Here is a 55419-nt window from a genome sequence, read left to right as displayed (position 1 = left end):
TCACCGGCGTCCCCTCGGCCAGCAGGACCAGCGCGTGGTGCAGCCGCAGCTGGGTGCGCCACTGCGGGAACGTCATCCCGAGGTCCCGGCGGAACAGCCGGGAGAGGGTACGGTCGCTCGCCCCGACCTCCCGGCCCAGCTCCGCCAGCGTGCGGCCGTCGGCGGGATCGGCGCGCAGGATGTCGCACAGCGCGCGCAGCACCGGTGAGCCGGGCGTCGGCAGGTGCAGCGGCTGCTGGGGCGAGGCGCGCAGCTGGTCCAGCAACACCGCGCGCAGCCGCGCCCGTTCGGGACTGCCGTCCTCGGGGCCGCGGGTGTGGGCGACGATCAGTTCGCGCAGCAGCGGGCTCACGGCCAGGACGGTCGGCGTGTCCAGCCCGAGCGGGTTCTCGTGCGCGGGCAGCCCCACCAGGTGCAGTTCGAGCGCGCCGTGCGCCTGGTGGGCGTGCACGGTGCCGGCCGGTACCCACAGGGCGCGGGTGGCCGGGGCGATCCAGGACCCCGCGTCGGTGGTCACGGCCAGTACACCCCGGCCCGCGTAGACGATCTGGTGGTCGTCGTGCCGGTGGGCGGCTATGGCCGCGCCGGACGCGAGCCACTGGGTGCGGGTGGGGGCCACCGGGTCATGGCGGATCTCCGTCATCACCTGGCAGATTATCGAAAGCGCGACGGCCCGGCGGGGCCGGAGCATGACCGGGTGCGAAGCAAAGCATCGATCACCCTGCTGTCCGTCGGGCACGCCTGCGTCGACGTCTACCAGGGAGCCGTGGCGTCCCTGGTCCCGTTCCTCGTCGCCGAGCGCGCCTACGGCTACGCCGCCGCCTCGGGCGTCGTACTGGCCGCCGCCCTGCTGTCCTCGGTGGCGCAGCCGCTGTTCGGCGCGCTCACCGACCGCCGGCCCGCGCCCTGGCTGCTGCCGGCCGGCACGCTCCTGGCCGGCCTGGGCATCGCGCTGAGCGGCAGCAGCGACTCGTACGCGCTGACATTGCTGTGCGTGGCGGTGTCCGGGGCAGGCGTGGCCGCCTACCATCCCGAGTCCGCCCGGGTCGCCCGGCTGGCCGGCGAGGGCAGCCACAGCGCCATGGGCTGGTTCTCGCTGGGCGGCAATGCCGGGTTCGCCCTGGCCCCGCTGCTGGTCACGGCCGTCGTGGGCACGGGCGGACTGCGCTGGACCCCACTGCTGGTCCTGCCGGCGCTCGTCGGCGCGGCGCTGAACGGGGCCGTTCTGCGCGCCCCGGAGCGGCGGCGGCACCTCACCGGTACGGCACCGGCGGCCGGCGCCGACGACGGGGCGTCCTTCCTGAAGCTGTCGCTGGCCGTCGTGTGCCGCTCGGTCGTGTTCACCGGCCTGAGCAGCTTCCTGTCCCTGTACGCGGCGCAGCGCCTGGGCGGCAGTACGGCGGCCGGTACGGCAGCGCTGTCCGTGCTCTACCTGGGCGGCGCCGTCGGTTCCGTGCTGGGCGGCCGGCTGGCCGGGCGCTGGGACCGGGTCACGGTGTGCCGCTGGTCGTACCTGCTCTCGGTCGCGGCGGTGGCCGGAGTCGTGTTCGTCCCCGGCCCCGCCCTGTACCTGTGCGTGGCCCTGACCTCCGCCGGGCTGTACGTGCCGTTCTCCCTCCAGGTCACCCTGGGCCAGGACTACCTGCCCACCCGGGTCGGCACCGCAAGCGGTGTCACCCTCGGCCTGACCGTCAGTGTCGGCGGACTGGCGAGCCCCCTCATCGGCCGGGTGGCCGACGCGACGTCCCTGCGGACCGCCCTGGCCCCGCTGGTTCTGCTGCCGGCGCTCGCCTGGCTGCTGTTCCGCGCCCTGCCCGAACCGGCGGGACCCGGCGGCCGGGCCGGCGCCCCGGCCGCCGCCGCCGCTCAGCGTGCCGTGCCGAAGTCCTGAGTCCAGTAGCTGCCGGGCTGGGCGAGACCGACACCGATCTCCTTGAAGCCGCAGTTGAGGATGTTGGCGCGGTGGCCCGGGCTGGACATCCAGCCCGCCATCACCTGCTCGGCCGTGCCGTACCCGTAGGCGACGTTCTCCCCGTAGCTGCTCCAGACGTAGCCGGCGCGGGTGATGCGGTCGCCCGGGGACGAACCGTCGGATCCGGTGTGCGACATGTTCTGGTGGGCCGCCATGTCCTGGCTGTGCGCCTGCGCGGCCTTGGTGAGAGTCGAGTTGAGGGTCAGTGCCTGGCAACCGGCCTTGCTCCGCTCGGCGTTCACCAGCCGCAGGATCTCGGCGGTGACCCCGGACGCGGTGGCCGTCGGCTTCGGCGTGCTCGGCGCCGCGGGGGCCGCGGAGGCGGAAGCGGTGGGCTTGGGAGCGCTGGGCGTGGCGGTCCACCGGGGCGTGGGGACCGTGGCCGTCCTCCTCGTGTGCTTCCTCGCGTGCTTCTTCGGATGCTTCTTGGCATGCGGAGGGGCGATCACGCGGACGCTCGGGCGGGTGCTCGGAGCCGCCGTGGTCCAGGGCGCCGGCGGCACGGTGGCCGAGGGCGCGCCGGTGTCGGCACCGTTGCTCTGGTAATTCCCCGGGGTGTACTGCCACTGCCCCACGGGCTCGGGCGTCGCGACGGTCTGCGCCTGGCCGTCCGTGCCGTACGGCCACTCGGCACAGGCCAGGGCGACGGACGGCACGCCCACGGCGCCGACAGCGGCGGCAGCGATGACTATTCGCCGGTAGTGCTTGGTCTTGCGGTGCTGGCCCATACGTCAACCTCACTCGGTGATCGCCGAGCGCTCATTGTCGGGACGGCCCCACAAGAGGCGCAAAGGGCCCTTCTACTACCTCGCCTCGTAGAGCTGAACACCCCTTGTCAGACGAGTCGAGAGATGCCGACTTCGCGATCGCGATGTTTGCGTAAGGCTGGCAGGTCGTCATAAACGCACAGCCCGCGACGAATGCCGGGTCGTGCCGAGCGGTGGGCGTGCCGTGACCCGGAGTGGGGCGCGCGTGCACGGCAAGACGGACAAATCCCATATGTCGCCGGAATGGCATCTACTATGCGGCCCGCTTAGTCGCCGACCGGGCTGTGACGGATGTCACCTATCGCCGGGTCGTGGTGTTCTGAAGGCCGGAAAAGAGCCGGGCGACAGCGCGGCAGGAGCCTTCCCCGTACTGCCCCGGGCCGTGCGGGCGGCTCGGGGCGCGGTGAGCGCCGTGACGGAGATCGACCCGAGAGAATGGCAGGTTGGCCGGCCGTGGTGCCGAGCGCCGGTTGACGCACCGTCACCCGGGCCTGGGCGTCTACGTCTTCCTCAACGTCGGTATGGCGGTCGCGGCCCCACCTGGGGCCGGTCCCGCTGCCGAGTGACCATGCGTGGTGCGGCGGCCGGAGCCGAAGCCCGGCCGCCGTACACCCGTGTCCGGTCGCCGTCACTCGTTCCGGAAGACGGCCTTGCTGACCTCGGCGGGGTTCTGGAACTCCTTCTTCCCGAGGTGGGAGATCCGCTCGGTGACCTCCTTGGGCGCGTGGTTGTGCTCGGCGACCTTCCGAAGCTGATCGGAACTGGCCGGGTACTCCGCGCCGGACAGGGCTTTCTGCAGATCGGGTGGGGTGATACCCGCCATGGCTCCTCCAGGCGGTGAGTTGGTGCAGGATCATCGGGCCGGCGCCGCATGCTGCGCCGGACTGGTCAGGTACCCCTCCCACGCGAGCGGATTCAAGAATTCCGCCGGGTGATGGGTTCCGGGGCGCACGGGTACTCGGGGGCTTCGGACACCAGGCGCGCACCGCGTGCGAGACGACCGGAGAGGTTCCGATGAGTGAGAACACCCCTTCCCAGGCCGAGGGCGAGCCGGAGGAGGCCGCCCCCGAGGCGCAGCAGCCGCCCCGCACCACCCCGTCCCAGGCGGAAGGCCCCGACGCCACCGACGAGGACGCGGACGAGAACCCCGGCGAGGACGACGCGTAAGAGGACGCGTAAGAAGGAGACGGGCATGAGCACGGCACACGCCGGCGTCCCCGAGGTACTGGACGCGCTCAAGGACGTGACGTACCCGGCCGACAAGGACCGCCTGGTCGCGGCCGCCCGGCAGGCGGGCGCCTCCGAGGAGGTCGTCAGGATCCTGCGCGACCTGCCCGCCCAGCAGTACGCCGGCCGCGAGGACGTGGCCGGCTCGGTCCGCGGGGACCTGGACCTCGGCCGCACCGGCGCGCGGCGGGCGGAACAGCCCCGGCGCCGCGGCAAGCCGGGGCTCGCCCAGCACCTGCGGGAGGAGCCGAAGACCCCCATCCACGAGGAATTCGACCGCTGACCGGCCGCACCGGGCCCGCCTTGACGGCCCCTGGGGGCCGACCTAGCGTGAACCGGACACGTCTGGACAGGCAGGACAGGTGGCTTCGGCGATGACGCATCCGCACGACCCCCTCGACAGCGGATCCGCCGGTCACCCCCTCCAGGTGGAGGCGCACGGGCTCGACGTGATCGCGGACGCGGAGCGCCGGGGCACCCCGCGCTCCCTGTTCTGGCCCTGGTTCGGGGCCAACGTCTCCGTCCTCGGGATCAGCTACGGCGCTTTCGCCCTGGGCTTCGGCATCTCCTTCTGGCAGGCCCTCACCGCCGGTGTCCTCGGCATCGTCGTCTCGTTCCTGCTGTGCGGCTTCATAGCGGTCGCCGGGAAGCGCGGCTCGGCACCCACCATGGTGCTCAGCCGGGCCGCCTACGGCGTGCGCGGCAACCGGCTGCCGTCCGTCATCTCCTGGATGCTCACCGTCGGCTGGGAGACCGTCCTCACCGCGCTCGCCACGATGGCCACCGCGACCGTCTTCAGCCGCCTCGGCTGGGGCGGCGGCACCGAGACCAAGGTGGTCGCCCTCATGGTGGTGGCCGCGCTGACCGTCGTCGGCGGGGTCATGGGCTTCGACCTGATCATGCGCCTGCAGACCTGGATCACCCTGATCACGGGCGTCCTCACGATCGTCTACGTCGCGCTCGTCGCCGACCACGTCCACTGGAACGCGGTCGACGCCCTCCCGGCCGGTTCGGCACAGGCGTTCATCGGCGCGCTGGTGTTCATGATGACCGGCTTCGGCCTCGGCTGGGTCAACGCCGCCGCCGACTACTCCCGCTACCTGCCCCGTGGCTCCTCCAGCCGGGGAGTGATCGGCTGGACCACCTTCGGCGCCTCCCTGGCCCCGCTCGTCCTGCTGGTCTTCGGGCTGCTGCTGGCCGGCTCCTCCGACAGCCTGAGCAAGGCGATCGCGGCCGACCCGATCGGCGCGTTGACCACCCTGCTGCCGACGTGGTTCCTGGTGCCGTTCGCCGTGGTCGCCGTCCTGGGCCTGGTCGGCGGCGCCGTTCTCGACATCTACTCCTCCGGCCTGGCCCTGCTCTCGGCCGGCCTGCGCGTGCCCCGCTACCTTGCCGCGCTCTTCGACGGGATCCTGATGATCGCCGGCGCGGTCTACATCGTGTTCTTCGCCGACAACTTTCTCGGCCAGTTCATGGGTTTCCTCACCACACTCGGTGTGCCCATCGCCGCCTGGGCCGGTGTCATGCTCGCCGACCTGGCACTGCGCCGCCGCGACTACGACGAGGGCGACCTGTTCCGCCCGCACGGGCGCTACGGCGACGTGCCCCTCCTCCCGCTGCTCCTCACCCTCGCCGCCACCGCCGTCGGCTGGGGCCTGGTCACCAACACCGCCGCGAGCTGGCTGACCTGGCAGGGCTATCTGCTGGAGCCGTTCGGCCTGGGCGGCAAGACCGGCGCGTGGGCCTACGCCAACCTGGGCGTCCTGGCCGCCCTGGCGCTCGCCTTCCTCGGCACGCTGCTGCTGGGCCGGGGGCGCGTGCGGTCCCAGGAGGCCCGGGCGCCGAGCCCGGCGCTCGACGAGGGAGCGCTGAACCCGTGAACGCCGCCGGCCCCGCCGTCCCAGCGGGCCGTGCCCCGCGCATGAGCAGCGGACGTCTCGCCGTCATCCACATGCAACGGTTCTTCGCCGACCCGGCGAGCCCTGGGCCCCAGCCCACGTCGAACTGACCCTCACCGCCGGCTGAGCCGGCACGGACGGGCGATGCCGGGTGCGTGGTGGCCGGTCACCGGTGCCTGCTGTTTTCCGGTCCCCGCGGGTGCCGCCACCCCACCGCCGCGGCGGCCGGTCACCGAGGCCTGCCGTTCCATCGGCCCCCACGGGCGCCGCTTCTCCACCGGGTGCGCGGCGGTCGATCGCCGGTGCCTGCTGTTTTCCGGTCCCCGCGGGTGCCGCCACCCCACCGCCGCGGCGGCCCGTCGCCGAGGCCTGCCGTTCCATCGGCCCCCCGCGGGCGGCGCTTCTCCACCGGGTGCGTGGTGGCCGGTCACTGGTGCCTGCTGTTTTCCGGTCCCCGCGGGTGCTGCCACCCCACCGCCGCGGCGGCCGGTCGCCGAGGCCTGCCGTTCCATCGGCCCCCCGCGGGCGCCGCTTCCCCACCGGGTGCGCGGCGGTCGGTCACTGGTGCCTGCCGTTCCACCGGTCCCCGCGGGCGCCGCCATCCCACCGGGTGCGCGGCGGTCGATCACCCGTGCCTGCCGTTTCCCGGCCTCCGTCGGCACCGCCTCTCACCAGGGGCGCAGCCGTCGATCCTCCCGGCCTGCGTCGGCACCGTCTCCCCACCGGACCTCCCGTCGATCGTCACGCATGCCCGGCACCCCACCGGGTACGCGAGGCGGGAGCCCGCCCGGGCACCAGTCCGCCCGGGCGGCCCGTCAGACCACCGCAACCTGGGGATCAGCCATGGAGACACCCGCACACGAGGCCCAGCCGACGCCCGCCCAGCAGGCACTGGACGCGCTGGCCGAGAACGCCGAGGACCAGGCCGCCCTGGACACCCTCGCGCACAGCGACGTACTCGTCCCGGTACCGGACGACGCGGTGGACGGCGACGGCGCCGACGCCACCACGGTGGCCCTGCCCGTCCTGGAACAGCCCGGAGGCGACCCGGTCGTCCCGGTGTTCACCTCGGAGGGCGAGATGGCCGAGCTGCTGCCGTTCGTCTCGCGCTACCGCCTGATCCCGCTCGGCGCACTCGCCGCGCAGTGGCCCGAGCAGGACATCTCCCTCGCCATCGACGGCAGCTCCGCCCACGGGCTGACCCTCACCTCACAGGGGGTGCGCACCCTGCTGGCGCGCTGACCCGGCGCCCGCGCGAGCGGCAACGCACCGCCCGCGCCCGCGTACGGCGTCCGGACCCTCCCGCCGGAAGGTCGGCCGGATCTGCCCCCCGCCGCCGGTAGTCACCGGCCGCCGCGGCGGGCAGATCACAGCGGAGACAGGTCCGGGCGAGCGCGAAGGAGCCGATGGTCGTGAGGGTCGTCCTGCTGGGCACCGCCGCCGGGGGCGGCCTGCCACGGTGGAACTGCGCCTGCGCGTTCTGCACCGCCGCCCGCGACGGCACACTGCCCGCCCGGACCCGGGAGTGCGCCGCCGTCACCGGCAACGGCCGGGACTGGTGGCTGCTGAACGCCTCGCCCGACCTGCGGACGCAGCTCGCCGCCACCCCGGCCCTGTGGCCCGGCCCCCGGCACACTCCGCTGCGCGGCGTGCTGCTCACCGACGCCGAGTCCGACCATGTGACCGGCCTGACCGAGCTGCGTGGTGCGGCGGGCCTGAAGATCTACGCCGCGCCGCCGGTGCGCGCCGTCCTCGACCGCCATGCCCACGGGGAGTGGGCCGACAGCGCGGCCGAGGGCGGCTTCGTGCTGGCCGGCGGCCTCGTCGTGACCGCCCACCCGGTGGGCACGGCCATCCGCACCGGGCCGAGCTGGACGGCGTACCGCATCGAGGATCTGGCCAGCGGCGGAGTGCTGGTGTACGCGCCCTGCGTGGGCGCGTGGAGCCCCGTCCTGGACGAGCTGTGCGCCGGCGCCGACTGCGTGCTGCTGGACGGCACGTGCTTCACCGCCGACGAGACGGGCACGGGAGTGCGCTCCGGTGCCGGGCGGGCCGCCCCGGGCCATCTTCCGGTCGGCGGTCCGGACGGCTCCCTCGCCGCACTGGCCCGGCACCCCGGCCCGCGCCGGATCTACACCCACCTCGGCGACGGCAACCCGCTCCTCGACCCGGTCTCGCCCGCACGCGCCCGCGTGACCGAGCACGGCGCCGAGATCCTGCCGGACGGGACCGAGCTGGTGCTCTAGGGGGCTGGACCACGGCTAGTCTGGCCGGCCCTCCCGCCCGGACAGCATGCGCCGCAGGACCGCGCGCTGGACCGGCAGCACCTCGGCGTGCAGTGCGCGGCCCTTGGGGGTGAGCGCGACCCACACCCCGCGCCGGTCCTCCACGCACACCGAGCGCTCCACCAGACCGTCCTTCTCCAGCCGGCCGATCAGCCGGGACAGCGCGCTCTGACTCAGATGGACCCGGCCGACCAGGTTCTGCACCCGGCACTGGTCGCCCTGCTCGGACGACTCCGCCGCGAGGATGTCCAGCACCTCGAAGTCGCTGGCGCCGAGCCCGTGCGGATGCAGGGCGCGGTCGATCTCGCACATCGTGTGCGCGTGCACCGTGAGGATGTCCCGCCAGCGCTCTTCGAGCCGGGTGTCGGCCGTCGTGACTGCCATAACCGCACCGTAGCACCGATCCGGCCAATCATTGAGTGTGCAACTAGTGGCTCGGCGGGCGGTCGTACGGGCCTCAGGCCGACGGGTCCTGCAGCAGCCCCACGAGGTTGCCGTCGGGGTCCTTCACGAAGGCGATCAGCCGGCCGCCGCCGACGTCCTGCGCGTCCTGGAGCAGCTCGGCCCCCGCCGCGAGCAGCGCCGCGAGCCGCTCGCGCAGATCCGTCACGTGCCAGTACGGCACGGGCCCCGTCATGCCCTTGGCGTGCCCGTTCGGGTCGAGGCCCACGTCCTGGCCGGCGGCCTTGAAACCGACGTAGTACGGCTCGTCCGCGTACGGCTCGACGCCCAGCAGCGCGCCGAACAGGGCCTTGGCGCGCGCCAGGTCCTTCACCGGGTAGATGATCGTCTGCAGGCCGGCGGTCATGGTCCTCACTCCTTCACGATGCGAACCCGACGGGTCCCCGTCGGTGTTCCCACGCTAGGGCCGGGACCCCCTCGGCGGCTTCTCCGATCCTGACCGCCTGGCGCCGTCACTCGTTGTGCAGCACCTGGGCGACGGTGAGGCGGGCCGCCCGGCGGGCGGGGACCAGCGCGCCCATGACGGCGATCACCACGCCCGCGAGCGCCGCCACCGCCAGGACGGGCGCGTGCCAGACGTCCGTCATGGAGCGGGGCAGCGTGATGTCGACCCCGGCCGCCATGCGCGGCACCACCACCCGGTGGGCGGCGATGCCCAGCGGGACGCCCAGCAGCGAGCCCAGCGCGCCGAGCACCGCCATCGACGTCACCGTCATCACGGTGACCTGGCGCGGGGTCATCCCGATCGACTTCAGCATGCCGAGGTCGCGACGCCGGTCGTGGGTGGTGAGGACGGCCGTGTTGAAGACACCCAGCGAGGCGACCAGTGCGAGCATCAGGGTGAGGGCCGTCGCGGAGCCCACGATGGTGCTCGTGACGCTGTTGGAACCGCTCAGCTGGACGGACAGCCCCGGATCGGCGGCCTCCACCGCGCGGGCGTAGGTCTTCTGGTCCGTGCCCGCGCGCAGCTTGACGTGGTAGGCGATGGGCTTCACGCGCGGCATCAGCGCGGTGACCGTCGACCAGTCGCCGACGAGCAGCCGGTCGTCGGTGTCCATCGTCTCGCCGACGACGGTCACCTGCTCCTCGCGGCCGTCCTTCCGCAGCCGCAGACGGTCCCCGAGACGCACTCCGTTGCGGCGCAGGAACGGCGATCCGGCCACGACCTCTCCCGACCGGTGCATCCAGCGGCCCTTCACGAGCATGCTGTCCAGGGACCGGCCGCCGCGCCGGCCCTCGAACATGACCACCTGCGTGCTGCCCACCAGGGCCGCCTCGTCGTCCGACCGCGCGGTGACATGACTCGCTCCCGGCAACGAGCCCAGCAGCGCCTGGAGTTCACGGTCGCCGTGCACCGGGCGCACCTCCTTGCCGTGCCGGAACGCCCCCACGTAGACGGTGACGTCGTAGGTGGACCCGGCGCCGGAGCCGTAGCTGTTGAGCGTCGCCGCCAGGCCGGTCGCGAACGTCACCGTCGTCACGCCCAGGACCACCGAGGCCAGCGTGAGCGCGCTGCGCGCGGGCCGCGCGAACGGCAGCCCCATGCCGAGGCTCACCGACCGCGGCAGCCGGACACCCGCCAGGCGCCGCTGCATGCCGAGCGCCCGTCCGGCACGCGGGGCACTGCCCGCGCTGATGGCCCGCGCCGCCGACAGCCCCCGCGCCCGCACCGAGGGGCCGAGCGCGGCCAGCACGCACACCAGGGGCATCCCGAGCAGGGCGAGCAGGTTCACCCAGGGCGCGATCCCCAGGTCGCCGTGGAACACCCCCGAGGCCGGCCCGCTGAACACGAACCGCAGGAACGGCTCCGCCAGCAGGTTGCCGGCCCAGGTGCCGAGCGCACAGCCCAGGACGGCCGGCACGGAGATCATCACCAGGTAGACGCCCAGTACCTGCCCCGGGGTGAAACCCACCGCCTTCAGGATGCCGATGTGCCGGAACCCGGACACCACGGCCCCGCCGACCACGTTGGCGACGATGAGCACCGCCACCAGGATGCCGAGGATGCCGAACGCCATCAGATACGGCGCGTACGCGCGCGCGTTGCTGCCGATCCGGTGCTTGAGCGCCAGGTACGTCTGGGACCCGGCGAGCGCCCCCGGCGGCAACTGCCCGGTCACCCCGGACAGCTCCGTGCGCAGGTCCCTCTCCGTCGACGCGTCCCGGAACCGGAACAGCATCTGCCGGCCGGTCGGATGCAGCGCCCGCATCTGGGCCGGGACGACCCACACGTCCGCCGTGTGGCTCAGGTCGAACGCGAACCCGACGATGGTCAGCTTCGGGCCCGACGGCACCCGGAACGTCCTGCCGAGGTCGTCGGCGGTCCAGTCCCGCTGCCGGTTCAGGACCATCTCGCCCGGCCGGGTGGGCCACCGGCCCGCCCACAGGTCCACCCGGTCCACCGGGCCGCCGGGACCGGAACGTCCCACCACCGTGATCTGGCCGCCGAGACCGAAGTCCGCCGCACCGCGCGGAATCCCGACCGTCGCCTGCGGGAACGGCCCCGCCACCGCCTCCACCCCGGGCCGCCGTGCCGCACGCGCCAGTCGGGCGTCCGACACCTTGCCGCTGTCGAACGCGGCCACGACATGCGGCCCGTGCAGCCTCTCGAAGGCGCGGTCGAACGGCGCCGAGGCGGCGTCCACCAGCCCCAGCGCCACCACCAGCGACCCCGTCGACACCAGCGTGACCAGCCAGATCACCAGCGTCTGGAGCCGCCGCCTGCGTACGGCCGCGCGCGCGGCCAGCCACACCGCCCTCATACCGACGCCTCCAGGGTGTGCTCGCCGGTCACCCGGCCGTCGGCCAGCAGCACCAGGCGGCTCGCGCAGCGCTGCGCGAGATGCTCGTCGTGCGTCACGATGATCAGGGTCTGGCCGATCTGGTTCAGATCGATCAGCAGGTCCATCACCTGCTCCCCGGCCCGGCTGTCCAGCGCGCCGGTCGGCTCGTCGGCCAGGAGCAGCGCGGGCCGGTTCATCAACGCCCGCGCCACCGCCACGCGTTGCCGCTCACCGCCGCTCAGCACCGCCGGATACGCGTTGCGCCGGCCGGCGATGCCCAGTTCCTCGAACAGCTCCAGCGCCCGCCGCCGGGCCTGCCGGGCCGGCGTGCCCGTCAACTGGGCCGCCAGCGCCACGTTGTCCAGGGCCGACAGGTCGTCGATGAGGTTGAAGAACTGGAAGATCATGCCGATCCGCCGCCGCCGGTACAGCGCCAGGCCCTTCTCGCTCAACTCCCCGACGTCCTCCCCGTGTACGACGACGCGGCCGGCCGACGGCCGGTCGAGCCCCGCGATCATGTTGAGCAGCGTGGACTTGCCGCACCCGGAGGGGCCCATCACGGCGACCGCCTCCCCGGCCCGGATGTCCAGCGACACGCCGTCGAGCGCCACCGTCTCGCCGTACTCCTTGCGCACCCCGTCGAGCCGTACGACGGCGTCTTCCGTTCCCACCTCAGTGACCATGGGCAGGACGCTAGACGGGGGCCGGCGCCCCGGGCATCCATCCCCGGACGGTACTCGGCCGCAGGACTCATCCTGGGGATGCAGCGCACTGAATCCCCAGGTCGACGCGGATGTCGGTGCCGTCTGCGAGAGTGGGGGCCATGGGGGAGTACGACATGCTGACGGCGGCCCTCGCGGTGGCGTGCACGGCCGTCGTGGCACTGACCGTGGCGCTGGTGCGCACCCGGCGCCGCTGGCAGGCGGCGGTGGGGGAGCGGGGCTGGCTGCTGGAGCGGGAGCGGGAGAGCGCGGCCGAGGCCGCGATCGCGGCCGAACGCGACCGGATCGCCCGCGAGTTGCACGACATCGTCAGCCACAACGTCAGCATCATGGTCGTCCAGGCCAGCGCCGCCCGCGAGGTGCTCGGCACGATGCCGGACGAGGCGGCGACCGCCCTACGGGCCGTCGAGGACGCGGGCCGGGGCGCGATGACCGACCTCAGACATCTGCTGGGCCTGCTCGCCCCCGCGCAGGACGGCACGGACACCGACCCGGGACCGGGCACGGAGCCGAGCGCGGAAGCGGCACGTACGCCGCTCGCCCCGCAGCCCGGCCTCGACCGCCTCAGCTCGCTGGTGGACCGGATATCGTTCGCCGGGCTGCCCGTCGAGGTCCGCGTCTCCGGCGAGCCGCGGACGCTGCCGCAGGGCATCGACGTGACCGCCTACCGCATCATCCAGGAGGCCCTGACCAATGCGCTCCGGCACGGCGACGGCGGCAGGGCGGAGGTGACCGTGCGTTACGCGGACCACGCCCTGCGCGTCGAGGTCCTCAACACCGGCCCCAGCGTGCTCACCGGAACCGCACCGGCCGGCCCGGGACCGCACGGCCGGGGCACCGGCCGCGGCCTGCTCGGCCTGCGCGAGCGGGTCGCCGTCTACGGCGGTGACCTCGACGCCCGGCGCAGACTCGGCGGCGGCTTCCGCGTCCGCGCCCGCATCCCCCTGGACCGGCCGTGACCGCGGACGCGCCCGAGCGGGCGCCCCGCGTCCTGATCGCCGACGACCAGATGCTGATCCGGACCGGCTTCCGGCTGATCCTCACCGCCCGGGGCATCGAGGTGGCCGGCGAGGCCGCCGACGGCGCCGAGGCGGTCGCGGCGGTCCGCGACCTGCGACCGGACGTCGTCCTCATGGACATCCGCATGCCGGTCATGGACGGCCTGGAGGCCACCCGGCACATCCTGGCCGCGGCCCCCGACTGCCGGGTGCTCATGCTGACCACCTTCGACCTGGACCGGTACGTGTACACGGCCCTGTCGCTCGGTGCCAGCGGCTTCCTGCTCAAGGACGTCACCCCGGAGCACCTGGCGGCGGCCGTACGGCTGGTCGGAACCGGTGACGCCCTGCTGGCCCCGCAGATCACCCGGCGCCTGGTGGAGCGGTACGCGGCCGAGGCCGAGCGGACCCACGCGCCCGTACCCGACGGCCTGACCGCCCTCACCCCCCGCGAGCGGGAGGTGCTGACGCTGATGGGCCGCGGTCTGTCCAACGGCGAACTGGCCGCCGAACTGGTCCTGAGCGAGGCCACGGTCAAGTCCCACGTGGCCCGCATCTTCGCCAAGCTCGGTCTGCGCGACCGTGCCCAGGCGGTGGTCCTCGCCTACGAGACGGGACTGGTGAGACCCGGCGACCAGCCGCGCCGGCGCGCGGACGGGAACTGAGTAGCCGTATTCATGCCCGGCCGCCGCACGCGCCCGGAGTGCACCCATGAAGCCACTCTTCAGCGGAACTTCCTCTGCCGGCCGGGCGGTTCGGCTCGCCCGGGTGCCCGGTCGCACCAGGCGGCCGCCCCCGCGCCGTGCCCCCGGGGCCGCGGGACGCTCCCTGGGGCGCACGGCCGTCCGGTACCGGACAACGGCCGTCGAGTACCGGACGTGACGGCGTCGCCCGCGCGACAGTGGGAACACTGCGTACGAGGGGCCGGGGACGGGAGGCGGACGGATGACGGGATCTCCCTCGGGCCGGATGCGGCAGACCATCCTGGAGTGGCTCAAGGACCCGCCGGCCCACTTCCCGGCCGCGAGCCGCGGCGACCTCGCCGCGACCGGCGTCACCGCACGGGCCGTCGCAGTCAAACTGGGCGTACCCCGCCGGACCGCGCTCGCCCACCTGGACCTCCTCACCCGCCTGGGCCTCCTGCGCACCCGCCGGATCCGCTGCCGCACCTACTACGTGCGCGACGAGATCCGGATCGCCGAGGTGGCCCGGATGTTCGAAAAAGGCTGGTGACGGAGCACGGCCACGGGGGACTGCCGGGGCAAGGGGGCGGGGGCGCCCCGACGGAGAAGGGACGCACATGGACCGACCGACGCCACTCGTACCGCTCCACCACGTCGCCCTGGGCGCCCGCGGCCCCGAGGACGTCGTCGCCGATCCGCACGGGCGCGTGCTGACCGGAGTGGCGGACGGACGCATCCTGCGCGTCCACCGCCTCGGCGACCCGCTCACGGCCCGCACGGAGGTGCTGGCCGAGACGGGCGGCCGGCCCCTCGGGCTCGAACTCCTGCCGGACGGCGACCTGCTGGTGTGCGACGCGGAGCGCGGCCTGCTGCGCGTGGACACCGGCGACGGCACCGTCCGCGTCCTCGCGGACTCGGTGGCGGGGGAGCGGCTGCGCTTCTGCAGCAACGCCGTCGCCCTGTCCGACGGCAGCGTGTACTTCACCGTCTCCAGCCGCCGCTACCCGCTGCACCGGTGGATCGGCGACATCGTCGAACACAGCGGCACCGGGCGCCTGCTGCGGCTCGCTCCCGAGGGCGGGGAACCCGAGGTCCTGCTGGACGGCCTGCAGTTCGCCAACGGACTCGCCCCGAGTGCCGACGGTTCCTTCCTGGTGATCGCCGAGACCGGCTCCTGCCGCCTCACCCGCATCCCGCTCACCGGCCCCCGCGCGGGTCATGCCGAGCCCTTCGCCGACCTGCCCGGCATGCCGGACAACCTCTGGCGCGAGGGCCCCGGCGGTCCGGTCTGGGCTGCCCTTGCCAGTCCCCGTGTCCCCCCGCTGGACCTGCTGCACCGCGCCCCGCGGGCCGTCCGCCGCGGCGCCGCCCGGGCCGCCGTGCGCGCGCCGTACCGGCCGAGCGGCACCGTCGGCGTGGTCGCCGTCGACGACCGGGGCCGCACCGTCCACCACCTCACCCGCCGGCGCTCCGCCTTCCGCATGGTCACCAGCGTGTGCGTGACCGGTGACCACCTGGTGCTGGGCAGCCTCTGGGAGCCCGGTGTGGCGGTCTGCGCCCGCCCTGCCGCGCGCTGAGGCGGCGGTACCCTGGTTCCGGCCTTGATCGCCCGCCGGGGCAGGGGCCGAACAGGAGACGTACCAGGATGACAGCCCCGCGAACCGAGACCCGCGGTGTCCGCCCCGCGCCGGCGCGGCGGGCCGAGTGGCGTGCCCAGGCGCCCGTCGTCGCGGCCGTGGCGGCCGGCGGCGCGCTCGGCGCGACGGGCCGCTACGCCCTCACGCTCGCCTGGCCCACACCCTCCGGCGGCTTCCCCTGGGCGACCTTCTGGACCAACGTCTCCGGCTGCGCCGCCATGGGCGTGCTCATGGTGCTCGTCACCGAGGTGTGGGCCGCACACCGTCTGCTGCGCCCGTTCCTCGGCACCGGCGTCCTCGGTGGCTTCACCACCTTCTCCACCTACGCGGTCGACAGCCGCGGACTGGTGGACGCCGGCCGCCCCGGCCTGGCGATCGCCTATCTCGCCGCGACCCTGTGCGCGGCCCTCGCGGCGGTGTGGCTCGCCTCGGCCGCCGCCCGCCGCCTGCTGCTCGGGAGGCCGCGATGACGTTCCGCACCGACCGCGCCCTCCGGCTCACCGTGTACCTCGGCGAGGACGACACCTGGCACCACCGGCCCCTCTACTCCGAGATCGTGCACCGGGCGCACGCCGCCGGACTCACCGGGGCCAGCGTCTTCCGGGGCGTCGAGGGCTTCGGCGCCTCCTCCCGCATCCACACCTCCCGCCTGCTGTCCCTGAGCGAGGACCTGCCGGTCGCGGTGGTCGTGGTGGACGCGGAGGAACGGATCCGGGCGTTCCTGCCGCGGCTGGAGGAGCTGGCCGTCGAGGGCCTCGTCACCCTGGAGGCGTGCGAGGTCGTCCGGTACGCGGAGCCCACCCCCGGTCCGGGGAGAACGGACCCGAAGGGTAAGAAGTCGTTGTGAACTGGCTGCTGGTCATCGCGGGAGCCGTCGTCGGCGCACCCGTGCGCTATCTCACCGACCGTGCCGTACAGGCCCGTCACGACTCGCTCTTCCCGTGGGGCACGTTCGCCGTGAACGTGGCGGGCTGCCTGGTCCTGGGGCTGCTCACCGGTGCCGTGTCCGCCGGGGCCGCCGGGCCCCATGCGCAGCTCCTGCTGGGCACCGGGCTGTGCGGCGCGCTGACGACCTACTCGACCTTCTCCTACGAGACCCTGCGGCTGACCGAGGCCGGCTCCGGCCTCTACGCTGCACTGAACGTCGCGGCAAGCGTGGCGGCGGGGCTCGCGGCGGCCTTTACCGGGGTCTCACTCGCCGGCGCCCTGTGGGCCTGAGCGCTTGCCATCCGGCCGGGCACAGTCAGTACTGTCTACAGCAATGTCGACCAACCCTCCTCAGAACTGGATCCCATGAGCGCCATCTCCGTCGGTCAGGCCGTCGTCCTCGGAGTAGTCGAGGGGGTGACCGAGTTCCTCCCCGTGTCCTCCACCGGCCACCTCAAGATCGCCGAGGGGCTCATGGACATCCCCGTCGACGACAAGTCCGTCGTCGGCTTCTCCGCCGTCATCCAGGTCGGCGCCATCGCCGCCGTGCTCGTGTACTTCTTCAAGGACATCAGGCGGATCGTCTCCGCATGGTTCCGCGGTCTGACCAACCGCGAGGAGCGCTACCACCACGACTACAAGTTCGCCTGGTGGGTCATCGCCGCCACCATTCCGATCGTCGTGGTGGGCCTGGCCGCGAAGCCGCTGATCGACGGCCCGCTCGCCTCGCTGTGGGTGGTCGCCGGCTCCCTGATCGTCGGCTCGGGTGTGATGTGGGCCGCCGACCAGATGGGCCGGCACAAGCGCGGCGAGGACGACACGTCCTTCAAGGACGCGATGTGGGTCGGCTGCTCCCAGATCCTCGCCCTGCTCTTCCCCGGCTTCTCCCGCTCCGGCGCGACCATGTCCACCGCGCTCATCCTGGACCTGGACCGCGTCGCCGCCACCCGGCTCTCGTTCTTCCTGGGCATCCCGGCCCTGACCGGCGCGGGCCTGTACGAGCTGAAGGACGCCCTCGGCGCGGGCGTCGGCGCCGCCCCCCTGGCCGTCGGCACGATCGTGTCGTTCGTGGTCGCCTACGCCTCCATCGCCTGGCTGCTCAAGTTCGTCGCCAAGCACTCCTTCAACGCCTTCGTGATCTACCGGATCATCATCGGCGCCGGCCTGCTCGGCCTGCTCGCCACCGGCACGCTCAACAGCTGAGCGAACGCCGCTGATCACCCACGGGGTGCGGATGCCTGCATTCAGGCGCCGCACCCCGTGAATGTTTGCTTACTCGATGTCTTGACACTCCCCGCCCGCAACACGCAGGATCGCTCCCGTGAACCTGTCAGACAGCCAGACAGGTGGTCCCGTCCCGCGGCGCGTCAGCGCCATGGAAGCGGTGCTCGACCACCTCCGCGGCGCCATCGAGCGCGGCCGTTACGCCATCGGCGACAAGCTCCCCTCCGAGGCCGAGCTGTGCCGCACCCTCGAGGTGTCCCGGCCCGTGCTGCGCGAGGCGCTGCGCGCGCTGCAGACGATGGGCCTGACGGTCTCCCGGACCGGCAAGGGCACCTTCGTCGTCGCGAACACCGTCGAGGACCCCACCTTCGGCGACTACGCGGCCAGCGACCTGCTGGAGGTGCGCCGGCACATCGAGATCCCGGTCGCCGGATACGCGGCCCTGCGCCGCACCCCGGAGAACCTGGACCACCTGGCCCACCTGCTCGACCGCATGGAGCGGGAGACGGACACCACCGCCTGGGTCGCGATGGACACCCTCTTCCACCTCGCCGTGGCCGAGGCCGCCCAGAACCCGGTCTTCCGCCGGGTCATCGAGGAGATCCGCGACGCACTGGCGCGTCAGTCGGCCTTCCTCAACGAGCTGGGCGGACGCCGCGAACAGTCCAACCGCGAGCACCGGGCGATCGTCGAGGCGCTGGCCGACGGTTCCGAACACGACGCGGTGGAGGCCATGAGCCACCACCTGGACCGCGTCGAGACGACCCTCACCGACATCGTGCGTCCCCAGCGGACGGACCCCCCTATGGAAGGCGGACCCGAGGCGTGAGCGAGCAGCACCTCAAAGACGAGACGCGCCCCTCGTCCGGCCATGTCGACGCCGGAGACGCCGGCTACAGCAAAGGCCTGAAGCACCGGCACGTCAACATGATCGCCATCGGCGGCGCCATCGGCACCGGCCTCTTCCTCGGCGCGGGCGGCCGGCTCGCCGACGCCGGCCCCTCCCTGTTCATCGCCTACGCCGTCTGCGGCGTCTTCGCCTTCCTGGTCGTGCGCGCCCTGGGTGAACTCGTCCTGTACCGCCCGTCCTCCGGCGCCTTCGTGTCGTACGCCCGGGAGTTCCTGGGCGAGAAGGGCGCCTACACCGCGGGCTGGATGTACTTCCTGAACTGGGCGACGACCGGCATCGCCGACATCACGGCCGTCGCCACCTACACGCACTACTGGGGCATGTTCTCGGACATCCCGCAATGGTTGATCGCATTGATCGCCCTCGCGGTCGTCCTGACCGTCAACCTGATATCGGTCAAGATATTCGGTGAGCTGGAGTTCTGGTTCGCGATCGTCAAGGTCGGCGCCCTCGTGGTGTTCATGTGCATCGGCATCTTCCTGCTGGTCACGCAGCACCCGGTCGACGGCCACCACCCCGGCCCGTCCCTGATCACCGACAACGGCGGCATCTTCCCCAACGGTCTGCTGCCCATGCTGCTGATCATCCAGGGCGTCGTCTTCGCGTACGCCTCGGTCGAGCTGGTCGGTGTCGCCGCGGGCGAGACCGAGAACCCCGAGAAGATCATGCCGAAGGCGATCAACTCGATCATGTGGCGCGTGGGCCTGTTCTACGTCGGCTCGGTCGTCCTGCTGTCGATGCTGCTCCCGTGGAACGCGTACTCCGCCGGCCAGAGCCCCTTCGTCACGGTCCTGTCCAACATCGGAGTCCCGGCCGCCGGCGGCGTGATGAACCTGGTCGTCCTGACCGCCGCCATGTCCTCACTGAACTCCGGCCTGTACTCCACCGGCCGCATCCTGCGCTCCATGGCGATGAGCGGATCCGCCCCGAAGTTCACCGGCCGGATGAGCCGCAGCCAGGTCCCGTACGGCGGGATCCTGCTCACCAGCGGTATGTGTGTGCTCGGCGTGGGCCTGAACTACGTCGTCCCCGCCGACGCGTTCGAGATCGTCCTCAACTTCGCGGCGATCGGCATCCTCGCGACCTGGGGCATGATCATGCTCTGTCACCTGCTCTTCTGGCAGAAGACCCGGAACGGCGAGCTGACCCGGCCGTCGTACCGGCTGCCGGGCTCTCCCTGGACCGAACTCGTGACGCTGGCGTTCCTCGCCTCCGTCCTGGTCCTCATGTACGCCGACGGCGGCGCAGGACGCACCACCGTGCTGTGCCTGCCGCTGATCGTCGCAGCACTGGTCGCGGGCTGGTACGCCATCCGCGCCCGCATGTCCCGCACGTCCACCGGCGCCGACGCGTGACCCGCGTACCGGCCGACCCCGACCTCCTGATCAGGCAGTGATGTACAGCAGTTCCCCCGCCGACGCACCCGTCGTGCGCGAACCCCTCCACGCCCCCGTCGCCCACCTCATCCGCGGCGGGGTCGTCGAGGGCATCCACTACGGCTCCGTCGTCGTCCTCGGCGCCGACGGGCAGGTACGGTTCCAGCTCGGCGACATCGAGGCGGCCTTCTACCCGCGCTCGGCCCTCAAGCCCGTCCAGGCCGTGGCCATGTTGCGGGCCGGGCTGCCGCTCGACGGCGAACTGCTGTCGCTGGCCGCCGCGAGCCACTCCGGCGAGGAGCGCCACCTCGCCGGCACCCGGCGCATCCTCGAACTCGCCGGGCTCACCGAGGACGACCTGCGCAACGTGCCCGACATGCCGTTCGACCCGGTCGTCCGGGACGCCTGGGTCCGCGAGGGCCGGCTGCCCTCCCGCCTCGCCCAGAACTGCTCCGGCAAGCACGCCGCCATGCTGTGGACGGCCAGGATCAACGGCTGGTCCCTGGAGGACTACCTGGACCCGGCGCACCCGCTCCAGCAGGCCGTCGCCGAGACCCTGGAGGAACTGACCGGCCAGCGTGTCGCCCGGGTCACCGTGGACGGCTGCGGCGCCCCGCTGTTCTCCATCTCCCTGCACGGCCTGGCCCGCGCCCTGGCCCGGATCACCTCGGCCGAGCCCGGCACCCCCGAGGCCCGGGTCGCCGACGCGATGCGCGAGCACGCCGAGATGGCCTCCGGCTCCGGCCGGGACGTGGCCGCGCTCATGCGGGCCGTGCCGGGGCTGCTCGCCAAGGACGGCTTCGAGGGCGTACAGGTCGCTGCGCTGCCGGACGGCACGGCTGTCGCCGTGAAGATCGCCGACGGGGCGAACCGGGCGCGGATACCGGTCGCTGCGGCCGCGCTCGCCCGCGCGGGCGTGGATCCCGGGCTCCTCACCGAGTTCGCGGGGGAGCCGCTGCTGGGTGGTGGGCAGCCGGTGGGCCGTGTGCGGCCCGTGCCTGCGCTGGATCCGGTTCCGCTCACCGCCTGCGCGTAGCTTTCGCCGCGTCCCGACGGGGGCTGCGGGCCGTCGTCGGTCCGCGGGCCGTCCGTGGGTGATCGCGCATTTCCCCGCGCCCGTTCCGGGGCGCTCTCCCCTCCGTACCTCAGAAAGAGGACCCCTGCTCTCATGACCGCCGCCACCCGCAGCGAGCACGACCTGCTCGGCGACCGCGACGTCCCCGCCGACGCGTACTGGGGTGTCCACACCCTGCGCGCGACGGAGAACTTCCCCATCACCGGCACCCCGATCTCGGCGTACCCCCATCTGATCGACGCCCTGGCCGCCGTCAAGGAGGCCGCCGCGCTCGCCAACGAGGAACTCGGGCTGCTGGCGCCCGAGAAGGCCGCGGCGATCGTCGCGGCCTGCCGGGAGATCCGCGCCGGCAAACTGCACGACCAGTTCGTGGTGGACGTCATCCAGGGCGGTGCCGGCACCTCCACCAACATGAACGCCAACGAGGTCGTCGCCAACCGCGCGCTGGAACTGCTCGGCCGCGCCAAGGGCGAGTACACGTACCTGCACCCCAACGAGGACGTCAACCTCGGCCAGTCGACCAATGACGTCTACCCGACCGCCGTCAAGATAGCGACGGTCTTCGCGGTACGTGGACTGCTCAAGGCGATGTCTGTACTGCAGGACGCGTTCGCCCGCAAAGCCGTCGAGTTCCGTGACGTGCTCAAGATGGGCCGTACACAGTTGCAGGACGCCGTGCCGATGACGCTCGGCCAGGAGTTCTCCGCATTCGCCGTCATGATCGAGGAGGACCGCAGCCGTCTCGCCGAGGCCGTCGAGCTGATCCACGAGATCAACCTCGGCGCCACGGCCATCGGCACCGGCCTCAACGCGCCCGCCGGCTACGCCGAGGCGGCTCGCCGGCACCTGTCCGCCATCACCGGCCTGCCCCTGGTCACGGCCGCCAACCTGGTCGAGGCCACCCAGGACTGCGGCGCCTTCGTCCAGATGTCCGGCGTCCTCAAGCGGATCGCGGTCAAGCTCTCCAAGAGCTGCAACGACCTGCGGCTGCTGTCCTCCGGCCCGCGCGCGGGTCTCGGCGAGATCAACCTGCCGCCGGTGCAGGCCGGTTCGTCGATCATGCCGGGCAAGGTCAACCCGGTCATCCCCGAGGTGGTCAACCAGGTCGCTTTCGAGGTGATCGGCAACGACGTCGCCATCACCATGGCCGCCGAGGCAGGACAGCTCCAGCTCAACGCCTTTGAGCCGATCATCCTGCACTCCCTGTCCGAGTCGATCACGCACCTGCAGAGTGCCTGCGTCACGCTCGCCGAGCGCTGCGTGTCCGGCATCACCGCCAACACCGAGCGGCTGCGCGCCACCGTGGAGGACTCCATCGGCCTGGTCACCGCGCTCAACCCGCACATCGGCTACACGGCCGCGACCGACATCGCCAAGGAGGCCCTGCGCACCGGCCGCGGCGTGGCCGAACTGGTGTTGGAGAAGGGCCTGCTGCCCGCCGAACGGCTGACGGCGCTGCTCCGCCCGGAGGTGCTCGCCGGCAACGGGGCCCCGCAGGTGATCTGACGCCCCGGCACCCGCGTGCCGCCTGCCCCGGTACGCGGGGCGGGGCCGGCCCGCGGGTGCCGTCGCACCCAGGGACGGAGCACCTCCCCGCCGCCCCCGTGGCGCCCCGGCGTCAGCAGTGCGGCATGATGACGATCATGTCCTCGCAGTTCCAGCCGGTCCTCGACAGCATCCTGGCCGAGATCGAACGCACGCCCGGGCGTGGCCGGTCCGCCGACTACATCCCGGCACTCGCCGCCTTCGACCCCCGCCGGTTCGGCATGGCCGTCGCCGAGCTGGACGGCACCGTGTACGGGGTGGGGGACTGGCAGCAGCCGTTCTCCGCGCAGTCCATCACCAAGGTCTTCACGCTCGCCCTGGACCTGGCCCGCGAGGGCGACGAACTCTGGGAGCACGTGGGCCGCGAGCCCTCCGGCAACCCGTTCAACTCGCTGGTCCAGCTGGAGTACGAGGACGGCATCCCGCGGAATCCTTTCATCAACGCGGGTGCCCTCGTCGTCACCGACCGTCTGCAGACCCGTTCCGGAGACGCGGCCGGCGAGCTGCTGTCCTTCCTGCGCGCCGAGAGCGGCAACCTCGCGCTGGACTTCGACCAGGAGGTCGCCGCCTCCGAGACCGCGCACGGCGACCGCAACGCCGCCCTCGCCCACTTCATGAAGTCCTACGGCAACATCGACAACGACGTGCCGGTCCTGCTCGACCAGTACTTCCGGCAGTGCTCCATCGCCGCCTCCTGCGCCGACCTGGCCCTCGCCACCGGCTTCCTCGCCCGGCACGGCATCCGCGCCGACGGCAGCCGGCTGCTCAGCCGCAGCCAGGCCAAGCAGGTCAACGCGGTCATGCTGACCTGCGGCACGTACGACGCGGCCGGCGAGTTCGCCTACCGCGTCGGCCTGCCGGGCAAGAGCGGGGTCGGCGGCGGGATCATCGCGGTCGTACCGGGCCGGTGCACGCTGTGCGTGTGGAGCCCGGGCCTGGACGAGCGCGGGAACTCGGTGGCGGGCGTGGCGGCCCTGGACCGTTTCACGACCCTGACCGGGCTGTCGGTGTTCTGAGGGCGGCACCGCGTCCGGCCGGGACGCACTACGCTCCGGTCACACCCCGGCCCCCGCCCGGCAGGACTGTCGTCGTCTTCCGGCCACCCGGCATCGACAGGCTGACCCGGTGTTGGCCATGGCATTTCCCGTCGATCTCCGCCGCTGCCAGGTGACGGGCCTGGCCGGTACCGCCATCCTCGCGCTCGGCGGTGAGACGGCCGGTGCCCTGCCCGTCCGCAACCTCCTGGCGCCGGCCTCGGCGCAGGCGGCGCTGGGCCTGGTGGGGGTGTACTTCGGGGTCGTCCTGCTGATCTCGGCCTGGGTGCTGCTCGGCCGCCTGGTCCGCGGCCCCGAACCGCCCGCCCCGCGCGCCCTGCTGCTCGTGCTGGCCGTGTGGACGGCCCCGCTGCTGCTCGCCCCGCCGCTGTTCAGCCGGGACGTCTACAGCTACCTCGCGCAGGGCGCCATGGTCGACGCCCACATCGACGTGTACGCCCACGGCCCGGACCGGCTCGGCGGCCCGCTCGCCGACGAGGTCGCCCCGATGTGGCGGCACACCGGAGCCCCTTACGGCCCCGCCTTCCTGGCCGTCGCCTCCGCGCTGTCCGGGCTGACCCGCGGCGAGGTGCCCGCGGGCCTGCTCGGCATGCGCCTGGTCGCCCTGCTCGGCGTGGCCCTCATGGCGGTGGCGCTGCCCCGCCTCGCCCGGCACAGCGGCGCCGACCCGGGCGCCGCGCTGTGGCTCGGCGCCCTCAACCCGCTCGTGCTGCTGCACCTGGTCGCAGGCGCCCACAACGACGCCCTCATGCTCGGCCTGCTGGGGCTCGGCCTGGTGGCCGCGCGGGACCGCAGACCCGCCGTCGGCGCGGTCCTGGTCACCCTCGCCGCCCTGGTCAAGGTACCCGCGGCGCTCGCTCTGCCGGCGGTCGTGGCCCTGGGGGTCCGTTCCGGCCGCCGCCCGCTGCCGGCCGTCCTGACCACCGCCGCGGTCTCCGCCGGGACCACGGTCGCCGCCACCGCCCTCGCCGGCACCGGCTACGGCTGGATCGGCGCCCTGGGCACCCCGGTCTCCCCGCACAACTGGGCGCTGACCAGCCTGCTCGGCCGCGCCACCGGCGCCCTGCTCGCCCACCTCGGCAGCGGCCTGGCCCCGCTGGCCGTCCCGGCCTGGCAGCTGCTCGGCCTCGCGGCCACCGCCGTGACCGTGCTGCTCATCTGGCTGCGGCTGCGCCCCCGGCCGGAGTACGCGCTGGGCCTGAGCCTGCTCACGGTCGCCGTCCTCGGCCCGGCGATCCGGCCCTGGTACGTGCTGTGGGGCCTGTTCCTCATCGCCGCCGCCGCGCCCAGCACCTCGGTACGGCGCCGGGTGGCCGCCCTCGCGGGGGTGCTCGCCCTCGCCGTGCTCCCCAGCGGAGGCCCGGCCGGCCCGGGGCAACTGGTGCTCGCGGTCTCCGGCTGCACGCTCGGCGTGGTCGTCCTGTGGCAGGCCCACCAGACGGCCCAGGCGCCGGCGCGGGGACGCACGGCGTGAGCGCGCCGCCGAGGCCTCGCACCGAGCGCGGCCGCCTGCTGGCCGTGCTCGTCCTCGCCGTGGCGGTGACGGCCTTCACGGCGACCGTGCCACTGCTGCGGGACTTCTTCGACCTGCGCGTGTACTACGGCACGGTGCACACCTGGGTGCACCACGGCGGCCGTATCTACGACTACCGGGTGCCGGGCACCTCGTACGGCTTCACGTATCCGCCGTTCGCCGCGGTCGCCATGCTGCCGCTGGCCCTGCTGGGCCGGACCACCGCGATCGCCGCCTCCCTCCTGGTGAACCTCGCCGCCCTCGCCGTGGTCCTGCTGATCCTGGCCGGACCGGACCGGCGGCGGCACGGCTGGTACCGGTGGGCGCTGTGTCTGTGCCTGCTCGCCCTGTTCGAGCCGCTGCGCGACACCGTCAGCTTCGGCCAGGTGAACACGGTGCTGCTCGCCCTGGTCCTGGCCGACTGCCGGCTGCTGGCGACCGGCCGGGGCCGCTGGGCGGGCGTAGGGATCGGACTGGCCGCCGCCGTGAAGCTCACGCCCGCCCTCTTCGTCGTACTGCTGCTGCTCGCCGGACGCCGACGGGCGGCCGCTACGGCCACGGCCGTCGCCGCCGCGGCGACCGCGCTGGCGGTCTGGGCCGACCCGGCGGCCTCCCGTTTCTACTGGACCGGGGCACTCTGGGACACCGGCCGGGTCGGCCGCCTCGACTATGTGTCGAACCAGTCGCTGCAAGGGGTGCTGGCCCGCCTCGGCGAGACCGGCCGCCCCCTGTGGGCGGCGGTGGTCCTGCTGACGCTCGGCGTCTGGGTGTGGCGGAGCCGCCGGGCGGTCGCGGCCGGCGACTGGACGGCGGCGTTCGCGCTCACCGGCGCTGCGGCCTGCCTGGTCAGCCCGATCACCTGGGTGCATCACCTGGTGTGGCTGCTGCCGTCCTTCGCGGTGCTGCTGCGCGCCGGGCACCCGCGGACGGCGGGCGCCCTGTACGCGGTGCTGTGCACCAGCGTGGTGTGGCTGTGGGCCGACGACGCCTCCGGCCCGGGCGGCTTCCTCGGCGGCAACGCCTACACGTGGATCTCGCTGGGCCTGCTGCTCGGCCTGCCGACGGGTCAGTCACGGGCCGACCGGCCTCCCTTGGCCCGCAGCGCCAGGGCCACGGCTCCCGCGCCGAGCCCGCTGAGGCCCGCGACGACGGCGGTGCCGGACCAGTCCGAGCCGTCGTCGTCCGGTGTCACGGCCGCCGCCACCGGCTTCGCCGACGCCGGAGTACGGGACGGCGGGCGCAGCCCGTCCAGCGAGCCGACCGGATCCACCTGCCCGGCCGCCGCGAAGCCCCAGTCGAGCAGGGCACGGGCCTCCTCGTACACGGTGAACCCGCCGCCGGCCTGAGGATTCAGCACGGTCACGACGAGGGTGCGCCCGCCCCGCCGGGCCGCGGCGACCAGGGTGTTGCCCGCGTTGCTCGTGTAGCCGTTCTTGATCCCGATGAGCCCGGGGTACGGCGCCACGCCGTCCTCGCCGGTCAGCAGCCGGTTGGTGTTCTCGATGGGGTACGACGACCCGTCACCGGGGAAGCGGGCCTCGGCGGTGCCGCAGTACCGGGCGAAGTCGGGGTTGCGCAGGCCCGCCCGGCCGAACACCGCCAGGTCGTAGGCGGAGGACACCTGGCCCGGGGTGTCGTAGCCGTCCGGCGAGACCACCTGGGTGTCCAGGGCTCCGAGCGAACGGGCCTTGTCCTGCATCCGGCGGGCCGTGGCCTCCCAGCCGCCGCTGAGCGCGGCGAGCACGTGCACGGCGTCGTTGCCGGAGCTGAGGAAGACCCCGCGCCACAGGTCCGCCACCTGGTAGGTGTGCCCCTCCTCGACCCCGACCAGGCTGCTGCCCTCGCCGACGTCCGCCAGCTCCTCGTAGCGCACGGTGTGCTGCTGCTCGCCGGGCAGTCCCGGCAGCACGGTGAGCGCGAAGAGGGTCTTCAGGGTGCTCGCGGGCGGCAGCTCGCGGTGCGCGTCGCTCGCCGCCAGCACCTCCCCGCTGCCCGCGTCGGCGACGAGCCAGGAGAGCGCCGAGACCTCCGGCGGTGCGGGCGTGCCCGGGTGCGGCCGGACCTGGATGCCGGAGCGGTAGAGCAGGGACGGCCCGGGCGTCGAGGCCCGGGGGCGCGGCGGAGCGGGCTCCCCGGCCCGGTGTCCGGCGGCGGCAGCGGCCGGCGTGAGTGCCAGCAGACCCGCCACACAGAGGGAGCAGGCCGACACAGCCGCGCGATGACAGAATCCGGTGACCATATGATCAACGTACGAAGATGGTCCGCGAGCACCACGCGGCCCGGGCCGTTCGGGTCGCCGGGCAACCCGGATGCCGCACCGGGCCGTCCCCGGGCCGGGTGTCAGCCGGCCGGCAGGGTGGGACGGATCTGCCGCAGGAACGAGGCGTTGTCCGGCGTGGCGCGCAGCCGCTCCAGGAGGGTCTCCAGGGCGGACGGCCCGGCCTCCCGGGAGCGCAGGGCACGGCGCAGACCGGCCGTGGCGGTCAACTCGGCCGGGGTGAGGAGGAGTTCCTCGCGCCGGGTGCCGGTCGTGCCGAGGTCCACGGCGGGGAAGACGCGGCGGCCGGCGAGCTCCCGGTCCAGGCGCAGCTCCATGTTGCCCGTGCTCTTCAGCTCCTCGAAGAAGTAGCCGTCGGCGCGCGAGCCGGTGTCGACCAGGACCGTGGCGAGGATGGTTAGCGAACCGCCCTCCTCTGCCTGGCGCGCGGCGCCGAAGAACCGCTTGGGGCCGAGCAGCGCACCGGCGTCCACACCGCCGCTCAGGGTACGGCCGCCGGCGGCGGAGGCGTTGTTGTGGGCCCGGCACAGCCGGGTCAGCGAGTCCAGCAGGACGACGACGTCCTCGCCGGCCTCCACCAGGCGCTTGGCCCGCTCCATGACGAGGCCGGCGAGGGCGATGTGCTCCTTGGGCGACCGGTCGAAGGTGGAGGCGTACACCTCGCCGCGGACCGAGCGGCGCATCTCGGTGACCTCCTCGGGCCGCTCGTCCAGCAGCAGGACCATCAGCCGGCACTCGGGGTGGTTGCCGGCCACGGCGGCGGCGAACTGCTGGAGGAGCACCGTCTTGCCGCTCTTGGGCGGGGCCACGATGAGGCCGCGCTGGCCCTTGCCGACCGGCGCGAGCAGGTCGGTGAGGCGTCCGGCCAGGCCGGACGCGGGGTGTTCCAGGCGCAGACGCAGGTGCGGGTGGAGCGGAGTGAGGTCGCGGAACTTCCGTCGGGAGCGTGCCTCTGCGGGGGCGCGCCCGTTGACGCGCGCGACCTCGGTCAGGGCTCGCTGCGCACCCCGGACGCCCTCGACCAGGTCGCCCGTGCGCAGTCCGTGGCGGCGGATCAGCGCCGGCGCGACCTGCGGATCGGCGGGGGAGGGGAGGAGGCTCGCGGCCCTCAGGTGTCCCTTCCCGTGCGCGTCGATGTCGAGGACACCGGTGACGAGCGAGGCGACCGGGACCTGCCGGACCCCGGAAGGGTGTTCGAGTGTGGTGGTCATGGTGGGAGTCCTTTCGCGGACGGATGTCGCGGGCGGAGCGGAGAAGGGGGTGGGGCCGCGAACGGGAGGCGTCTGCGACTGCCTCCGGGCGGCGGGAACGGCACCTCGGTCACGGCGGAGAACGCTCGTCCTGAGGTGGTGCTGGGAAGCCGATGCGCCGCGAGCCGGACATCCGGAGAACGGCGGACGGATCGGCGTGGAGAAGGGAAACCGGCACCGGCGCCCATGGTGGGCGTACACGAGTGCTGACGGCACGGTACCACTCGATGGCGTGCCGTGTCCGCGATTGCCTCAACGAATCCCCGGATCGGGTTGTTCCCCGGGGGGAGGATCGAGCGTCGTGTCGGGCGAACGTCAGGAGGAAGCCGTGGCCACCCCACCTGCCCGCACCCCGCACCCACCGCCTGAACCCTGCCGGTGGTTCCCGCGCGCCGACAACGCGCGGCTGCTGGGCCAGGGCGCCGTGGCCCCGATGGAACTGCCCGACGGGGTCGAGGGCGTGGCCGTACTCGGGCACGAGGGGCCGAAGGAGTTCCTGCAGCATCCCGAAGTCGCCAAGAGCGCACGCCACTTCACCGCCCTGCGGGAGGGGCGGATCACCGAGGGCGGGCCGTTGCTCACGTTCGCCCTCCCCGGCATGACCACCGCCGACGGAGCCGACCACCGGCGGCTGCGGTCCCTGGCCGCCCGCGCGTTCACACCCGCCGGGTGGCGGAACTCCGGCCGTGTGGAGAGGAGTTGACTGACTCCTGGCCGCCCGGGACGAGGACGGCGACCGGCTCAGCCGACAGGAACTGATCGGCACCCTGCTGCCGACATCTCCAGCAACACCTGGCGCAGTGCGGCCCGGATCCCCTCATACTCCGCGACTGCCGCCCCACCGGATCCAGCTCATGTGACGGCAGCCGGCCGACGACCCCTGCATCCTGCTCCTGGCGGACCTTCAGGCCCGCCCGCTCCGCGGCACCCGCGGACGCGACATCGAATCCCGCACGGGCTAGCGTGAGCCGGTCCGGTCGCTCGGTGCGGACGCGCTGGGCCACGTCGCGCAGTTTCATGTTCCTGGCATCTTCACCAAGGAGTTCGAATCCGCCGGCTGGCTGCTGGCCTCCCACGCGGCCGTGGCCCTGGCCGGCGCCCGCACCATCGACCAGCTTCAGCACGCCATCGAGTCCCGGCACGCCATCGGCGAGGCCGTGGGCATCCCGTTGGTGAGAGTAGAGATTCAGCGCGCCGAAGTTTTCCCCGGTCGGTGGAGAGCAGGACTCCGGTCATGCTGACCACTCCCAGCTCGCGGACGGCCGCGGTGAAACGCGGCCAGGCCGGCTGGGGCCGGGTCGTGTCCGCGATCCGATACAGGCGTTCGCCGCCGCCTTGGCGGGCGAGGTCGAAGCACGGGCCCTCACCCAGCTCACCCTGAAGGCGGTCGCACTCTTGCACGATGTCCGCGCACCCTGCCAGCGTCACCGCACGGCCCCTGCGCACGGCCAGGATGCCCGCGGCGTCGCAGCCCCCGACGAGTTCCACCGCCGAGGCGGGGATCTCGTCCAGGGTCTCCTTGGACCGAGTCCCGCCCGCAGGACCGGGGCGGCGTCCCGTACGCCGCCCGCACCTCGCCGAACCGGGCGGCGTGGCCGGGTCCACGCGGGTGTCGGGGCGCATACAGGTCCGATCCCTGCTCCCGCGCCCGCCCGTCCGGCTGCCTCCTCGCCCGTCCTGATCCGCGATTTCCAACCTACTTGCCTACCACTCTGAGATAAAATTTGAGTCTTGCCTTGTCAAGTCTGGGCGGGGTATAGGGGAGGTGTCCGCTTCGCGCGGACACCGAGAAGCACCTGTCCGAGCTGACCCGGCCGACGTCGACGTTCTCGACGGGGTGAGGTCCGTACGGACGCTGCTGGAGCAGTAAGGGGGAGCCGTGCCTGATATGCCCACGAGGGCGGAGGGAGCGGCTGCTGCACAGCAGCGACGCTGTTCTGACCTGCCCGTGTACCCCTGCCTCGATGTGGCCCTGTCGGCACCCCGGGCAGTTCCCGTACACCGGATGGGAGGTGCAGTGCAGTGATCACCGAACTCGCTGTCGAACGTGTGGAGTTCACGTGCGGCTCGTGCTGGCACCGCTGGAGCGTCGACTACGACGTGCAGCGCTACCGAGACGCTCTCGACGCCGAGTGGGAGGTCTTCTACCGCGACAACACCGCCGTTCCCTCCCCGTACACGCCGCAGGGCGCCCCGCCCTGCGAGCACTGCGGCCGCCGCTGGGTCGGACGCCTGGTGGCGCGCCGGCCCGTGCCGCTGCCCGGTGACGACGAGGCGCCGCGCAGCCGTGTCCCGGCCGAGGGTTCCGACCGCCCCGAGCGGCACGCAGCGCCGATGCTGCACGCCGCCGGTCACCCGCAGCCGCAACCGGGCACGCGAGCAGCCCAGCCGACCGCCGAGCCCTCCAGGTGACCCGGACGGTGCGCGCCCCCTTGAAGGCGGGCGCGCACCGTGCGCCAGGAACTCCGGCGCGCCGACTTCCAGGGTGCTGTGGTGGAACCCTGCGGATGGGCGCCCCGGCCCACCGGCAGGTGGGAGCTGCGGCATTGCCGGTCTGCGCGGTCGGCCTCCACGATGACCGGATCAGGGACGTCAAGGAAGGCAGCTCCTCATGGGTGATCATGTGCACGTGCGGCTCAGCCAGGGATTGAGCGTGTCGGCTGACGGCGAGCTGATCGAGCACTCCCGCTGCCGGTGCGGGGCCACCTTCACCAAGGTGTTCGACGCCGACGGCGGCGAGCCGGAACGCCTACCCGGGTCCTGATGCCGGCCCCCGCCGTGCGATCGGTGGGCAGGTCAGTCGCCGCCGCCTGCATGCCCGGATATCCCGGACTGCTCGGCGGTCGTGGCTCGATCGTGGGCCTGCGTTCAGCAGCAGCCGGCCGACCATGACGCCGACCAGGGCCGGTCCGCCCGGACCGTCCCCAGCAGCAGACGAAGGCGCCCGCGCAGTCCGACCAGGGCGAGCGAGGCGTCGATCCCGTCTTCCCCGTAGCCGTCTCGCGTACCGGGGTGACCTCCTGGCCTGGACGCCGCGGCCGACCCGCCCGCGAACCGGACTTCGCCCCTGTGCCAGGTGGAACGCCCGGGTAGCCGCCTGGATGAACTGGTGCTTCCACCACGGCGGCGGCCGCCTTGCTCGGCAGACCGGGATCCGCCACGATCCCCACCCTCCGCACGGCGTCGCCCGCTGCCTCACGCCGAGCTTGCCTCTGCTGCCCGCGTGTCTCCTTCCCAGGTCTCGGTGGTGGTCCCCGGGCGCAAGGCAGCCGCCGCTCAAGGACAGCGCAGCCGAAGCAGGTCCTCCACCTACGCCTGCGACTGTCCGCCGTTGCTGTCCTGCTCTGTGGTGCCGGCGGATACCTGCTGCAGGTCGAGGCGCCCGTCGACGGCGCCGACGCGGACGCGGTCGCCCGGGTTCAGGGTGCCGGACAGCAGCAGGTCGGCGAGGCGGTCTTCGAGCTCGCGCTGAATGGTGCGGCGCAGCGGCGGGCGTCGAACTCGGACTGGTGGCCCAGGTCGGCGACCAGGCCGGCCGCGCCATCGGCGATGTCCGGGCCGCGGGCCCTGAGCACCAGCTCCCGGGCGCGCTCCGAGAGCAGGCTGCCGAGGTCCACCTGCCTCGGGCGCCGCTGGGCGGGCACGGGCCCGGTACTGACGAGCGAAAAGATCATCGAAGTCGCCGAAGGGAGCGCGTCCGAACCCGAAAGCCGAGGTCATCTGTCACAGCCCTTTCCTGGTCACACCGCCGTCCGGCTGCGCTGCAGCGGCGTACCTGCCCACCGCGCCCCCCACTTGCCGCCGCCGTGATCCAGGGACGGCGTCGGGGCCCCGGACTGACGCCCGAGGCCCCGAAGGAGTGGTGTCGCTGTGAGATCAGCCGCCCAGTTCCTTGCGGTCGCTGCCGCCACTGATGGCGATCTTGCGCGGCTTGGCCTGCTCGGCGACCGGGATCCGCAGCTTCAGCACACCGGCCTCGTACGAGGCTTCGATCTTCTCGGTGTCGAGGGTCTCGCCGAGGAACAGCTGCCGGCTGAACGTCCCCGCGGGCCGCTCGGTGACCACCGTCTCGGTGCTCTCGTCGTACGCCGGCTTGCGTTCGGCCTTCACCGTCAGGACGTTGCGCTCGACATCGAGGTCGATGGACTCAGGGTCCACGCCCGGCAGGTCCAGCTCCACGAAGAACGTCTCGCCATCACGCCAGGCGTCCACCGGCATGCCCGCCGGGTGTGCGGCCGTGCCCCAGACCCGCTCGACGAGCCGGTCAAGCTCGCGGAAGGGATCCGTACGCATCAGCATCTGCCATCCCTCCTTCTGGTCGTTCCCGCGTCCACTCGCTCTAGTTCTGATGTACCACTACGCCGCAAAGTTGACAACAGTCGACTCAACTTTTTTCGGCGCCCCGCGCTCCCCGCGGGCCTGCGGTGCGCCGCGCCCTGGAGTACAGGAGGCAGCGTCCGTGGGCCACGCGGGCACCGGACGTCGGCCCCGTCCACGACCGCGAACCGCGGCCGGCGCGGGTGCGGTACTCCCGCCAGGCGGCAGTCAGCCACAGGCCGCCCGCGATCAGCGCGTACAAACCCAGAACGCTAGCGATGGCCACCGCACCGGCATTCGGGCGCAGCCACAACAGCACACCCGCCACCACCGACGCCACGGCGGTGGCTCGCCACCACCACGCGTGCCGCAGCTCGTACCGCATCCGCGTGGCGACCCACAGCTCCAGGCAGCCCGTCACGATGGCCCAGGCCCCCGCCATGACCACCAGCACCAGGGCTGCCAACCCGGGCCACAGGGCCGTGACCAGTCCGGCCACCACGCCCAGCGCGCCGGCCGCCGCGCAGGCCGCGGCAGGGCGGCGCTCTTGCCGGTGCCGCCACGCCGTGCCCAGGAGCATCGCGCCGTCACCCCGCCCTCAGTGGCCGAAGCGGCTTGAGTCTTATGCTGTCAACTTCTTGCAGTCGGATCTTGTCAGTGATCCTTCGAGTCGGCTATATGGATATGCGGTACTCGATCGTCGGGCCACAGTTGCCTGCGGCCTACTTTCAGGAGGGAGAAGTTGGACATGCTTGCGCGTACCGGCGTTCTGGGTGATCTCGACCGGCTCACGCACCAGCTCACGAAGGCCGACGCCTCAGCGGGCACCGTCATCCCGGCAGATGCCTGGCGCGACGACGCAGCGCTCTACGTGCAGTTCGACCTGCCTGGTATGGACCGCTCCAGCATCGAGCTGACCACAGAGCATCACACACTGACCCTGACCGCCGAGCGGCCCTCCCCGATCCCGGCCGACGCCCGTCCCGTACTCACCGAGCGGCCCACCGGCCGGTTCACCCGCCGCCTGGTCCTGTCCGACGCTCTGGACACGGCTGCCGCCGAGGCGGCCTACGACAACGGCGTCCTCACCCTGCGCATCCCGCTGGCGGCACACGCCAAGCCCCGAAAGATCGCCATATCCGGCGGCGCACCCAAGCAGCTGACCTCCTGAGCTCCACCTACCCGTCCGTCCCATCGCACCGAAGGAGGCCCAAACCATGAGCGCCCTGTTGTGGCTGCTCATGCCCCTCTTCGCCGGTATCGCCGCCAGCGTCTGGGCCTGGCGCACCGGACGCCGCAGCCCCAGCCCGCCCGACCACGACACCTGGGAAGACCTCGACCGCTACCAGCGGCTGCGGACCGTCCTGAGCGCCAAGCCACACGCCAAGATGGCTTTCCCGCTGCGGGAAGGGCGGCTGCCATGGCCCATCGGCGCGTCGGTGGGAACGCTCCGCCGGGCAGCCGGCCGCTGAGAGTCGGCGGCAGGTGCTCAGGTGATGTTCACCTGGATGACTTGCGGTCACCTCATCGCCGGCGAAGGCGGGAGGGACGACGCGCCTCGCCGTCGCCGGCCTTTCGCGGAGTGGCCGGTGGCGGCATGAGGCCGCTGGGCCGGGACCAGCAGGCCGCGGGTGGCACTGAAGTGCTGCCAGCCGGCGAACGGATCCGGGTGTCTCCGACAGGATCAACTCGGCGATGTTCCTCCTGCGCCCAGCTCCGAGGCGTAGAGGACGTCCGTCTGCGCAAACTCAAGGTGCTCAGCGACACTCGGCTCCTGCCACCGCTACTGGCGATCCTGCGGTCGCCGGCTCTGCCGAAGCGTGCTGATTTGCCAGCCAGCTTGCGCCGTCACACCGCGCGCGTCCCGGTCGTACCGTCATGGATCCGTAGCAGATGTCCGCAGACCATAACGATTGCGGACGTCGGGGGACTTGACCGCCAACCGCGTATTATCTTCGCGGCATGTCCACGCCACCGCAGCCGCCGCAGCCGGCCGGCCAGCCCGCGCAGCAGCCTCAGCAGCACCAGCCGCCCGCCCAGCAGCCGGCCGTCCCGCCGCAGCCGACGGCCTATTCATACCCGAACCCGCAGTCGCCTCCGGCGGGCGCCTTCTACGCGCAGCCGACGCTGGCCGGGCAGCCCGCGCCGGGACAGCCGCAGCCGGGAAACCTCTACGCGGCGCCCCAGTACGGGCCCGTGCCGCCCGCCCCGCCGGCCGGTGGAGGAGGGGCCGGCCGGGCGGTGCTGTGGGCCGCCGTCGGCGCGGTCGTGGCCTCCGCCGCCTGGGCGGCCGGTGTCCTCCTCGGCGGGAAGGCCGACAGCGCGGACCTGCGCGGCTACGCGGCGCCCTCCAACATGTGCTCCAGTGCCGACTACGGTTCCTTCAAGGACGAGTACACCCAGGACGACTCCTCGCCGACCCGCACCTCGCTCGACGACAAGGCGCTGGAAGAGAGCTACTGCAGCCTGAGCCTGAAGAAGCCCGGCTCGTCGTACGCGGACGCCTACCTGACCATCCAGCTGGACCTGCACAAGAAGACCGACCCGGGACCCGAGTTCACCGCCACCTGGAAGAACTACGGCGAGAGCCACACCGGTTACGACGTCGACCCGGTCGAGGGCGTCGGAGACGAGGCCTACCTGATCAGTCAGGACACCACCAACGGCTCCTCCAGCGGGTCCCGTTACGCCACGCTCGCCGTCCGCGACGGCTGGGTGACGTACCTGATGACCTACAGCGCCTATCTGTCCTCGTACGACAAGGACAAGGACCCGCCCGCGCTCACCGACGTCACCGACTGGCTGAAGACCGACAGCAAGGCCACGCTGCGGCAGCTCCAGGACTGATCCGCCGCCGTAACCACCCCGTATCCGCCGGGTCGCTCGTCGGAGTGGTGATGCCGCGCGGCACCGCCCGTGTCCCCGGGCGGTGCGGCACAGTGGGCGGGTGCCTCGCCGACTTCTCCCGCTGTTCGCGGCGGCGCTGATGGGCCTCGCCGGCTGCACCACCGTCAGCTCCGTCCCCCCGCCCGACAACGCCCGCTCCCGCCCCGCCCTCGCACCCGACGCGGGGGCGCGCCCCTCGGCGCACCGGGAACCGGCCGGGGCACCGTCCGGGAAGGCCGCGCTCGTCCGCACCGGAGGCGCGCATCCGGACCGGCGCCCCTCGGCGGCCGCGCCGACCCGGCACCCCGGGCCCGACCGCGCATCGGCGGCCGCGCCACGGCCCCGTGCCGTGGCTCCGGCCGCCCCGCCCGGGGGGCACCACGGCCCGGAGCGCCGGACCCCCGTACGACGCCCGGCCCCGCGCCCCCGCCCGGCCGCCCCGCCGTCCGCCGCCGCCCGCATGCGGGAGATGTGCCGCCAGGCGGACGGAGTGGCCGAGCCCCGGATCGTCCGGCTCTGCCACGACACCTTCGGCTGAGGAGCCCGTGGGACGGCCCAGGGCGACCGGCATAGGCTGACGCCATGTTCGGTCCCCAAGGCCCCACGCTCCGGGAACTCGCCGTGCAGGCGCTGTCGTCCGTCGAGCACGGCTACGACCTGCTCGCGCCGAAGTTCGACCACACCCCCTTCCGGACCCCGGACGGGGTGCTGGACGCGGTGGCGGAGGCGCTGGCGCCGCTCGGCCCGTTCACGGACGGGCTCGACCTGTGCTGCGGCACCGGCGCCGGGACACGCGTGCTGACCGGACTGTGCCGGCGCAGCGTCACCGGGGTCGACTTCAGCGCCGGCATGCTCGACGTCGCCCGGCAGCGGGTGCGGCCCGCGGACGGGCCCGGCATCGCCTGGGTGCGTGGCGACGCCCGGGCCCTGCCGTTCACGGCCGCGTTCGATCTCGTCGTCTCCTTCGGGGCGTTCGGTCACTTCCTGCCGCGGGAGCTGCCGGGGCTGTTCGCCCAGGTCGGCTCGGTGCTGCGGCCCGGAGGCCGGTTCGCCTTCCCGGTGTTCGCGCCGCCCCGCCCGGCCCACCCCGGCTTCTGGCTGCTGCTCGGCTTCGACACGGTGATGCGGGCGCGCAACGCGCTGTGGCGACCGCCGTTCGTCATGTACTACCGGGCCTTCCGGCTCGGCACCGTGCTGCGGGAGCTGGAGCGCGCGGGCCTGACGGTCGAGCTGGGCGTCCTGCCCGGGTTCGGCCGACGTGCCGACGGCAGCCCGCGCGCCCGGCTGGTGGTGGCCCGTCGGCCCGGGGAACGGCCCGCCCGGCTTCAACCCGCCGCAGGCAGAGTGAACTCGTAGACCAGCGCGTCCCGTTCGGCGTTCACCACCAGATCGGTGATCTCCAGCGGGCGCGCGTACTGGTCGTGCACACGCCGGGTCACCCGCACCGAGGAGGCGTCGCCGACCTGGGTGATGGAGTCCCGGTGGTGCAGGGTCAGCCCCGCCTTGCGCATCCAGTCGTAGGCCCGCCGCAGCTGCGCCGGCGTGGCCCCGTCGGCCCGGTCCCGGTAGCGAGCCAGCTCCGCCACCTCGGCCAGCACCACCGCCGAGAACGTCGTCAGCGCCGTACGCAGCGACCGGCCGTCCGGTGTCACCGACAGATAGCGGTGCACCAGGGTCGGCCGGTGCGGGGCCAGGCCGAGCGCCCGCGCGTGCTCCGGCGGCGGCGTCTCCCAGGTCACCGTGGCCCGGTCCACCGCACAGGGGTCCGCCGACCGGGCGCCCACCGGGAAGGTGAGCGACTCCGGCGTCTCGACTGGCCGGCCGGGCAGTGTCGCGTGGCTGCCCCGCCGGTCGGTGGCGACCAGGCCGCTGCGGCGCAGCACCTCCAGCGCCTGTCGGACGGTCTCCCGGCTGACCCCGTAGCGCGCGGCCAGGTGCCGCTCGCCGGGTAGCCGCTCACCCGGTGGAATGGTGCCGTCGCGCAGTTCGTCGAGCAGCAGCGCCGCGATCCGCCCGTACAGGGGCCGGTCGTCGCCGGGCGGGGGATCGTGCGGGGTGGTGCGGGCCATGCCGCGCCCTCCTGTCGTGACAAAACGTAGTCATGCGGGCTCGTTGCGCGACCACAATTAGCATTGGTCTAAACCACGAGGGAAGGGTGGTCTCCCGGTTCGGCCGAAATCCACCCGCACGCACGTCGGTCACCAGCCGCCGCGACCCCCCTTCACAGGGCTCGGTAGAGGGCGTCGACCAGCGCGGTCTTCCGTGGATCGTCGGCGATGTGCGGGCCCATCCGGTTCATGACGTAGCCCAGCGACACCTCGGCCTCCGGGTCGGCGAGCCCACAGGAACCGCCGAATCCGTCATGGCCGAAAGCTCGCGGATTCGGGCCGTACGACCCCCGGGACCCGCTCAGCCACAGGCCGAGCCCGATCTCGGTCTCGCCCTCGAAACCCGCGCCGATCACCAGGTCGCGGCAACTGCCCTGGCCCTCGCGCACCCGCTCCGCGGCCTGGGGGGACAGGATCCGCCGGCCGCCGTGCGAGCCGTGCCCGGCGAAGACGCCGTACAGCGCCGCGACCGCCCGGGCGGTGCCGTGTCCGTTGGCCGCCGGTATCTCCGCGGCCCGCCAGCCGGCGCTGTTCGCCTCCGCCGCGCCGACGACGGGGTTGGTCAGGGCGGCCAGCGCGGGGGGCGCCAACTGGCCGAAGACCGCCGCCTGTTCACCGGCCGCCGCGGCCGACGGATGCACCATCTCGGCCGCCCGGCCCGCCTGCCGCGCCGGCAGCCCGATCGTGAAGTCGATCCCGAGCGGCCCGGTCACCTCGCGCTCCAGGAAGGCCCCCGGCCGCAGCCCCGAGACCCGTCGCACGACCTCCCCGACCAGGAAGCCGTACGTCAGCGCGTGGTACCCGGACCGGGTGCCCGGCTCCCACCAGGGCGCCATGGCCGCGAGCCGCGCGGTGGTCAGCTCCCAGTCGTACAGGTCCTCCAGGGTGTGCGGCTCCCGCAGCCCGGACAGGCCGGCGCGGTGCGACAGCAGGTGCCGTACGAGCACCTTGTCCTTGCCCGCGGCGGCGAACTCCGGCCAGTACGCGGCCACCGGCGCGTCGAGGTCGAGCAGACCCCGGTCGGCGAGGATGTGCGCGCACAGGGCCACGGGTCCTTTGGTGGTCGACCACACGTTCACCACCGTGTCGCGCTCCCAGGGACGGGTGCGCGCCGCGTCGGCCCAGCCGCCCCAGAGGTCCACCACCGTCTCCCCGGCGACGGTGACCGCCACCGCGGCGCCGAGTTCGCCTCGCTTGCGGACGTTCTCCTCGAACGCCTCCCGTACCGCGGCGAACCGCGGATCGCAGTGACCGTGGATCCCTGTGTGCGTCTGCGGTGTCTGCGGTGTCTCCTGCGCGGACATGCGGCCTCCGTCGTCGCCGGCGAACCCCGGGCCGCGTCCCTGCGGCCCGGGCGCTCCGAACGTACCGACTGGTCGGACCGGAGGGAAGTGCGGCGCAGTGGACGGGGGTACGTTTCAGGCGTACGACCGCAGCCAGCGCACCTGCGCCGCCTCCTGGAAGGGGCCGCCGCCCTCGTGGTCGTTGAAGTCGTACACCTCGATCCCCTTGTCCTCGTGTCCCCACGCGTTGAACGCCGCGAACACGGTCGACGGCGGGCAGGTCTGGTCCTCCAAGGCGGCCGAGAACAGTGCCGGCGCCCGGCCCCGGGCCGCGAAGTGCACCCCGTCGAAGTAGGACAGCGTGCGCAGCACGTCCGCGGAGCGTCCGCGGTGGGTCTTGAGGAACAGGCCGATCTCCCGGTAGGGATGACGGTCCGTCAGGACCGCCGCACGCGGATAGTCGCACAGGAACGGCACGTCCGGGGCGACCGCCACCAGGTCGGGGACCAGGCCGCCGACGGCCAGGGCGATGCCGCCGCCCTGGCTGGCGCCGGTCACCGCGGTCCGCGCCGCGTCGGTCAGCGGATGGGAGCGGGCGGCCTCGACCGCGCGTACGGCGTCCGTGAACACCCGCCGGTAGTAGTAGTTGTCGGCTGCGTCGACGCCCCGCGTCATGAATCCGGGGTAGGCGGGCGCCGCGCCCACCGGGTCCGGTGTGCCGCCCCCGCCGCCCCAGGCGCTGCCCTGGCCGCGGGTGTCCATCGCGAAGTGGGCCCGGCCCGTCGAGGCCCACAGCAGGTTCTCGTGCGGCAGGCCGCGCCCGCCGCCGTAGCCGATGAACTCCACGATCAGCGGCAGCGGTTGCGTGGCCCCGGCGGGCAGCCGCAGCCAGCCCTTGACGGGGTGCCCGCCGAATCCGGCGAACGTCACGTCGTACACCTCGACCGTGGACAGCCCGGTCTCCACCGGCTCGAAGCGCGCGTCCAGTTGGTGCTCGCGAGCCTGCTGGAGCGTCTTGTCCCAGAAGGCGTCGAAGTCCTCCGGTTCGGTGGACTGGCTGCGGTACGTGCGGAGTTCGTCGAGAGGCAGATCGAACAGGGCCATCACAACCGCCTTTGTGAAGGGAGACTGCGTCGGCTCACCGTACGGCTGTGGTCGGATGACTCGCCAGGGTGCTGCGGGTCTGCGCCCCTTCGTGTGTGGTGTTCCAGTGCTGGTCGTTCGACGAGTAAGCGCTTGTCCTCTCCCGGGGAGGGGCGGGACCTCGTACTCCCAGTGGTCGGGTGATCAACCCGTCACATGTGCGGCTGGGTCCAGCGCGGCCCCGTCCGGGCCCACTCCCGCTCCCACTCGGCCAGCCGGTGCCGCAGCGCGATCCGGCGTTCCACCGCGTGGCCGAGGAGCAGCACGGTCGCCATGCCGCCGGCCGCGCCCAGCCCCACGGTGACCGCGTGCTGCCAGACCGCCACGTCGTCCGGCGGCGGGGCGACACTGCGGCCCCGGGAGTCGAACCACACCGAGACCGGTTCGCCGGTGCGGGTCCCCGCCGGCACCCGGGCCCACGCCGTCCGCACCCCCTTGCCCGGCTCGGTCCAGCGGACCTGGGTGCGGTACGGGTGCCGGCGGTCGCTCTGCATGGCGGACAGCCGCTCGGGCGCCTCGCCGATCACCACGGCCCGCACCTGATGGCGCTCGGCCCGCTGCGCCGCGGCGAGCGCGGCGGCCCGGTCGTGTGCATGGAGGCCGGCGGCCACCCCGACCAGCGGCGCGACCACGAACAGCAGGACGGCGACCACCAGCACCGTCCACGCCTCCACGACGTCCGACCGGCGTCGCAGCGGATTGCGCCGCCAGCGCCAGCCACGCACCCGGATACGCATGTCCACCTCCTCGCCACCGCCGGAGCCGGAGAGCCGGAGGAGCCGGGCCGCCGGTCCACCGCCCCCACCGCTCACGTACACGAGCGTCCACACCCGTCTCATACCCCGTTCGGCGCACCTCGCGCATGCCGCGAACCGCTAGTTCCAGCCCATATGGCGCACGGCACCCGTTATGCGCCCCACGATCGCGCGCCCTGCTCCGCCGCGCGACCTGGGCGCCCGGCCGAGCCGCTCGACGCCGGCCGAGGACCTGGCTCCCGGGGAGTGGAGCTGCCGGTCTCTCAGGCCGATCCGTCATCGAACCCCGGTGCCTTGAACGTGCCGTAGGGGACGATGCTGTCGCCGACCAGGTCCCGCCCGGGTGGCGACATCCGGAACGTGAACGTTCCATCGGCGGCATCTTCGCCGACCACGGCAGTATCGCCATCGGCTACGCCGGGCAGGTCCACCATCACGCCCCGCCCCGCACACCAGCCGCCTGGCCGCACCAGGTCGGCGTGCTCCCGCCCCGCGACCTGTCGTTCCAGCACCGGGCCGAGGCCGACCAGTTGCGGACGGCGGTCGACAGCGTGGGTACTGCGGTGCTCAGCCAGGTACTGACCGGGACCGGCGGGGTGGGCAGGACGCAGCCGGCTGCCGATTACGCCCGAACCGCCTGGGACAGCGGCGGTGTCGACGTACTGGTGTGGATCAGCGCGAGCAGCCGCTCAGCGATCATGGCCGGCTACGCGCAGGCTGGTGTGGAGGTCCTTGCCGCCGACCCCGGCGACTCTGAGCACTCCGCGCGGGCGTTCCTGGACATTCCGGGACTCCGCGGCGGCGCCCATCCCCATCAGCTCTTTCGGATACTCCCCGGGGGCCGACCTCGGTTCTCAGCCGAACCGCTCGATGCGGATCCGATCCACCGGCTGGCCCGCCGCGACCAAGAGGCGGGAAGCGTGTTCGGCAAACCCGTTGGTTCCGCACACATAGGCCTCCCACCCATGGGCCGGTTGCTCGGCCAGGAGCGGCGCCACATGTGCGGCCGTCATACGTCCCACCGGCACCCCGGGGGGAGCGCTGCGGGTGAAGACGGGTGTCGTCTCCGCGCCCAGCTCCGCCGCGTAGATCAGCTCCTCGGGGCTGCGCGCCGACACCAGCATCCGCAGCGGGACGGTGAGGCCGCGCGCCCGGTGGTGCCGGACCATCGACATCAGCGGTACGACGCCGGAGCCGGCCCCGAGCAGCAGCGCGGGCCGGTCACCGGGCCAGGCGAAGAAGCCGCTGAGGGGGCCGCGCACCTCGACCGTGTCACCCGGCCGGGCCACGGTGTGGAACCAGCCCGAGACCTCGCCGTCCGGCACCCGGTCCAGGGTCAGCTCGATGTGGCCGGAGTCGTCCGGCGCCGACGCGATCGAATAGTGGCGCTGCGCCACATAGCCGTCCGGGGCGGTCAGCCGCAGCATCAGGTGCTGGCCCGGCAGATGCCCCGCCCACTCCGGCACCGCCAGCCGGAAGGTGGCCGCGCGCGGCGTCTCGCGCCTGATCCCGGTCAGGGTGGCGGTCTGCCACGTCGCCGCCGTCTCGTGGCCCACGGCGATCCGCCCCGGCACCGCGAACCTGGTCGGGGGAGTCGTCGTCTCAGTCACCGGAGTACCGCTGCTCCTCCCAGGGGTTGCCGCGCGCGTGGTAGCCGTTGCGCTCCCAGAAACCCGGCTCGTCGTGGTCGAGGAGGGTGATGCCCGCGATCCACTTGGCGCTCTTCCAGAAGTAGAGGTGGGGCACGAGCAGCCGCGCCGGGCCGCCGTGCTCCGGCGGCAGTGGCTCGCCGCCGTACTCCCAGACGATCCAGGCCCGCCCGCCGGTGAGGTCGGCGAGCGGCAGGTTCGTGGTGTAGCCGGTGTGGGAGCGGGCGACGGCATGGGTGGCGGACCCATGGGGCCGCACCACATCGAAGAAGGCGTCCAGCGAGACGCCGCTGAACCGCACGCCGAACTTCGACCAGCCCGTCACACAGTGGATGTCACCCGCGTACGCCGACGCGGGCAGTGCGTGTGCGGCGTCCCAGTCCCAGGTGTGCGGGCGCTCCACCAGGCCGTCGATGCGGAAGGACCAGTCGGCGGGGGCGAGGTCGGGGGTGACCTCGGCGGACAGGACGGGCCAGTCGTCGCGCGCGTCGTACTGCCCGGGCGGCAGCCCCGGATTGTGGACGCGCGGACGGCCCGAGAAGCCTCGCGTGACGTTCATGGTTCAACCGTACGCTGTCGTGCCGAGCGCTCCGCCCCTGGTCCGCGCCCCCGTCATTGCGGCCGTGTGAACTCTCGCCGGTCCCGGGAATACCGGGCCCGGCGCCGCTCCTTGCCGATCGGTGCCGGCTCCCGTGCGCCACGGCAGCGCACGGGACGCGTCGGTGACAGCGCGAGGGAAGTGAGGGAACGAGGATGCCCCAGGCGTACGTGGCCAGGACCGTGATCGAGGTGACCGCATGAGCGTCGTGAGCAGCCCGGGCGGCCCCGGCCGGACCACCGCCGGCCTCCCGCACGTCCTCGACGACCCGGCCCTCGCCTCCCTGACCGGCCCGCACGCCCGCTTCGCCGAGCGGCGCGGCCGGGTGCTGCGCTACCCGGTCGACGTCTCGCCCTGGCTGGCGCTGCCCGAGGAACCCGACGCACAGGACTGGGCGGACCTCGCCGCGCTGGCCGGCCCCGGCGGCGAGGTCCCGCTCCCCGGGTTCCGCGGGGCGGTTCCGGAGGGCTGGGAGATCACCTTCCGGGTCGAGGGCGTGCAGTTCGTGGACGACGGCCTCGCCGCCGCACCGGACCCGGAGGCGGTCCGCCTCGGCCCGGCGGACGTCCCCGAGATGCTCGACCTGGTGGCCCGCACCCAACCGGGGCCGTTCCTGCCGCGCACCGTGGAACTCGGCACCTACCTCGGTATACGCCGTGACGGCGCGCTCATCGCCATGGCGGGGGAGCGGCTGCACCCGCCGGGCTGGACCGAGATCAGCGCGGTCTGCACCGATCCCGCCTTCCGCGGCGAGGGCCTGGCCACCCGGCTCGTCCTGGCGGTCGCGCACGGCATCCGGGAGCGCGGGGAGACGCCGTTCCTGCACACCAGCGCCGAGAACGGCACCGCGATCCGGCTGTACGAGTCGCTCGGCTTCCGGCTGCGCCGCCGAACGGCGTTCCTCGCGGCCCGGGTGCCGCAACGGCTGGCGGACGGCCGCGCGGCGGCGCCGGTGCCGTGACCCGGCCGGTGCCTCAGGCCGGCTCCGTCCCGCCCGGCTCTGTCCCGCCCGGCTTCGCGTTGTACCGCTCCAGGTAGGCCGCGAACCGCACCAGGTCCTCCTCCGGCCAGCCCGCGAGCCGCTCCCGGAACGCGGCCCGGCGGCTGCGGGTGACCTGGGCCAGGATCTCCTGGCCGGCCTCCGTCAGATGCAGTACCTGAACCCGGTGGTCCTCCGGGTCCAGGCGGCGCTCGATCAGCCCGGTCCGCTCCAGCGCCGCCACCTGGCGGCTCACCGTGGACTTGTCCAGGGCGTAGTGCGCCGCCAGGTCCGTCGCCCGGCAGCCGCCGCGCTCCTCCAGGTGGCCGAGCAGGGTGTACGACACCAGGGACAGCTCGGGGTGCATGCGGCCCGCCGAGGCGCGGGCCCGGCGGGCGAAGATGGTCATCTCGCGCTGGATCGTCTCCACGGCCGACTCCGCTGCGCTCACGGGAATACCTCCTCCGACGTTGTAGTTGTATAGTACAACTTGGAGTGAAAGTTGTATAAGCCAACCTTTGGAGGATGTGCGCGATGAGGTCACCGGCACTGCGCCACGTGCTCACGCACCTGATCACCCCCCTGCTGATGTGCATCGGCATGGGGCTCGCGTACATGGGGGCGTTCGTCACCCCGGAGCCGAACCACCTGCCGGTCGCCGTCGTCGGCACCGCCCCGAAGGCCAAGGTCTTCGCGCAGACGGTCAAGGACACCGCGGGGGACAAGCTCGACGTCCGTACGGTGGCCGGCCGTGCGGACGCCGTCCGGCTGCTGAAGTCACGTGAGGTGACCGGCGCGTATGTGCCGAGCGCCAAGGCGCCCGAGCTGCTGGTGGCGAGCGCCGCGTCCGACATGGGGGCCACCGCCGTGGAAAAGGTCTTCACGCCGGTCGCCGCGGGGGAAGGCGTCCCGCTGAAGGTCACCGACGTCGCCCAGCCCGTCGCCGACGACCCCACCGGCCAGGGCCTGTTCTTCCTGCTGATCGCGGTCAGCATCGGCTCCTACGCCTCGGTCGCCGCCCTCGGCGCGGCGGGTGCCGCCCTCGCGATGCGGGTGCGGGCCGTGCTCGCGCTCGGCGTCTCCGCGGTGGTCGGCGGCATCGGCGCGCTGCTCGCCGGGCCGGTGTTCCACCTCGCCCACCACGACCTCGCGGGCGTCTGGGGCATGGCCTGGCTGTACTCGGCGGGCATCCTCCTCATCGGCGTCGGCCTGCACACCTTCCTGAAGCGGTGGACCACGCTCACCATGATGGTGCTGTTCGTGATGCTGAACTTCACGAGCTCCGGCGGCCTGTTCCGGCCCGAACTGCAGAACGGCTTCTTCGGCACCCTGCACGCCTTCTGGAACGGCGCGGGCTTCGTCGAGGGCGTCCGCAGCCTGCTCTACTTCGGCAACGACGGCCTCGCCCGCACCGTATGGACCCTCGTCGCCTGGCTCCTGGCCGGCCTTGCGGTGACCGTGATCGCCGCCCTGTACGAGCACACCCGCTGCCCCCAGGCAGCCGTGGCCCTCGGCACCGGGCGGCCGCGGCGGGACGCCGGGACGGAGACGGCGCGGGAAGCCGAGGAGGAGGCCGAGGAGACGGTGGGCGTCTGACCCGCCGAGGCCTGCCGTGCGGCACCCGCCGACCCGGTGGTGACGCACGGCGCCTGGCGGGCCGGTATCCGCCCGAGCGGTCCGGCCCCACAGCCCCTGCCACCCGAGGATGAGCACCGCACCGGGCTCCCTGCCGCTGCCGGCTGCCCCGTCGCCCGGTGATCAGCACCCCACCCGGCCCTCCCTGCCGCGGCCCCCCGCTGCCCGGCGACCATTACCGCCCCCCGGCCCCACACCCCCGCCCGCCCCCTCCTGACCGCGCCGCCCGCTCCGAACTCCGCATGGCCGCAAGACCGTCGTCCGCCGTGCGCTAAAGTGGCCGTCCGGCCGCGGTGATCGCGGCTCCGACGGCGAGGAGGTGAGTCCCATTACCGCTGTGTCGGCTGGGGTGCTCTCTCCTCGTGACGGCGCGGTACACCGGCAGCGGTGACCGCGGGAGCGCCCTGAAGCTCTGCGCTCCCGAAAGGTTCGGCTTCCATGCCCACTCCCGCACCGTTCTCCCCTTCCTCCGCCGTCTCCGCGTTGCGTGCCGCCGGGTGCGTCTTCGCCGAGGACGAGGCCGAGTTGATCCTCGCCACCGCCCGTACGCCCGAGGAGGCGGCCGGCATGGTGGACCGGCGCGCCGCCGGGCTGCCGCTCGAACAGGTCCTCGGCTGGGCCGAGTTCCACGGGCTGCGCGTCACCGTCGAACCGGGTGTCTTCGTGCCCCGCCGCCGTACCGAGTTCCTCGTGGACGAGGCGCTGGCCGCCGTACCGGACGCGGCCGTGGTCGTGGACCTGTGCTGCGGATCCGGCGCGCTCGGCGCGGCCCTGGCCGCCGCCCTGGACGATGCCGAGGTGCACGCCGCCGACGTCGACCCGGCCGCCGTACGCTGTGCCCGCCGCAATCTCGCCCCCTTCCGCGGCCGGGTCCACGAGGGCGACCTGTACGACGCCCTGCCCGCCGGACTGCGCGGCCGGGTGGGCGTCCTGACCGCCAACGTGCCCTACGTGCCCACCGCCGAGGTGGCCCTGCTGCCGGCGGAGGCCCGCGACCACGAGCCGCTGGTCGCGCTGGACGGCGGAGCCGACGGCCTGGACGTGCTGCGCCGGGTGGCCGCCGGGGCCCCCGAGTGGCTCGCCCCCGGCGGCTGCCTGCTGACCGAGACCAGCGAAGACCAGGCGCCGGCCGCCCTGCAGGCCTTCACCCGTGCCGGTCTGACGCCCCGTCTGGCGGTGGACGAGGACCTGTCCGCGCACGTGGTGATCGGGGTACGGCAGCAGGGCTGACGGGAGCCGCCCGGTCTGCGGTGTTCCTCGAGCGCCACCGCGGCGCGCCCGGTGACGTGCGCCCGCCGGGCGCTAGGCCAGTTCCTGGGCCCGGGCGATCAGCAGGGCCACGTCGTCGTGGTTGTCCGGGTGGTGCAGGGTGCGCAGGAGGAGGTCGCAGGCCTCCTCCAGGGGGCGGGCCGGGTCGTCGAGGAGGGACAGCATGAAGGCCAGGCGCTCGTCCAGCGAGTGGCGGCGGGTCTCCACCAGCCCGTCGGTGTAGAACACCAGCTCGTCGCCCGGTGCGAAGTCGACCGTGACGGTGGAGAACTCGACCCCGCCCACCCCCAGCGGCACCCCGGTGGGCAGGTCCAGCAGTTCCGGCGGGTGGCCGGGCCGTACCCGGGCGGGCGGCAGATGGCCGGCGTTGGCGATCCGGCACTGGCGCAGATGCGGGTCGTGGACGGCGTAGACGCAGGTCGCGATGGAGTGGTCCAGCGCCGAGGTGGTCTTGTCCAGGTGTTCGAGCAGCCGGGCCGGGTCGAGGTCGAGGGCGGCCAGGGTGGTCGTCGCGGTCCGCAGCCGGCCCATCGTGGCGGCCGCGCTGATGCCGCTGCCCATCACGTCACCCACGACGAGCGCGGTCTTGCCGCCCTCCAGCGGGATGACGTCGAACCAGTCCCCGCCGACCTCGCTGGTGGCGCCCGCCGGCTGGTAGCGGGAGGCCACCTCCAGTCCGGTGGTCACCGGCGGATGGCTGGGCAGCAGGCTGCGCTGGAGGGTGAGGGCGGTGTTGCGGGCGTTCTGGTACCAGCGCGCGTTGTCGATCTGCACGGCCGCGCGGGCGGCCAGCTCCCTCGCCAGCAGGACGTCGTCCTCGTCGAAGGGCGCCGGATTGCGGGTGCGCTTGAGGTCGAGCGCGCCCAGCACCTCGCCGCGCGCGATCAGCGGCACCGCGAGATACGAGTGCAGGCCCGCGCGGCCGAGCAGGACGGCCGCCTCGGGGGAACGGGCGATGCGCGGCAGGTCGCCGTCCTTGACCTGCGGCACCAGCACCGCCTCGCCGGTGCGCACGCACTCGGTGACCAGCCGGTCGGGCGCGTACCGGGCGATCTGGCCGGGCGGGTCGGCGGCGCACACGGCCTCCGAGCCGTCCGCCGGACGCACCGCGAGGGCCCGGATCACCGCCGCCTCCGACGGGCCCAGCGTGCTCTGCCGGCCCTCGACCACCGCGTCCAGCAGATCGACGGCGGCCACGTCGGCCAGCTCCGGTACGGCGACCTCGGCCAGCTCGCAGGCGGTGCGTTCGAGTTCCAGCGTCGTACCGATCCGGGCGGAGGCGTCCGCGATGACCGCGAGCCGGCGCCGCGCGGCCTCCGCCTCGACCGAGGCCCGGTGCTGCTCGGTGATGTCGACCACCGAGACCGCCACCCCCAGCACGTTGCCCATCGCGTCTTCGAGCCGGTACAGCGAGTGCGCCCAGGTGTGGTCCTCGTCCGGGTCGGCGGGCGTGCGGCCGACCAGCCTGTCGTCGATCACGGGCACTCCGGTCTCCAGCACCCGCCGGGCGCCGGCCTCCACGGACGTGGAGTCCAGCATCGGCAGCACCTCGCGCAGTGTGCGGCCCGCGTGCTCGGCGGCCGGCACCCCGGTGATCTTCTCCAGGGCCGGGTTGACCGAGACGAACCGCAGCTCGGTGTCGAGGACGGCGTATCCGATCGGTGACTGCATCACCATCCGCTCGGACAGCGCCACTTCCTGCTCCAGCCGCCGTACGGTCGACTGGTCGGCGGCGAGCCCGAGCGCGTACACGTCCCCCTGGTCGTCCAGCAACCGCATGTTGCGGAACTCCACCAACCGGGTGCTGCCGTCCTTGCGCCGGATCGGGAAGCCGCCCGCCCAGCTCTCCCCGGTCCGCATCACGTCGGCGAAGAGCTTGCCGACCAGCTGGATGTGCTGTTCGTGCACCATCAGACGGGCGGCGTACTGGCCGAGGGCCTCCTGCGCCGTGTAGCCGAACAGCTCCTCCGCCTGCGGGCTCCACAGGACGATCCGGCCGTCGGTGTCCAGCATCACCGAGGCCACGCCCAGGACGTCGAGCAGACCGCCGGGGCGCGCCGGCTCGCCGTTCTCCATCGCCGGAGACTCGGCTGCACTCATGCCACGCACCGCCTTCGCCCGTCCGCACGGCACGCCGTCCCCCGTGCCGACTCCCCTGGTTCTACCGCGCTCACACCCGACTCTCCGACGCCGTCTACCCTCCACCATCCCTCACTACGGCGGAGGACGTCCGCCGAAGTCGCCGCGCGGGTGCCGCGCGGCGTGCGGGGTCCCCTGCCGAGACCGTACAGCGGGGCCCCGCCGGGCGTGAGAGTTCACGCTCATGTTGCTTCATTGGCCTGTACATGACCACGGCGCCACGCCAGACTGTCCGCCGACCGAGTGCACCCCCGCTGCCGAGGAGTCGGCCATGCCCGCGTCCGCACGGAAACGTTGTCACGCAGTCCTCGCCGGACTCGTCACCCTCGCCACCGCCGCCGTCGTGTCCCTCGCCGCGCCCACACCCGCAGGTGCGGCCGACATCTGGACCGAGACCGGCTCCGACCGCGCCGACCCGCTGACCGAGAGCCAGGGTCTGACCTCGGTCGAGGTCCCCGCGAACAGCCCCAACCACTACACCGGCATCGGCACCATCCCCCTCGGCGTCTCCAGCCGCGGCTGGAACCACGTCGGCGATCCCGACGCCTCCTACGACGGCTACTTCATCGAGCCCTACCAGCGGGACTCCGGCAACTCCAAGATGTTCCGCGTGCGGGCGCCCGGAGGCGCCTGGTCGGAGTACGTCCACACGCTCGGCGCGGGCGAGGCGCTGAACAACTCCTGGGTCGCGATCTCGCCCGACGGGCAGTGGATGCTGTCCGGCGAGTGGGGCACGATGACCCGCCTGCTGGTCTTCCCGACACCGGGCGTCAACGCGTCCACCTCCCCGTCGGCGAACCTCCCGCACGCCTCCACCGTCCGCCTGGACCACGCCGTCCGCGACGTCCAGGGCTGCGACTTCTCCGGCCCCACCACCCTGCTGTGCTCCTCCGACGACCCGGAGGGCAGCCTCTTCGGGGTCACCAAGCCGCTGCTCCAGATCGACCTGTCGGCCGCCCCGAACGGCACCGCCGACGTCTCCGGCCATGTCACCGCGCTGCGCCAGCTGCCGCTGCGCAGTTCCTGCTCCGGCAGCTTCGAGGCGGAGGGCATCGACTACGACCGGCGCAGCGGGGTCCTGCGCGTGATCGTGATCTCGCCCGGCTTCTGCGTGCTCACGGACAGCAAGACGTACAAGTTCTCCCGCGGCTGAGGTGTGTCCGGCGGCCCGTGGTGCTTTCCTGAGGATGGACGCGGTTCGGCGGGGTACCCCGTTCCATCGCAGCGCGGCCACGAAAGGAGCGATCAATGGCAGACACGGAGCGGTCGCATCCGGAAACCGTCACGGTGGAGATCAGCGGATCGAAGGAGGACGCCCGCGTCGTCTTCGAGGCACTGCGGTCGTGCTTCGCCTCCGACCGGGGCGCGGACGAGGATCCCCAGCAGCTCCACGAGACCCGGCCCATGGTGTGGCTCGGGACCTACGACGTCGCGGACGCCCGCGGAACGGGCTGCGCTCCGGTCCACCTGGAAGCGCCCGTCCAGGCGGACGTCCAGGGCGGCTACTGGGCCGTCGACCGGTTCCGCACCACCCTTGACTCGATGTTCACCGTGGAGGAGACCTGCGCGGCCTCCGGCGACCAGGAGCGTGACCTGCACCTGCGCCTGGAAAGCCGCTGATTTCTGCACAGCCCCGAAACAGCGCCCCGGCCGACTCGACGTCGGCCGGGGCGTTCGCCTTGTCGGGGCGAGGGGCGAGGGGCGAGGGGCGAGGGGCGAGGGGCGAGGGGCGAGGGGCGAGGGGCGAGGGGCTTGGGGTGAGGGTCGAGGGTCGAGGGGCGGGGGCGAGGGGCTTGGGGCGAGGGGCGAGGGGTGAGGGTCGACCGGGGTGACCGGATGGCCGGGCGGCGAGGGGGCAGGGGCGGATGCCGGTGCGGCGGGATGCCGGTGCGGCGGGATGCCGGTGCGGCAGGGTGGCGGATGACGGTGCGGCGAGGGTCGGGGGTGGCGGCGGGGGTGACCGTGGCCGGTGTCACCGTCGAGCGGTTGTGCAACTAGTTGCATAAAGCGTCGGGCTTCCTCTACAACAGAGGCGATGACACCGCGCACGGAGGGCCCGATGAGCCGTTACCCGCACCTGATGAGCCCGCTCGACCTGGGCTTCACCACGCTGCCGAACCGCGTCCTGATGGGCTCGATGCACGTCGGCCTGGAAGAGGCCGAGCGCGGCTTCGAGCGGATGGCGGCGTTCTACGCGGCCCGCGCCCGCGGCGGCGTGGGACTCATCGTCACCGGCGGCATCGCCCCCAACGAGGAGGGCCGGCCGTACGAGGGCGGAGCCAAGCTCACCACCGAGGCGGAGGCCGAGCAGCACCGGACCGTCACGGAGGCCGTGCACCGCGAGGGCGGCCGGATCGCGATGCAGATCCTCCACTTCGGCCGGTACGCCTATCACCGCGACCTCGTCGCGCCCAGCCCGCTCCAGGCGCCGATCAGCCCCTTCGCGCCGCGCGAACTCACCGACGCCGACATCGAGCGCACCATCGAGGACTACGCCCGCACCGCCCGCCTGGCCCGGCAGGCCGGCTACGACGGAGTCGAGATCATGGGCTCCGAGGGCTATCTGATCAACGAGTTCACCGCCGCGCCGACCAACCGGCGCACGGACCGCTGGGGCGGCTCGTACGAGAACCGGATGCGGTTCCCCGTCGAGATCGTCAAGCGGGTGCGCGAGGCCGTCGGCGAGGACTTCATCGTCATCTACCGGCTGTCCATGCTGGACCTCGTCCCGGGCGGCTCCTCGCTCGACGAGGTGATCACCCTGGGCAAGGCTGTAGAGGCCGCCGGGGCCACGATCATCAACACCGGCATCGGCTGGCACGAGGCCCGCATCCCCACCATCGCCACCTCCGTGCCCCGCGGCGCCTACACCTGGGTCACCAAGAAGCTCATGGGCGAGGTCTCGGTCCCCCTGGTGACCACCAACCGCATCAACACCCCGGAACTCGCCGAGGAACTGCTGGCCGGCGGCTGCGCGGACATGGTCTCCATGGCCCGCCCGATGCTCGCCGACCCCGACTTCGTCGCCAAGGCCGCCGCCGGCACCCCGGAGGCCATCAACACCTGCATCGGCTGCAACCAGGCCTGCCTCGACCACACCTTCAGCGGCCAGATCACCTCCTGCCTGGTCAACCCGCGCGCCTGCCACGAGACGGAGCTGGTGCTCGCGCCGACCCGGCTGAAGAAGCGGGTCGCCGTCGTCGGCGCCGGACCGGCCGGCCTCGCCTGCGCCGTCTCCGCCGCCGAACGCGGCCACGCCGTCACCCTGTTCGACGCGGCGAGCGAGATCGGCGGCCAGCTCAACATCGCCCGCAAGGTGCCGGGCAAGCAGGAGTTCGACGAGACGCTGCGCTACTTCCGCCACCAGCTCGACGCCCACGGCGTCGACGTACGCCTGGACACCTGGGTCACCCCCGAAACCGTGGCCGGCTACGACGAGGTGGTCGTCGCCACCGGCGTCACCCCGCGCACCCCCGACATCCCCGGCATCGACCACCCCCGCGTCCTGGGCTACCTCGACGTCCTGCGGGACGGCGCCCCCGTCGGCGACCGCGTCGCCGTCCTCGGCGCAGGCGGCATCGGCTTCGACGTCGCCGAGTTCCTCACCGACGGCGGCGACAAGGCGAGCGAGGACCCGGAGGCCTACTTCCGGCAGTGGGGCGTCGACATGGACTACCGGACGCCCGGCGGCCTCGCCGCCCCGCAGCGGCCCGCGCCGCCCCGCCAGGTCCACCTGCTCCAGCGCAAGACCACCAAGGTGGGCGCCGGCCTCGGCAAGACCACCGGCTGGATCCACCGCACCGAACTGAAGCACCGGGGCGTGACCATGGTGCCGGGCGTGCGCTACGACCGGATCGACGACGCCGGCCTGCACATCACCGTCGGCGAGGAGAGCACCGTCCTGGAGGTCGACACCGTGGTCCTCTGCACCGGGCAGGAGCCGCGCCGCGACCTGTACGACGAGCTGGTGGCCGCCGGGGTCCGCGCCCACCTGATCGGCGGTGCGGACGTCGCGGCCGAACTGGACGCCAAGCGCGCCATCAAGCAGGGCACCGAGCTGGCGGCGGGCCTGTAGGGGGCCGGGCGCGCGTCCCTAGGATGAGCCCATGTCACTCCCGCACGCGATCCTCACCGCCCTGCTGGAAAAGCCCTCGTCCGGGCTGGAGCTGACCCGACGCTTCGACAAGTCGATCGGCTACTTCTGGTCCGCGACGCATCAGCAGATCTATCGCGAGCTGGGGAAGCTGGAGGCCGAGGGGTTCATCCGCACGCTGCCGGCCGAACAGCCGGCCCGCGGGCAGAAGAAGAGCTACGAGGTCCTGCCCGCGGGCCGCGCCGAACTGGCCCGCTGGACCGCCGCCGCGCAGGACCCCAGGACCATGCGGGATCCGCTCCTGCTGCGGCTGCGCGCGGCGGCCGTGGTAGGCACCGCCGGCCTGGAGGCCGATCTCCGGCGCCACCTGGAGCTGCACCGGCGGCAGCTGGCCGAGTACCAGGAGATCGAGGAGCGCGACTTCCCGCCGGGCCGGGACGCCCCGGAGGACCGGCTGCGCCACCTGGTCCTGCGGGCGGGCATCGACCTGGAGACCTTCTGGACCCGGTGGCTCACCCACGCCCTGGCGGAGTTCGCCGAACTGCCGGACGCCGACTGAAGGACGCTCAGAGCCGGTACGGCTTCGAGCGGCGGCGCAGGAACCAGCCGGTGGCGACGAGCCCCGCGCCGACCAGGGCTCCGCCGATGCCCAGGGTCAGCGGGCCGTAGTCACGGGCGGCGCCGCCGAGACCGCCCATCACACCCCGCGACGGAGCGGGGCTGGACGTCGCGGAGATCGTCGGCCGCGTGGGCGAGGACACGATCACCGACTGGCTGCCCGCGGTGCTGCCGCTGGAGCAGACCACCACGACGGTGTACGTCCCCGGGCTCACCGACGACCAGGCCGCGGACTGGCTGACCGAGGTGCCGGACAGGGCCACCTGCCGGCCCTGGGAGAAGTTCGCCTGCCGGCTGCTGAGCAGGGCCGCCGTACCCCAGCTGCCGTTGATCTGGGTGCACGCGCTGGTGACCACCGAGACCGTGGAGCCGGTGGTGCTGACAGAGATGCCCGAGGCCGCCGCGGACGGCCCGGCGAGCGCGGCCGGGAGGGCGGCAGCAGCCGCCAGGGTCAGGCCGGAGCGGAGCAGAAGTCGCGAGTTGTGCATGGGCTGGCCTCCGGCGGCACGGTTGGCGGTACGTCCCATGCGCCGCCGAGGGTAGGGAAACGTCCGTGCTGCCTCAACCGCAGCCAACGCGGCCCCGGGGCCGCCCGCACCCGGGAGGGACCCGGTCAGGTGACGGATTCCTCCGTCCGGCGCACGAGGAAGCGCCGGGCCGGTGCGCCGGTCAGCCGCCCGTGGTCACCTTCCGCTCCGCCGACCAGCCGCCCCAGGTGCCGTCCGGCAGCCGCGCCCGCAGCCGTACCCGGTGTTCCTCCCCGGCGGCGGTGCCGGCGTAGAAGCTGTGCCGGGCCCGGCCGCGCGGCGGTGTGCCGCCCCAGACGAGCGAGGTGGCCGCGGTGCCGTCCAGCTGGATCAGGTACTCGGTGATCACGCCGTCCGTGCGCGGCGGGTCCCAGGCCAGGTCGATGTAGCAGGCGCCGCCGGAGCGGTGGGTGGCGGCGGTGAACCCGGTGGGCGCGGTGTTCCGTCCGTCGTCGCTGCCCGGCGTGGTGAGGCGGACCGGCGGGCCGGCGGGGGAGAGGTTGTCGGCGGCGTCCCGGGCCCGGACCGTGAAGACGTACCGGCTGCCGGGGCGCAGACCGGTGACGACGGTGGCGGTCTGGTTCCCGCCCACGCTGTGGATCTTCACACCGCCCTGCCAGACGTCGTACGACACCACGCGCCGGTCGTCCCGGGACGCGCCCCAGGTCAGCTGGACCGCGCGGCTGCTCACCACCCGCCCGTCGGTCGTGGGCGGCCGGGCCGGTGCCGAGCGGTCCACCGCCGCGGCCGGTGTCCGGGCGCGCACCGCCCGGCTCGGCGGGCCGAGACGGCCCGCGGTGTCCCGGGCCCGCACGGTGAAGGCATACATGGTC

58 protein-coding genes and 2 pseudogenes (2 of these 60 cut by a window edge) are annotated in these 55419 nt (G+C 73.2%); 36 read left to right on the top strand and 24 right to left on the bottom strand.

Features of this window, described 5'->3' with window-relative positions:
• Positions 1-643, bottom strand: partial view of an AraC family transcriptional regulator gene (locus tag S1361_RS04120; RefSeq protein ID WP_208030480.1) — the 5' portion only. The gene continues 95 nt to the left of window position 1, outside the view; only the first 643 of its 738 coding nucleotides appear in the window; it begins with the start codon at positions 641-643; its stop codon lies beyond the left edge, outside the window.
• Between the two features lie 54 nt (positions 644-697).
• Here S1361_RS04120 and S1361_RS04115 point away from each other — a divergent pair, with 54 nt between their 5' ends.
• Positions 698-1891: an MFS transporter gene (locus S1361_RS04115; RefSeq protein WP_208030479.1), complete on the top strand. Its 1194-nt coding sequence runs from the start codon at positions 698-700 to the stop codon at positions 1889-1891.
• Here the strand turns inward: S1361_RS04115 and S1361_RS04110 are convergent.
• Positions 1867-2700: a CAP domain-containing protein gene (locus tag S1361_RS04110; RefSeq protein WP_208030478.1), complete on the bottom strand. Its 834-nt coding sequence runs from the start codon at positions 2698-2700 to the stop codon at positions 1867-1869. The two genes, S1361_RS04115 and S1361_RS04110, sit on opposite strands and share 25 nt — an antisense overlap.
• A gap of 667 nt (positions 2701-3367) precedes the next feature.
• Complete coding sequence (locus S1361_RS04105) at positions 3368-3562, bottom strand: DUF2795 domain-containing protein (protein ID WP_208030477.1); 195 nt, start codon at positions 3560-3562, stop codon at positions 3368-3370.
• Positions 3563-3753: 191 nt separating this feature from the next.
• Here S1361_RS04105 and S1361_RS04100 point away from each other — a divergent pair, with 191 nt between their 5' ends.
• The 5 genes from S1361_RS04100 to pqqB all read left to right on the top strand — a co-directional run bounded on the left by S1361_RS04100 (position 3754) and on the right by pqqB (position 8110).
• Entirely contained in the window at positions 3754-3906 is a 153-nt protein-coding gene (locus tag S1361_RS04100; protein WP_208030476.1) for a hypothetical protein, read from the top strand.
• Between the two features lie 25 nt (positions 3907-3931).
• Positions 3932-4249, top strand: coding sequence for a DUF2795 domain-containing protein (locus S1361_RS04095; RefSeq protein ID WP_208030475.1), 318 nt, complete (start codon positions 3932-3934; stop codon positions 4247-4249).
• A gap of 91 nt (positions 4250-4340) precedes the next feature.
• Positions 4341-5846, top strand: coding sequence for a purine-cytosine permease family protein (locus tag S1361_RS04090; RefSeq protein WP_208030474.1), 1506 nt, complete (start codon positions 4341-4343; stop codon positions 5844-5846).
• Positions 5847-6707: 861 nt separating this feature from the next.
• Positions 6708-7106, top strand: coding sequence for an SseB family protein (locus S1361_RS04085; RefSeq protein ID WP_208030473.1), 399 nt, complete (start codon positions 6708-6710; stop codon positions 7104-7106).
• 170 nt (positions 7107-7276) lie between these two features.
• Positions 7277-8110: a pyrroloquinoline quinone biosynthesis protein PqqB gene (gene pqqB / locus S1361_RS04080; RefSeq protein WP_208030472.1), complete on the top strand. Its 834-nt coding sequence runs from the start codon at positions 7277-7279 to the stop codon at positions 8108-8110.
• Positions 8111-8125: 15 nt separating this feature from the next.
• Here pqqB and S1361_RS04075 read toward each other — a convergent pair whose 3' ends face one another.
• The 4 genes from S1361_RS04075 to S1361_RS04060 all read right to left on the bottom strand — a co-directional run bounded on the left by S1361_RS04075 (position 8126) and on the right by S1361_RS04060 (position 12077).
• Positions 8126-8533, bottom strand: coding sequence for a MarR family winged helix-turn-helix transcriptional regulator (locus S1361_RS04075; protein ID WP_208030471.1), 408 nt, complete (start codon positions 8531-8533; stop codon positions 8126-8128).
• A gap of 73 nt (positions 8534-8606) precedes the next feature.
• Positions 8607-8957 carry a VOC family protein gene (locus tag S1361_RS04070; RefSeq protein WP_030339773.1) on the bottom strand — a complete coding sequence of 117 codons (351 nt, stop codon included), beginning with the start codon at positions 8955-8957 and terminating at the stop codon, positions 8607-8609.
• Between the two features lie 106 nt (positions 8958-9063).
• Positions 9064-11373 carry an ABC transporter permease gene (locus tag S1361_RS04065; protein ID WP_208030470.1) on the bottom strand — a complete coding sequence of 770 codons (2310 nt, stop codon included), beginning with the start codon at positions 11371-11373 and terminating at the stop codon, positions 9064-9066.
• Complete coding sequence (locus S1361_RS04060) at positions 11370-12077, bottom strand: ABC transporter ATP-binding protein (protein WP_208030469.1); 708 nt, start codon at positions 12075-12077, stop codon at positions 11370-11372. Before S1361_RS04060 ends, S1361_RS04065 begins: the two co-directional genes overlap by 4 nt.
• 140 nt (positions 12078-12217) lie before the next feature.
• Here S1361_RS04060 and S1361_RS04055 point away from each other — a divergent pair, with 140 nt between their 5' ends.
• The 15 genes from S1361_RS04055 (at position 12218) to S1361_RS40025 (ending at position 26405) form a co-directional block, all read left to right on the top strand.
• Entirely contained in the window at positions 12218-13075 is an 858-nt protein-coding gene (locus S1361_RS04055; RefSeq protein ID WP_243769065.1) for a sensor histidine kinase, read from the top strand.
• Positions 13072-13779 (top strand): response regulator, encoded by a 708-nt coding sequence (locus S1361_RS04050; protein WP_208030467.1) that lies wholly within the window; start codon positions 13072-13074, stop codon positions 13777-13779. The genes S1361_RS04055 and S1361_RS04050 overlap by 4 nt, the downstream gene beginning before the upstream one ends.
• A gap of 280 nt (positions 13780-14059) precedes the next feature.
• Positions 14060-14347 carry a helix-turn-helix domain-containing protein gene (locus S1361_RS04045; protein ID WP_208030466.1) on the top strand — a complete coding sequence of 96 codons (288 nt, stop codon included), beginning with the start codon at positions 14060-14062 and terminating at the stop codon, positions 14345-14347.
• A gap of 67 nt (positions 14348-14414) precedes the next feature.
• The gene (locus S1361_RS04040) at positions 14415-15374 is read left to right on the top strand and encodes an SMP-30/gluconolactonase/LRE family protein (protein WP_208030465.1); all 960 of its coding nucleotides are present in this window, start codon (positions 14415-14417) and stop codon (positions 15372-15374) included.
• Positions 15375-15442: 68 nt separating this feature from the next.
• Positions 15443-15904: a fluoride efflux transporter FluC gene (locus tag S1361_RS04035; protein ID WP_208030464.1), complete on the top strand. Its 462-nt coding sequence runs from the start codon at positions 15443-15445 to the stop codon at positions 15902-15904.
• Complete coding sequence (locus tag S1361_RS04030) at positions 15901-16281, top strand: DUF190 domain-containing protein (RefSeq protein ID WP_208030463.1); 381 nt, start codon at positions 15901-15903, stop codon at positions 16279-16281. Before S1361_RS04035 ends, S1361_RS04030 begins: the two co-directional genes overlap by 4 nt.
• A complete protein-coding gene (gene crcB / locus S1361_RS04025; RefSeq protein WP_208030462.1) occupies positions 16278-16652 on the top strand; it encodes a fluoride efflux transporter CrcB in 375 nt (124 codons plus the stop codon). The genes S1361_RS04030 and crcB overlap by 4 nt, the downstream gene beginning before the upstream one ends.
• 75 nt (positions 16653-16727) lie before the next feature.
• On the top strand, positions 16728-17564 hold the full coding sequence (locus tag S1361_RS04020) for an undecaprenyl-diphosphate phosphatase (protein ID WP_208030461.1): 837 nt from the start codon (positions 16728-16730) through the stop codon (positions 17562-17564).
• Between the two features lie 172 nt (positions 17565-17736).
• Positions 17737-18414 (top strand): FadR/GntR family transcriptional regulator, encoded by a 678-nt coding sequence (locus tag S1361_RS04015; protein ID WP_208036437.1) that lies wholly within the window; start codon positions 17737-17739, stop codon positions 18412-18414.
• Positions 18411-19850 (top strand): amino acid permease, encoded by a 1440-nt coding sequence (locus S1361_RS04010; protein WP_208030460.1) that lies wholly within the window; start codon positions 18411-18413, stop codon positions 19848-19850. The genes S1361_RS04015 and S1361_RS04010 overlap by 4 nt, the downstream gene beginning before the upstream one ends.
• A 40-nt stretch (positions 19851-19890) precedes the next feature.
• Positions 19891-20907 (top strand): asparaginase, encoded by a 1017-nt coding sequence (locus tag S1361_RS04005; RefSeq protein ID WP_208030459.1) that lies wholly within the window; start codon positions 19891-19893, stop codon positions 20905-20907.
• Between the two features lie 132 nt (positions 20908-21039).
• Entirely contained in the window at positions 21040-22452 is a 1413-nt protein-coding gene (aspA, locus tag S1361_RS04000) for an aspartate ammonia-lyase (protein ID WP_208030458.1), read from the top strand.
• A gap of 128 nt (positions 22453-22580) precedes the next feature.
• Entirely contained in the window at positions 22581-23507 is a 927-nt protein-coding gene (locus tag S1361_RS03995) for a glutaminase (RefSeq protein ID WP_208036435.1), read from the top strand.
• Between the two features lie 118 nt (positions 23508-23625).
• The gene (mptB, locus tag S1361_RS03990) at positions 23626-25020 is read left to right on the top strand and encodes a polyprenol phosphomannose-dependent alpha 1,6 mannosyltransferase MptB (protein ID WP_208030457.1); all 1395 of its coding nucleotides are present in this window, start codon (positions 23626-23628) and stop codon (positions 25018-25020) included.
• Entirely contained in the window at positions 25017-26405 is a 1389-nt protein-coding gene (locus tag S1361_RS40025) for a glycosyltransferase family 87 protein (protein ID WP_208030456.1), read from the top strand. The genes mptB and S1361_RS40025 overlap by 4 nt, the downstream gene beginning before the upstream one ends.
• A gap of 59 nt (positions 26406-26464) precedes the next feature.
• Here the strand turns inward: S1361_RS40025 and S1361_RS03980 are convergent.
• Both S1361_RS03980 and rho read right to left on the bottom strand, forming a co-directional pair.
• Positions 26465-27298, bottom strand: a pseudogene (locus S1361_RS03980) (D-alanyl-D-alanine carboxypeptidase family protein); the annotation flags it as partial.
• Positions 27299-27399: 101 nt separating this feature from the next.
• Complete coding sequence (rho, locus tag S1361_RS03975; RefSeq protein WP_208030455.1) at positions 27400-28548, bottom strand: transcription termination factor Rho; 1149 nt, start codon at positions 28546-28548, stop codon at positions 27400-27402.
• A gap of 404 nt (positions 28549-28952) precedes the next feature.
• Here rho and S1361_RS03970 point away from each other — a divergent pair.
• The 3 genes and pseudogenes from S1361_RS03970 to S1361_RS03960 all read left to right on the top strand — a co-directional run.
• A pseudogene (locus S1361_RS03970) lies at positions 28953-29298 on the top strand (cytochrome P450); the annotation flags it as partial.
• Positions 29299-30609: 1311 nt separating this feature from the next.
• Positions 30610-30999: a hypothetical protein gene (locus S1361_RS03965; RefSeq protein WP_208030454.1), complete on the top strand. Its 390-nt coding sequence runs from the start codon at positions 30610-30612 to the stop codon at positions 30997-30999.
• Between the two features lie 199 nt (positions 31000-31198).
• Positions 31199-31351 (top strand): hypothetical protein, encoded by a 153-nt coding sequence (locus tag S1361_RS03960; RefSeq protein WP_208030453.1) that lies wholly within the window; start codon positions 31199-31201, stop codon positions 31349-31351.
• A gap of 545 nt (positions 31352-31896) precedes the next feature.
• Here the strand turns inward: S1361_RS03960 and S1361_RS38930 are convergent.
• The 4 genes from S1361_RS38930 to S1361_RS03945 form a co-directional block, all read right to left on the bottom strand.
• On the bottom strand, positions 31897-32061 hold the full coding sequence (locus S1361_RS38930) for a hypothetical protein (RefSeq protein ID WP_243769493.1): 165 nt from the start codon (positions 32059-32061) through the stop codon (positions 31897-31899).
• A complete protein-coding gene (locus S1361_RS03955; RefSeq protein WP_243769587.1) occupies positions 32007-32261 on the bottom strand; it encodes a hypothetical protein in 255 nt (84 codons plus the stop codon). Before S1361_RS03955 ends, S1361_RS38930 begins: the two co-directional genes overlap by 55 nt.
• Positions 32262-32463: 202 nt before the next feature.
• Positions 32464-32886 (bottom strand): Hsp20/alpha crystallin family protein, encoded by a 423-nt coding sequence (locus S1361_RS03950; RefSeq protein ID WP_208030452.1) that lies wholly within the window; start codon positions 32884-32886, stop codon positions 32464-32466.
• Positions 32887-32971: 85 nt separating this feature from the next.
• Positions 32972-33484 carry an HdeD family acid-resistance protein gene (locus S1361_RS03945; protein ID WP_208030451.1) on the bottom strand — a complete coding sequence of 171 codons (513 nt, stop codon included), beginning with the start codon at positions 33482-33484 and terminating at the stop codon, positions 32972-32974.
• Positions 33485-33652: 168 nt separating this feature from the next.
• Here S1361_RS03945 and S1361_RS03940 point away from each other — a divergent pair, with 168 nt between their 5' ends.
• The 5 genes from S1361_RS03940 (at position 33653) to S1361_RS03920 (ending at position 37146) form a co-directional block, all read left to right on the top strand.
• A complete protein-coding gene (locus S1361_RS03940; protein ID WP_208030450.1) occupies positions 33653-34075 on the top strand; it encodes an Hsp20/alpha crystallin family protein in 423 nt (140 codons plus the stop codon).
• Between the two features lie 46 nt (positions 34076-34121).
• Positions 34122-34376 (top strand): hypothetical protein, encoded by a 255-nt coding sequence (locus S1361_RS03935; protein ID WP_208030449.1) that lies wholly within the window; start codon positions 34122-34124, stop codon positions 34374-34376.
• A gap of 490 nt (positions 34377-34866) precedes the next feature.
• Positions 34867-35751, top strand: coding sequence for a hypothetical protein (locus S1361_RS03930; protein WP_243769063.1), 885 nt, complete (start codon positions 34867-34869; stop codon positions 35749-35751).
• 100 nt (positions 35752-35851) lie between these two features.
• Positions 35852-36328, top strand: coding sequence for a hypothetical protein (locus tag S1361_RS03925; RefSeq protein WP_243769062.1), 477 nt, complete (start codon positions 35852-35854; stop codon positions 36326-36328).
• A 44-nt stretch (positions 36329-36372) separates the two neighbouring features.
• A complete protein-coding gene (locus S1361_RS03920) occupies positions 36373-37146 on the top strand; it encodes a class I SAM-dependent methyltransferase (RefSeq protein WP_208030448.1) in 774 nt (257 codons plus the stop codon).
• Here S1361_RS03920 and S1361_RS03915 read toward each other — a convergent pair.
• The 7 genes from S1361_RS03915 to S1361_RS03885 all read right to left on the bottom strand — a co-directional run bounded on the left by S1361_RS03915 (position 37116) and on the right by S1361_RS03885 (position 43287).
• The gene (locus S1361_RS03915) at positions 37116-37859 is read right to left on the bottom strand and encodes a GntR family transcriptional regulator (protein ID WP_208030447.1); all 744 of its coding nucleotides are present in this window, start codon (positions 37857-37859) and stop codon (positions 37116-37118) included. The two genes, S1361_RS03920 and S1361_RS03915, sit on opposite strands and share 31 nt — an antisense overlap.
• Before the next feature lie 152 nt (positions 37860-38011).
• Positions 38012-39202 carry a serine hydrolase domain-containing protein gene (locus S1361_RS03910; RefSeq protein WP_208030446.1) on the bottom strand — a complete coding sequence of 397 codons (1191 nt, stop codon included), beginning with the start codon at positions 39200-39202 and terminating at the stop codon, positions 38012-38014.
• 114 nt (positions 39203-39316) lie between these two features.
• Positions 39317-40285: an acetylxylan esterase gene (locus S1361_RS03905; protein WP_208030445.1), complete on the bottom strand. Its 969-nt coding sequence runs from the start codon at positions 40283-40285 to the stop codon at positions 39317-39319.
• A gap of 191 nt (positions 40286-40476) precedes the next feature.
• The gene (locus S1361_RS03900; protein ID WP_208030444.1) at positions 40477-41061 is read right to left on the bottom strand and encodes an Rv1733c family protein; all 585 of its coding nucleotides are present in this window, start codon (positions 41059-41061) and stop codon (positions 40477-40479) included.
• A 281-nt stretch (positions 41062-41342) separates the two neighbouring features.
• Entirely contained in the window at positions 41343-41591 is a 249-nt protein-coding gene (locus S1361_RS03895; protein ID WP_208030443.1) for a hypothetical protein, read from the bottom strand.
• Positions 41592-41933: 342 nt separating this feature from the next.
• Positions 41934-42689, bottom strand: coding sequence for a ferredoxin reductase (locus S1361_RS03890; protein ID WP_208030442.1), 756 nt, complete (start codon positions 42687-42689; stop codon positions 41934-41936).
• On the bottom strand, positions 42682-43287 hold the full coding sequence (locus S1361_RS03885) for a sulfite oxidase-like oxidoreductase (RefSeq protein WP_208030441.1): 606 nt from the start codon (positions 43285-43287) through the stop codon (positions 42682-42684). The genes S1361_RS03890 and S1361_RS03885 overlap by 8 nt, the downstream gene beginning before the upstream one ends.
• A 238-nt stretch (positions 43288-43525) precedes the next feature.
• On the opposite strand from S1361_RS03885, the gene S1361_RS03880 reads away from it, so the two are divergent.
• Positions 43526-44287 (top strand): GNAT family N-acetyltransferase, encoded by a 762-nt coding sequence (locus S1361_RS03880; protein WP_208030440.1) that lies wholly within the window; start codon positions 43526-43528, stop codon positions 44285-44287.
• Positions 44288-44300: 13 nt separating this feature from the next.
• Here the strand turns inward: S1361_RS03880 and S1361_RS03875 are convergent, their stop codons facing one another.
• Positions 44301-44714 (bottom strand): MarR family winged helix-turn-helix transcriptional regulator, encoded by a 414-nt coding sequence (locus S1361_RS03875; RefSeq protein WP_243769492.1) that lies wholly within the window; start codon positions 44712-44714, stop codon positions 44301-44303.
• A 125-nt stretch (positions 44715-44839) separates the two neighbouring features.
• Between S1361_RS03875 and S1361_RS03870 the strand changes: the two genes are divergently transcribed.
• Both S1361_RS03870 and S1361_RS03865 read left to right on the top strand, forming a co-directional pair.
• Entirely contained in the window at positions 44840-45901 is a 1062-nt protein-coding gene (locus S1361_RS03870; RefSeq protein WP_208030438.1) for an ABC-2 transporter permease, read from the top strand.
• 477 nt (positions 45902-46378) lie between these two features.
• Entirely contained in the window at positions 46379-47170 is a 792-nt protein-coding gene (locus S1361_RS03865; protein WP_208030437.1) for a putative protein N(5)-glutamine methyltransferase, read from the top strand.
• Positions 47171-47242: 72 nt separating this feature from the next.
• On the opposite strand, the gene S1361_RS03860 is transcribed toward S1361_RS03865, so the two are convergent.
• A complete protein-coding gene (locus S1361_RS03860; protein WP_208030436.1) occupies positions 47243-49309 on the bottom strand; it encodes a SpoIIE family protein phosphatase in 2067 nt (688 codons plus the stop codon).
• 310 nt (positions 49310-49619) lie between these two features.
• On the opposite strand from S1361_RS03860, the gene S1361_RS03855 reads away from it, so the two are divergent.
• The 4 genes from S1361_RS03855 (at position 49620) to S1361_RS03835 (ending at position 54000) form a co-directional block, all read left to right on the top strand.
• Entirely contained in the window at positions 49620-50501 is an 882-nt protein-coding gene (locus S1361_RS03855) for a hypothetical protein (protein ID WP_208030435.1), read from the top strand.
• A gap of 95 nt (positions 50502-50596) precedes the next feature.
• Positions 50597-50968: a hypothetical protein gene (locus tag S1361_RS03850; RefSeq protein WP_208030434.1), complete on the top strand. Its 372-nt coding sequence runs from the start codon at positions 50597-50599 to the stop codon at positions 50966-50968.
• A gap of 439 nt (positions 50969-51407) precedes the next feature.
• Positions 51408-53423 carry an NADPH-dependent 2,4-dienoyl-CoA reductase gene (locus tag S1361_RS03840; protein ID WP_208036432.1) on the top strand — a complete coding sequence of 672 codons (2016 nt, stop codon included), beginning with the start codon at positions 51408-51410 and terminating at the stop codon, positions 53421-53423.
• A 31-nt stretch (positions 53424-53454) separates the two neighbouring features.
• The gene (locus S1361_RS03835) at positions 53455-54000 is read left to right on the top strand and encodes a PadR family transcriptional regulator (protein ID WP_208030433.1); all 546 of its coding nucleotides are present in this window, start codon (positions 53455-53457) and stop codon (positions 53998-54000) included.
• Between the two features lie 7 nt (positions 54001-54007).
• Here S1361_RS03835 and S1361_RS03830 read toward each other — a convergent pair whose 3' ends face one another.
• Both S1361_RS03830 and S1361_RS03825 read right to left on the bottom strand, forming a co-directional pair.
• Positions 54008-54547: a hypothetical protein gene (locus S1361_RS03830; protein WP_208036431.1), complete on the bottom strand. Its 540-nt coding sequence runs from the start codon at positions 54545-54547 to the stop codon at positions 54008-54010.
• 181 nt (positions 54548-54728) lie between these two features.
• Positions 54729-55419: the 3' portion of a fibronectin type III domain-containing protein gene (locus tag S1361_RS03825; RefSeq protein ID WP_208030432.1), read on the bottom strand. It continues 281 nt past the right edge of the window; 691 of the gene's 972 nt are visible here — the last part of the coding sequence; its start codon lies off the right edge, out of view; it ends in the stop codon at positions 54729-54731.

Source organism: Streptomyces cyanogenus, from assembly GCF_017526105.1.
Classification (GTDB): domain Bacteria; phylum Actinomycetota; class Actinomycetes; order Streptomycetales; family Streptomycetaceae; genus Streptomyces; species Streptomyces cyanogenus.
The sequence above is the reverse complement of the archived record's forward strand: the minus strand, read 5'-3'. Positions and strand labels throughout refer to the sequence as shown.

Bases quoted from the DNA above. Each gene is read 5' to 3' on its own strand.
- S1361_RS04110 (WP_208030478.1), bottom strand. From the start codon at position 2,700: ATGGGCCAGCACCGCAAGACCAAGCACTACCGGCGAATAGTCATCGCT.
- S1361_RS04105 (WP_208030477.1), bottom strand. From the start codon at position 3,562: ATGGCGGGTATCACCCCACCCGATCTGCAGAAAGCCCTGTCCGGCGCG.
- S1361_RS04100 (WP_208030476.1), top strand. From the start codon at position 3,754: ATGAGTGAGAACACCCCTTCCCAGGCCGAGGGCGAGCCGGAGGAGGCC.
- S1361_RS04095 (WP_208030475.1), top strand. From the start codon at position 3,932: ATGAGCACGGCACACGCCGGCGTCCCCGAGGTACTGGACGCGCTCAAG.
- S1361_RS04090 (WP_208030474.1), top strand. From the start codon at position 4,341: ATGACGCATCCGCACGACCCCCTCGACAGCGGATCCGCCGGTCACCCC.
- S1361_RS04085 (WP_208030473.1), top strand. From the start codon at position 6,708: ATGGAGACACCCGCACACGAGGCCCAGCCGACGCCCGCCCAGCAGGCA.
- S1361_RS04075 (WP_208030471.1), bottom strand. From the start codon at position 8,533: ATGGCAGTCACGACGGCCGACACCCGGCTCGAAGAGCGCTGGCGGGAC.
- S1361_RS04070 (WP_030339773.1), bottom strand. From the start codon at position 8,957: ATGACCGCCGGCCTGCAGACGATCATCTACCCGGTGAAGGACCTGGCG.
- S1361_RS04065 (WP_208030470.1), bottom strand. From the start codon at position 11,373: ATGAGGGCGGTGTGGCTGGCCGCGCGCGCGGCCGTACGCAGGCGGCGG.
- S1361_RS04060 (WP_208030469.1), bottom strand. From the start codon at position 12,077: ATGGTCACTGAGGTGGGAACGGAAGACGCCGTCGTACGGCTCGACGGG.
- S1361_RS04055 (WP_243769065.1), top strand. From the start codon at position 12,218: ATGGGGGAGTACGACATGCTGACGGCGGCCCTCGCGGTGGCGTGCACG.
- S1361_RS04045 (WP_208030466.1), top strand. From the start codon at position 14,060: ATGACGGGATCTCCCTCGGGCCGGATGCGGCAGACCATCCTGGAGTGG.
- S1361_RS04040 (WP_208030465.1), top strand. From the start codon at position 14,415: ATGGACCGACCGACGCCACTCGTACCGCTCCACCACGTCGCCCTGGGC.
- S1361_RS04035 (WP_208030464.1), top strand. From the start codon at position 15,443: ATGACAGCCCCGCGAACCGAGACCCGCGGTGTCCGCCCCGCGCCGGCG.
- S1361_RS04030 (WP_208030463.1), top strand. From the start codon at position 15,901: ATGACGTTCCGCACCGACCGCGCCCTCCGGCTCACCGTGTACCTCGGC.
- S1361_RS04020 (WP_208030461.1), top strand. From the start codon at position 16,728: ATGAGCGCCATCTCCGTCGGTCAGGCCGTCGTCCTCGGAGTAGTCGAG.
- S1361_RS04015 (WP_208036437.1), top strand. From the start codon at position 17,737: ATGGAAGCGGTGCTCGACCACCTCCGCGGCGCCATCGAGCGCGGCCGT.
- S1361_RS04005 (WP_208030459.1), top strand. From the start codon at position 19,891: ATGTACAGCAGTTCCCCCGCCGACGCACCCGTCGTGCGCGAACCCCTC.
- aspA (WP_208030458.1), top strand. From the start codon at position 21,040: ATGACCGCCGCCACCCGCAGCGAGCACGACCTGCTCGGCGACCGCGAC.
- S1361_RS03995 (WP_208036435.1), top strand. From the start codon at position 22,581: ATGACGATCATGTCCTCGCAGTTCCAGCCGGTCCTCGACAGCATCCTG.
- mptB (WP_208030457.1), top strand. From the start codon at position 23,626: ATGGCATTTCCCGTCGATCTCCGCCGCTGCCAGGTGACGGGCCTGGCC.
- rho (WP_208030455.1), bottom strand. From the start codon at position 28,548: ATGACCACCACACTCGAACACCCTTCCGGGGTCCGGCAGGTCCCGGTC.
- S1361_RS03960 (WP_208030453.1), top strand. From the start codon at position 31,199: ATGGGTGATCATGTGCACGTGCGGCTCAGCCAGGGATTGAGCGTGTCG.
- S1361_RS03955 (WP_243769587.1), bottom strand. From the start codon at position 32,261: ATGATCTTTTCGCTCGTCAGTACCGGGCCCGTGCCCGCCCAGCGGCGC.
- S1361_RS03950 (WP_208030452.1), bottom strand. From the start codon at position 32,886: ATGCTGATGCGTACGGATCCCTTCCGCGAGCTTGACCGGCTCGTCGAG.
- S1361_RS03945 (WP_208030451.1), bottom strand. From the start codon at position 33,484: ATGCTCCTGGGCACGGCGTGGCGGCACCGGCAAGAGCGCCGCCCTGCC.
- S1361_RS03940 (WP_208030450.1), top strand. From the start codon at position 33,653: ATGCTTGCGCGTACCGGCGTTCTGGGTGATCTCGACCGGCTCACGCAC.
- S1361_RS03935 (WP_208030449.1), top strand. From the start codon at position 34,122: ATGAGCGCCCTGTTGTGGCTGCTCATGCCCCTCTTCGCCGGTATCGCC.
- S1361_RS03930 (WP_243769063.1), top strand. From the start codon at position 34,867: ATGTCCACGCCACCGCAGCCGCCGCAGCCGGCCGGCCAGCCCGCGCAG.
- S1361_RS03920 (WP_208030448.1), top strand. From the start codon at position 36,373: ATGTTCGGTCCCCAAGGCCCCACGCTCCGGGAACTCGCCGTGCAGGCG.
- S1361_RS03915 (WP_208030447.1), bottom strand. From the start codon at position 37,859: ATGGCCCGCACCACCCCGCACGATCCCCCGCCCGGCGACGACCGGCCC.
- S1361_RS03910 (WP_208030446.1), bottom strand. From the start codon at position 39,202: ATGTCCGCGCAGGAGACACCGCAGACACCGCAGACGCACACAGGGATC.
- S1361_RS03905 (WP_208030445.1), bottom strand. From the start codon at position 40,285: ATGGCCCTGTTCGATCTGCCTCTCGACGAACTCCGCACGTACCGCAGC.
- S1361_RS03900 (WP_208030444.1), bottom strand. From the start codon at position 41,061: ATGCGTATCCGGGTGCGTGGCTGGCGCTGGCGGCGCAATCCGCTGCGA.
- S1361_RS03885 (WP_208030441.1), bottom strand. From the start codon at position 43,287: ATGAACGTCACGCGAGGCTTCTCGGGCCGTCCGCGCGTCCACAATCCG.
- S1361_RS03880 (WP_208030440.1), top strand. From the start codon at position 43,526: ATGAGCGTCGTGAGCAGCCCGGGCGGCCCCGGCCGGACCACCGCCGGC.
- S1361_RS03875 (WP_243769492.1), bottom strand. From the start codon at position 44,714: ATGACCATCTTCGCCCGCCGGGCCCGCGCCTCGGCGGGCCGCATGCAC.
- S1361_RS03870 (WP_208030438.1), top strand. From the start codon at position 44,840: ATGAGGTCACCGGCACTGCGCCACGTGCTCACGCACCTGATCACCCCC.
- S1361_RS03865 (WP_208030437.1), top strand. From the start codon at position 46,379: ATGCCCACTCCCGCACCGTTCTCCCCTTCCTCCGCCGTCTCCGCGTTG.
- S1361_RS03860 (WP_208030436.1), bottom strand. From the start codon at position 49,309: ATGAGTGCAGCCGAGTCTCCGGCGATGGAGAACGGCGAGCCGGCGCGC.
- S1361_RS03855 (WP_208030435.1), top strand. From the start codon at position 49,620: ATGCCCGCGTCCGCACGGAAACGTTGTCACGCAGTCCTCGCCGGACTC.
- S1361_RS03850 (WP_208030434.1), top strand. From the start codon at position 50,597: ATGGCAGACACGGAGCGGTCGCATCCGGAAACCGTCACGGTGGAGATC.
- S1361_RS03840 (WP_208036432.1), top strand. From the start codon at position 51,408: ATGAGCCGTTACCCGCACCTGATGAGCCCGCTCGACCTGGGCTTCACC.
- S1361_RS03835 (WP_208030433.1), top strand. From the start codon at position 53,455: ATGTCACTCCCGCACGCGATCCTCACCGCCCTGCTGGAAAAGCCCTCG.
- S1361_RS03830 (WP_208036431.1), bottom strand. From the start codon at position 54,547: ATGCACAACTCGCGACTTCTGCTCCGCTCCGGCCTGACCCTGGCGGCT.